Consider the following 57,671-nt stretch of genomic DNA (forward strand, 5'->3'; position numbering starts at 1 on the left):
GCCAGCCACTGCTTGTAGCCGTTGGTGGCCGCGCAGCCATCCGACGTGCCCGCGGTGCAGTTGCAGGCGTGCCACGAGCCGATGTTGCCGCTGCCCTGGTAGAACACCTTGTTGCCGATGTTCTGGGCCGTGTTCCAGTCGTAGTTGAACGGAGGGAGCTGGAGGTCGCGGGCGACGAAGTCCCACGCCGCCTGACGTACTGGAGACCCGGCGCAATGCACCTGCCGGCCGCACGGACCCGTGCCGATGGAGCAGCGGGTGCAGACGAAGTTCTGCGGCGTGGTGGGCGTCGGCGGGTTGTGGGCCGCGTAGTCCGCATCGCGGACGCCCGAGCAGTTGGTCGCGCACCACGGGGCCCCCGTCTGCGCCTCGTTCACGAGGCGGCCCGTCAAATCCTCCGTCGCGCCGCAGCCCGTGGCGAAGGTCAGGTAGATGCCGTAGCCCACGCAAGAGCCAGGAGACCTTCCGATGGTCGCCGTGGACGCGGGGTCGAACGGCTGGCGGTACATGGCCGCGATGTCACCGTAGGCCTCGCTGGAGTTGCTCAGCGTGCCGGCCGTGTCGTTGTCGTCCATGCCATGGCCCCACTCGTGGTCGAGCACGCCGCCAATCTCACCCGTGTTCCGGCACCCACCGCCGCTGCGGTAGAAGTTGACCGTGGAGCCGTTCCAGAACGCGTTGCAGGTGTTGTTGATGTTGACGTTGGCCGTCAGGGAGGCCTGCAGCCACGCATTGGTGGGCAGCCAGCCACGGGCGAGTTCCTTGATGCGGTTCAGCTCGTAGAACGCGGTGCGGGTCGCCCTGGTGTTTCCACCGTCGGGAGTTCCGCAAACACCATCGACTGTCCCCAGCGCGATATCGCCGTCCGGGCCCGTGACGCTGACGCTGAGCGGACAGGTGGAAACGACGCGAAGGTAGCGGCCCGTCAGCGTCGTGGTCGCGATTTGGGGAGGAGGAGGAGGACTGAACACTCCATGGCCATCGGCGAAGACACCCGGCGCGACATCGGCCCAGGGCATGGGGTAGCGCAGCTGCATCGCGCCGCAGAACGAGCCCGCCGGACACGTCGCGGGCACGCCCGTGTTGGTGTACGGATAGACACCGCCGTTGACCGAGGCGTAGTGGTTGTCGTCCTCGAGCGCGAGCACGTCACCGGTAGCCGCATCCACCGTCACCTTCCAGCGCTCATGCTCACCCTGGAGCTGGAAGCCGTACGTCCACACGAGCTGGTGGCCCATGCCCTTGCCGAAGCCCGCGCCCGGAATGGAGACCGGCGCGACCTCCAATGTGGGCGCCTGCCAGACGGCGGCCGGGCTCTCATAGAGGCCGAAGCGCTCGTGCGCGACGACCATCGCCCGGTCCGCGTCCACCAGCGGCATGGGCGAGAGCGCCACGTTCGTCCACGACTCGGTGCCCAGCAGAATCAGGTTACCGTGGCTGATGGTGGCCGCCAGCCGTCCATGCCGGACCGGCACGCCCTGGTGCTGCTGGACGATGGAGACCTGCCACAGGTCCGGGGTGATCTGATCCACCCGGGCCTGGCCCAGTTGGAGCATGTCCACGCCCACCGCGGCGCGGTTGGCCTCCACGAACTTGTAGACGAGGTCGACGACGACGACGCCATCCACCTTGTCCACCGAACGCCCGAGCTGTCTGCCCAGGCTGCCCAGCGTCAGCTTGTTGCCCACGCCATTGCCCGGGATGAGTGGAACGGCGCCCTGGATGTTCGCCGCGGTACCCGTGACGGAGTCGACGTAGATCTCGAAGTTGTTCCCGTTGCGAGCGAAGAAGTCGTCCCAGACCTTCGCTACATCCGGGCTCAGCTTGGGCAGGGCCTCTTTGAGCGGCACTTGCCCACTGGCCAAGGACAGCTCAGGCGTGAAGAACGCCTGACTCGCCAGGGAGCCCTTCGGAGGAGTGGCGGGAGGGGTGAAGCCCCACGCCTGGGACGTCGCCATTACTGCCATACATACGGCGGCTTTCACGACGCTGCGCATGCGGTGCTCCTTCAGATGAAGGACCAACAGGACGCATCATTGGCCAGGTGCGGAAGTGCGAACCCACGAGGTGGCCTCTCCTGCAGGGAAGCCACCTCGAATGAATGCGCCGTCAACGGTGGGGAGCACCTTTTCAGCGTGCCCCCTCCGCGCCGACGCCCTGGGGCGCCGCGATGGACTACAGCGGGCTCGCGCAGGTGCAGGTGCTGGACGCGCCGTAGCAGGCGGCGCTGCTGCCCGCGGCCATCACCGAGTAGCAGGTGTTGTGGCCGGTGAGCACCTCGGTGTCCACGTAGCTGGTGATCGTCACGGTGGCGACGCGCGCCTTGCCGTACGTGCAGCCGTTGACGCCGTCCGACTTCATCACCCAGTACTGTGTCGCGCCGCTGATGGGGCTCCAGCTCAGAGAGACCTGTTCAGCGGTCGGTATCACGGTGACAGTGGGCGCCGCCGTCGGGCCACCCGTACATCCGCTGTTCACCGGCGCGGGCGTAGAACAGGCGATGTTGTGGCGGCTGAACGCGGCGTGGATGGCCGTCATGTGCGGCGTGCCATCGTTGATGTTGCCGTTGTCATCATCCGCTGCCAGCCACTGCTTGTAGCCGTTGGTGGCCCCGCAGCCATCCGACGTACCCGCGGTGCAGTTGCAGGCGTGCCATGAGCCGACGTTGCCACTGCCCTGGTAGAACACCTTGTTGCCGATGTTCTGCGCCGTGTTCCAGTCGTAGTTGAACGGAGGGAGCTGGAGGTCGCGGGCGACGAAGTCCCACGCCGCCTGACGTACTGGAGACCCGGCGCAATGCACCTGCCGGCTGCACGGGCCCGTGCCGTTGGAACAGCGGGTGCAGACGAAGTTCTGCGGCGTGGTGGGCGTCGGCGGGTTGTGGACCGCGTAGTCGGCATCGCGGACGCCCGAGCAATTGGTCGCGCACCACGCGGCCCCGGTCTGCGCCTCGGTCACGTTGTAGCCCGTCCCATCCGCCGTCATCCCGCAACCATTGTTGAGGGTCTGGAAGAAGCCGTACCCCACGCACGAGGCAGGTGACCTGCCGGTGGTCGCTGTGGATGCGGGGTTGAACGGCTGGCGGTACATGGCCGCGATGTCACCGTAGGCCTCGCTGGAGTTGCTCAGCGTGCCGGCCGTGTCGTTGTCGTCCATGCCGTGGCCCCACTCATGGTCGAGCACGGCGCCAATCTCACCCGTGTTCCGGCAGCCACCGCCGCTGCGGTAGAAGTTGACCGTGGAGCCGTTCCAGAAGGCGTTGCAGGTGTTGTTGAGGTTGACGTTGGCCGTCATGGACGCCTGCAGCCACGCATTGGTGGGCAGCCAGCCACGGGCGAGTTCCTTGATGCGGTTCAGCTCGTAGAACGCGGTGCGGGTCGCCCTGGTGTTTCCACCGTCGGGAGTTCCGCAAACACCATCGACTATCCCCAGAGAGATGTCGCCCCCCGGGCCCGTGGCGCTGACGCTGAGTGGACAGGTGGAAACGACGCGAAGGTAGCGGCCCGTCAGCGTCGTGGTCGCGATTTGGGGAGGACTGAACACCCCATAGCCATCCGCGAAGACACCCGGCGCGACATCGGCCCAGGGCATGGGGTAGCGCAGCTGCATCGAGCCGCAGAACGAGCCCGCGGTGCATGGCGAGGGCACGCCCGTGTTGGTGTACGGATAGACACCACCGTTGACCGAGGCGTAGTGGTTGTCGTCCTCAAGCGCGAGCACTTCACCGGTGACCGCATCCACTGTCACCTTCCAGCGCTCATGCTCATCCTGGAGTTGGAAGCCGTACGTCCACACCAGTTCGTGGCCCATGCCCTTCCCAAAGCCCGCGCCCGGAATGGAGACCGGCGCGACCTCCAGCGTGGGCGCCTGCCAGATGTCGGCAGGGCTCTCGTAGAGGCCGAAGCGCTCGTGCGCGACGACCATCGCCCGGTCCGCGTCCACCAGCGGCATGGGGGCAATCTCCACGTTGGCCCACGACTCGGTGCCCAGCAGAATCAGGTTACCGTGACTGATGGTGGCCGCCAGTCGCCCATACCGGACCGGCACGCCCTGGTGCTGCTGGACGATGGAGACCTGCCACAGGTCCGGGGTGATCTGATCCACCCGGGCCTGGCCCAGTTGGAGCATGTCCACGCCCACCACGTCGCGGTTGGCCTCCACGAACTTGTAGACGAGGTCGACGACGACGACGCCATCCACCTTGTCCACCGAACGCCCGAGCTGCCTGCCCAGGCTGCCCAGCGTCAGCTTGTTGCCCACGCCATTGCCCGGGATGAGTGGAACGGCGCCCTGGATGTTTGCCGCGGTACCCGTGACGGAGTCGACGTAGATCTCGAAGTTGTTCCCGTTACGAGCGAAGAAATCGTCCCAGACCTTCGCCACGTCGGGGCTCAGCCTGGGCAAGGCCTCGTTCAGAGGCACCTGTCCACTGGCCAGTGAAAGTTCAGGCTTGAAGAACGCCTGGCTCGCCAGTGAGCCCTTGGGGGGTGCGGCGGGGGGGTCGAATCCCCACGCCTGGGACGTCGCCATCACTGCCATACATACGGCGGCTTTCACGACGCTGTGCATGTCGTGCTCCTTCGCGTCACACGGAATCAGCATGAAGAGGCGGCCTCCATGGAGAAGGCCGCCTCGGAACCACTTGCCGTCAACCGCGGGAGCGCCCCACTCCAGCGCGCTCCCGCCGTGCCGGTGATGTCCCGGTGAGCCGCCGGACTACAGCGGGCTCACGCAGGTGCAGGTGCTGGACGCGCCGTAGCAGGCGGCGCTGCTGCCCGCGGCCACCACCGAGTAGCAGGTGTTGTGGCCGGTGAGCACCTCGGTGTCCACGTAGCTGGTGCCCGTCACGGTGGCCGCGCGGGCCTTGCCGTACGTGCAGCCGTTGATGCCGTCGGACTTCATCACCCAGTACTGCGTCGCGCCGCTGACGGCGCCCCAGCTCAGCGACACCTGACCCGTGGCCGGCGTCACCGAAACGGTCGGCGCCGCCGTCGGGCCACCCGTACAGCCGCTGTTCACAGCCACCGGCGTGGCACATGCGATGTTGTGACGGTTGAACGCGGCGTAGATGGCCGTCATGTGCGGCGTGCCATCGTTGATGTTGCCGTTGTCGTCATCCGCCGCCAGCCACTGCTTGTAGCCGTTGGTGGCCGCGCAGCCATCCGACGTGCCCGCGGTGCAGTTGCAGGCGTGCCACGAGCCGATGTTGCCGCTGCCCTGGTAGAACACCTTGTTGCCGATGTTCTGGGCCGTGTTCCAGTCGTAGTTGAACGGAGCGGACCGCAGGTCGCGGGCGATGAAGTCCCACGCCGCCTGACGCACCGGAGACGCGGCGCAATGCGTCTGCCGGCCGCACGGCCCCGTGCCGGTGGAGCAGCGGGGGCAGACGAAGTTCTGCGGCGTGGTGGGCGTCGGCGGGTTGTGGGCCGCGTAGTCAGCGTCGCGGACACCCGAGCAGTTGGTCGCGCACCACGCGGCCCCCGCCTGCGCCTCGTTCACGTTGTAACCCGTCCCATCCGCCGTCATGCCGCAACCATTGTTGAGGGTCTGGAAGAAGCCGTAGCCCACGCACGACGCGGGAGACTGGCCGCTGGTGGGAGTGGCGGCGGGGTTGAACGGCAGGCGGTACATGGACGCGATGTCGGCGTAGGCCTCGCTGGAGTTGCTCAACGTGCCGGCCGTGTCGTTGTCGTCCATGCCGTGGCCCCACTCGTGGTCGAACACGGCGCCAATCTCACCCGTGTTCCGGCAGCCACCACCACTGCGGTAGAAGTTGACCGTGGAGCCGTTCCAGAAGGCGTTGCAGGTGTTGTTGATGTTGACGTTGGCCGTCATGGACGCCTGCAGCCACGCGTTGGTGGGCAGCCAGCCACGGGCCAGCTCCTTGATGCGGTTCAGCTCATAGAACGCGCTGCGGGTCGCCGCGGTGTTGCCGCTCGTGGGCGTGGGGCACGTGACGGTTCCGTTCCCGAAGTTGATGTTGCCCGTGCCGGTGCCGCTGATGGCGCCGCACGTGTCGACGATCCGGATGTAGCGGCCCGCGAGTGTCGTGGTCGTCGTCCCGGCCGTGTAGTCGTAAACGCCGTAGCCGTCCGTGAAGACGTTCGTCCCGACGTTGGCCCAGGGCATGGGGTAGTTGGGCTGCAGGACGCCGCAGAACGAGCCCGCCGGGCAACCCGGGGGCGAACCCGTGTTGGTGAACGGGTAGACGCCGCCCTTCACCGACTGGTCGAAGTAGTGGTTGTCGTCCTCCAGTGCGAGCACGTCACCGGTGGCGGCATCCACCGTCACCTTCCAGCGCTCGCTCTCGTTCTGGAGCTGGAAGCCGTACGTCCACACGAGCTGGTGGCCCATGCCCTTGCCGAAGCCCGCGCCCGGAACGGAGACCGGCGCGACCTCCAGCTTGGGCGCCTGCCAGACGTCGGCCGGGCTCTCGTAGAGGCCGAAGCGCTCGTGCGCGACGACCATCGCCCGGTCCGCGTCCACCAGCGGCATGGGCGAGAGCCCCACGTTCGTCCACGACTCGGTACCCAGCAGAATCAGGTTACCGTGACTGATGGTGGCCGCCAGCCGTCCATACCGGACGGGGATGCCCTGGTGCTGCTGGACGATGGAGACCTGCCATAGGTCCGGGGTGATCTGATCCACCCGGGCCTGGCCCAGTTGGAGCATGTCCACGCCCACCGCGTCGCGGTTGGCTTCCACGAACTTGTAGACGAGGTCGGCGACGACGCCGCCATCCACCTTGTCCACCGAACGCCCGAGCTGCCTGCCCAGGCTGCCCAGCGTCAGCTTGTTGCCCACGCCATTGCCCGGGATGAGCGGAATGGCGCCCTGGATGTTTGCTGCGGTACCCGTGACGGAGTCGACGTAGATCTCGAAGTTGTTCCCGTTACGAGCGAAGAAGTCGTCCCAGACCTTCGCCACATCGGGGCTCAGCTTGGGCAGGGCCTCGTTCAGAGGCACCTGACCACTGGCCAGCGACAGCTCAGGCTTGAAGAACGCCTGGCTCGCCAGTGAGCCCTTGGGGGGTGCGGCGGGGGGGTCGAATCCCCACGCCTGGGACGTCGCCATCACTGCCATGAATACGGCGGCTTTCACGACGCTGCGCATGCGGTGCTCCTTCAGATGAAGGACCAACGGAACGGGGACTCCAGGGAACCGGAATGGCTCCAGGAATCCCCGGGTTGCGCATAATTCATGTTTACTTGGAGTGCGCTCCCGCAAACCACTGCGAGTGTTACCCCCTCAACAATGACTAGACGCGGTATGTGGCCGCCACCGTCTCCATCCGCGCGGCCACGTCACGCAGCGACGCGGTAATCCGCTGAGCGCTCTGCAAACCCTGCATGGACTCTTCCATCATCCGGGACAGGTCCGTCACGGCGATGAAGATCTGGGCGACGCCGGCGTTCTGCTGCGTCACGGCGGCGGCGATCTGCTGAGCGGCGGAGGCGTTGTCCTGGATGATGCCGGTCAGCTCGCGGAGGCTGTCGCCGCTGGCACGGACCTGGTCCAATCCGGTTTCAGCGCTGCCCTGGCTCTGCACGGCCAGCGTGACGGATCCCTGGATGGACTGGCGGATGTCCTCGAGGATCTCCCGCACGCGGGCAGTGGAGGTGATGGACTGGTCCGCGAGGCTGCGAATCTCGCGCGCCACCACGCCGAAGCCCTTGCCATGCTCGCCGGAGCGAACGGCCTCGATGGCCGCGTTGAGCGCGAGCATGTTGGACTGGTCCGCCAGGTCCTTCACCGTCTGGGTGATTCCGCCAATCTGTTGGGTGCGCTCGTTGAGGGCGGAGATGCTGTCGGCCACGCGGCCCACCTGCTCGCGCAGTTGTTCGAATCCCTGGAGGCTCGCGGAGACGGTAGCCTCGCCGGAGCGCCCCACCTCGCGGGCTCGCGCGGTGACGCCAAGCACGGCCTGGGAGCGCTCGGCGGCCATCAGTGACGTCTGCTTGATCTCCTGGGCCGTCACCTGCGTCTCCTGGAGGGCCGCGGCCTGCTTCGTCAGGGTGCGCTCCTGCTGCGCGGCGGCGGCGGTGAGCTCCGCCACCGTCTGCCCCAGCACCTTGGTGCCCTGCTGGAGGCCACGCGTGGACTCGCGCAGGTGCTCCATCATCTGGGAGAAGGAAGCGGCCAACTGCCCCACCTCGTCGCGGCGGCTGGACACCTCCACCTGCTGGGTGAGGTCGCCCTCGCGCACGACGCGGCCCACCACTTCGCTCAGCCGGGCGATGGGGCCGGTGGCTCCGCGCGCCAGGAGCCAGCCCCCCACGCCCGCGACGACGAGCGAGAGCACCGTCAGGGCGATGGCCCCCCTGCTCGCCTGCTCCAGCGGGGCGTAGGCGTCCTCCGGGTCCACCGTGGCCACGAAGCGCCAGCCATCGCCGACGTCACGGACCGAGTTCTCGTTGATGGACTCCACGCGGACGACGTCGTCGGGACGCGAGAGGTCGCGCTCGTGCGTGTCGAAGAGGCTCATGCCGTCCGCGCCGAGGATCTCCAGGGCGAAGCTCCGCTGGCCTCGGGCCCGGGAGCGCTCCAGCGCGGGGGCCACCACCTGCCCCACCTGGCTCCACTCGTAGGCGGCCAGGAGCACGCCGATGCGCGCGCCGCTGATGGGGCTCAGCACGGGCACCGCGAGCGGCAGCACCGTCCGCTCGAAGAACGGGTCCACCTTCGTGAAGCCCGTGGTGTCCAGCGTCCCGTTCAGCGCGGCGCGAAACCAGCCGGAGGCGCGCACCTCGCCCTCGTGTCCCTCGTAGGCCTTGCGCAGCCGCGCCTCGCTGGCGGACACGGCGCGGCCGTCCTCGGTGAAGAGCACGAGGCCCGCGAAGGTCGGATGACGCTTCTCCAGGGCAACGAGCACCGCGTCGCTCTTGTCGAAGGTGTCGAAGAGCAGCGCGCCTCGGAGGATGGCGTCCTCCGACCAGCTCCGGGCGTTCGCCTCGCGCTCCGCCAGTGTGGACTCGACGAGGTCCCTGAGGCCCTGGGCCTCCACCCTCAAGGTCGCGTGTATCTGCTCCTGCAGGTTGTCGGAGATGAAGAGCCGGCCGAGGATGTTGAGTGGCAGCAACGCGAAGAGCGTGAGCAGGGAGACCGCCAGCGTCAGGCGGGTGCGGAGGGAGAGGGCGTCGAGCAGGCGCATGGCGGTCCGCGTGAGTCTTCAGAGGTCCAGCAGGGAGAGTCCGACGGTGACGGCGCCGATGACACGGCCACGGTCGCGGACAGGAAGGGAGACCTGGATGACGTAGGCTTGCGAGGACTCGTCGAAGAAGGGGTGCTCGCGCAGCACCCGCCCCTGCTTGAACGGCACCCGGAACTTGTCTTCGTCACCCTGCCAGTAATCGGACGTCCGCCGCGTGGCGCCCACCAGCGCGCCCTGGCGATCCATCACGAACGCCTCCGCCACCTTGTCGCGGCCCAGGGAGGTGCGGTGGCGAGCAAGCACCCGTGAACAGGCGGCGTCGAGCACGCGCTGCTTGAAGGGCGTCATCGCCGGAGTGGCGAGCCACGCGTCATCATCCGCGCGAATGGAAACCAGTGAAGCCCCGCGCGAGTTCTGGGCGAGCACCGCCTGAACCAGCTCCGGGTCCACGGCCATCCGCTGGAGCGCCGGCATCAGCCGCTCCACCTTCTCGAGCTGCGCGATGCCGTCCGGGGGCATCCCCGCGAGCACCGTGAGCATCATGCCGAAACAACACATCCCCACCTCAACGCATCCGCACGCTGTATCGGCGAGACTGACTTCCCCCTCTGCGCCGGCGGATTCGCCAGACGATACATGAATGAGACATCACCCGTGAGACAGGAAGGCAGAGGGGCCCTCACCCTCCAGGTCCGAACCCGCTCGCTTGGAGCCATCTGGACCCAGGGGCAAAGCCCCCAGCTCCTCCGCGAATTTCCAGGTCCTCACGAGGTGCCGCGCTGTCGGAGGGCGCGGCGAGAGCCTCAGCGCACTGTTTGAGCGAAGTGCTCCGCGAGCCGCTGGAGCAGCTCGGTGTTCTCCCGCTCGGCGGACTCCAGCTTGGGCAGCTGCGCCTTCAGCTCCGCGAGGTCCTTGCCGCGCTGGCGAAGGTCTTCCGCGCCCAGCTCCAGCCAGCGCCCCATCTCCCGAGCCGTCAGCTCCAGATGGAACTGGAAACCGAACGACGAGCCCAGCCGGAAGGCCTGTTGCACGTAGCGGTCCGTGGAGGCCAGCAGCGTGGCGCCGGGCACGGCCTTGTACGTGTCACCATGCCAGTGCGCGACGACAGTGCGGGGACGCACGCCGGCGATGACGGAGTCTCGCACGCCCTCCGCGGACCAACGCACCGGGCCCACGCCCACCTCGAAGCCATTCTTTCCCGCGAAGACCTCGGCGCCCGCCGCGTCGGCGAGCAACTGCGCGCCCAGGCAGATGCCCAGAGACGGGCGCTCGTTGGCCAGTCGCTCGCGGAGGATGGCCAGCTCCTCGCGCAGGAACGGGTGCTGGTCCGCCTCGTAGACGCCCATGGGGCCGCCCATCACCACCACCAGCTCCGCGTCCACGTCGTCGTGACGCGCGGAGCGGAAGCGGTTGACGAGGGTGAAGCCCGCCTTCGTCAGCGCCGGCCCCAGAAGTCCCACGCCCTCGTGCTCCTCGTGCTGGTACACCACCGCGCGCATCGTCACGACCTCCGTGTCCACCGTCGCGCGGAGCCTACCTGGAATCCCGAGGGCGAGGCGCGTGTGCCGCACGTCGTCGCTCGCGACCTGCCCCGCGCGGCAATCACTGCGCGAGTCACTCACGGAGCGGTGGCCCCCCGCGCTACTTCGCCTTGTCGCCCTTGAGGATGCGCAGCAGTCCCTCTTGCGCCACGGAGGCGACGAGGCGTCCGTCGCGCGTGTAGACGGAGCCTCGCGCCAGGCCTCGCGCGTTGCCCGCCCACGGGCTGTCCATGACGTAGAGCAGCCAGTCATTCACCTTCAGGTCACCATGGAACCAGAGGGCGTGGTCCAGGCTCGCGCCGATGACTTGCGGCTGGAAGAAGCTGGCCGCGTGCGGCAGCAGCACGGTGCTGATGAGGTTGAAGTCGGACGCGTACGCCAGCACGTACTTGTGGACCTGGGGGTCCTCCGGAAGCTCGCCGTCGGCGCGAATCCACACCGCCTTGCGCGGCTCGTCCGGCACCGGATTGAACGGGTCCATGTACGCCACCGGCCGCATCTCGATGGGCTTGTCGCAGAGGATCTTCTCGCGCAGCCGCGCCGGAATCCTGTCCGCCTGACGCAGCAGCAGCTCCAGGTCCGTGGGCAGGCTCTCCGGGGGCGGCACGTCCGGCATGGGGGCCTGGTGCGCGTAACCGACCTCGTCTCCGTGGAAGGACGCCATCATCGTGAAGATGGGTTGTCCCTTCTGGATGGCGACGATGCGCCGCGTGCTGATGCTGCCGCCGTCGCGCACCCGGTCCACCGTGTAGACGACGGGAAGGCTCGCGTCGCCGGGGCGCAGGAAGTAGCCATGCAGCGAGTGGACATGCCGCGCGGGCTCCACCGTCTGGCTGGCCGCCGACAGCGCCTGCCCCAGCACCTGCCCACCGAAGAGCTGGCGGAAGCCCAGGTCCTGGCTCCTCCCGCGAAACAGATTCTCCTCGATGACCTCCAGCTTGAGGAGCTCCAGCAGCTCGTCCAGGACTCGGCTCATGGAGGCCCCTCCTAGCCGACCCCGGCCGCGCCTGTCTCGCCCCGCGTGAGCCCGCCGTGCGCCGGAGGACGCCCTGGCCGGGCACGGAAGGAATGGCATGCTCCGCCGGCCGTTGAGGAAACAGTCTCCCCTCTTCCCGCGAGCGCTCCCTTGCCCCGTTCCGTCCTGCTGACCTCGCTGTTGCTGCTGCCGTCGCTGGCCCCCGCCGCGGAGCCATCCCCCGAGGTGAAGCGCTGGTGGAGCCACGTCCAGTTCCTCGCGGACGACCGCCTGCGAGGCCGCGACACGGGCAGCGAAGGCCACCGCGAGGCCGCGGCGTACGTGGCCGAGCAGTTGGCGGGCCTCGGCGTGAAGCCCGGCGCTGGCGAGGGCTACCTCCAGGAGGTGGCGCTGGTGTCGCGGCGACTGGTGGATGCGCGCTCGCGGCTGACGCTGGTTCGCGAGGGCAAGCGCACGCCGCTCGTCGTCGGTCGCGAGGCCCTCATCTCCCCGCGCCAGGGCGAGTCGGGTCAGCTGGACGCCCCCCTGGTATTCGTGGGCCATGGCCTCTCCATCCCGGAGGCGAACCATGACGACTTCGCGGGCGTGGACCTCCAGGGCAAGCTGGCCGTCTTCATCTACGGAGGCCCCGCTCACATCCCCGGCCCCCTGCGGGCCCACCACAGCTCCGCGGCGGAGCGGGTCAAGGCGCTGAAGAAGGCGGGCGCCGTGGGCGCCGTGGTGCTCCTGAATCCGAAGAACATGGAGACGCCCTGGTCCCGCTCCGCCCTGTCGCGCCTCCAGCCGGCGATGAACTTCGCGGACACCTCGCTGGACGACACGTCCGGCCTCCAGGTGAGCGTCTCCTTCAACCCGGAGCACGCCGAGAAGCTGTTCACCGGAAGCCCGCACTCGTTCAAGGAGCTGCTCGCGCTGGCGGATGCGAGCAAGCCGCTGCCGCGCTTCGAGCTGCCCACGCGCCTCCAGTCGAGCGCCGAGTGGGTCTCCACTCCCGTGACGTCCGTCAACGTCGTGGGCGTGCTTCCGGGCAGCGACCCGGTATTGGCCAGGGAGTACGTCGTCCTCACCGCGCACCTGGACCACGTGGGCGTGGGAGCGCCCATCAACGGCGACGCCATCTACAACGGCGCCATGGACAACGCGACGGGCGTGGCCGCCGTGCTGGAGGTGGCCCGCGCGCTCCAGGCCCAGAAGCCCCAGCGCTCCATCCTCTTCGTGCTGGTGACGGGTGAGGAGAAGGGGCTGATCGGCTCGCGCTACTTCGCCGCGCACCCTACCGTGCCCCGCGACGCCATCGTCGCGAACTTCAACCTGGACATGTTCCTGCCGCTGTTCGACTTCACCCGCGTGGTGGCCTACGGCCAGGACGAATCGACGCTGCTCGCGCCCCTGCGGGAGGTCGCCACGGCGCACGGCGTGAAGCTCCAGCCCGACCCCAACCCGAGCAGCATGACCTTCATCCGCAGCGACCAGTACGCCTTCATCCGCCAGGGCGTGCCAGCCCTGTCCTTCAAGTTCGGCTACGCGCCGGGCTCCCCCGAGGAGCGCACCTTCAAGGACTGGTACACGCGCCACTACCACGCCCCCTCGGACGACCTGCGCCAGCCCATCCACAAGGACGGCGCCATCAAGTTCGTCCAGCTGCTCACCGACCTGACGCGCACCGTGGCCAACGCGCCCGAGCGACCGCGCTGGAACGACGACAGCTTCTTCCGCCGCTTCGCGCGCACCAACACCCCGGATGGCAAACAGGACACCCCCCTGAGCAATCCGTGACACCATCCCCGCATGGCCCTGGTAACACGCGTACAGGTGTAGCTTTCCATCGATGTGACAATGAATGACGCCCGGCGTCATGGCCGAGTGCGCGTCGTCGCAAATCGCCAGGGGGTGGCTTGAAGCGAGACACCCGTTTGCGCCACGCTTGATTGCACTTGAGACATCAGCGCGGCGCGGGCGACGAAACGCCCGAAAATTGGCGGGGGGCGAATGCAGTCAAACGTATTCACCGCGGTACTGATTCCACTGTCGTTGGCCGTCATCATGCTCGGCCTGGGACTGTCGCTGACGCTCGCGGACTTCAAGCGCGTCATCGTCTACCCGCGAGCGGTGATTGTGGGGCTCGTGTGCCAGATGCTGGTGCTTCCCGCCGGCTGCGCGCTCATCGCCCATGCCTTCGGCCTGGGACCCGAGCTGGCGGTGGGGCTGATGTTGCTCGCGGCGTCTCCTGGAGGAGCGACGGCGAACCTCTTCAGCCACCTGGCCCGCGGTGACGTCGCCCTCAACATCACGCTGACGGCGGTGAACAGCGCGCTGACGCTCGTCACCCTGCCCCTCATCGTCAACCTGTCACTGATGCACTTCATGGGGGAGGACCGCGCGGTCCCCATGCAGTTCTCCAAGGTGCTCCAGGTCTTCATCATCGTGCTGGGCCCGGTGAGCATCGGCATGCTCATCCGCTCGCGCAAGCCGGGCATCGCCCAGTCCCTGGACAAGCCCATCCGTCTGATGTCCGCCGCGTTCCTGGCGGTCGTCATCGCCGCCGCCGTCTACCAGGAGCGCGCGCACATCGGCGCGTACTTCAAGCAGGTGGGGCTGGCCGCGCTGAGCTTCAACGTGCTGAGCATGGCCATCGGCTACGTCACGCCGCTGTTGTTCCGCCTGCCGCGTCGTCAGGCCGTGGCCATCGGCATGGAGATTGGCATCCACAACGGCATCCTCGCGATGACCATCGCCATGAGTCCGCTGCTGCTCGGCAACGCGACCATGGCCATCCCTCCGGCCATCTACAGCATCGTCATGTACTTCACGGCGGCCATCTTCGGCTACGCGGTGACGCGTCGCCACACGGACGAACAGACGAGTCCCGAAGCCTCTCCCAGTCGTTCTTGAACCGCTGAGCCGCGGTCTGCCTCGCCGCGGTCCCCCCTCACTCCCGAGGAAGTGTCGAGATGATGCTCAAGCGTCTATCGCTGTCCTTTTGCACGCTCTGCCTGAGCCTGGGCCTGGTGTCTCCCGCAGCCGCGCAGCAGCCCAGCGCCGCCACCCCCACCCCGTCGGACGTTCCGACGCCGGGTACGCCGCAGCCACCGGAGGTCACGCCGGCCAATCAGCCGTCCCCGCTTCCCCTGCCCCGCCCCATCCCCAACGTCCGGTTGTACCTGACGAGCTTCAACCTCTTCCGCGTCAACCCCATTGGCCTGGAGACACAGAACCGCCTGGTCATCCAGAAGCGGCTGTTCGACAGCGAGTCGCCGGTGATGCGCGACACGTTCGTCAACGCCGCGGCCCTCATCAAGGCCAACCCCGCCTCGCTCAAGGTGGGCCCGCAGTTCGAAATCCAGCCCATCGCCCTGCTCAACGTGCGCGCCAGCTACGAGTACACGCGCTTCCTGGGCACCATGGGCTTCCTCCAGTCGTATCCGAACCCGCTGCAGGACTTCTCGGATGACGCCCTGGACCTGCGCGAGGACAACGCCTACAGCACCAGCGGCCACCACTTCCTGGTGGAGCCGACGCTCCAGGCGAAGGTCGGCCCCATCGCGGTGCGCGCCAAGTTCAGCCTGGAGTACTGGAACCTGACGCTGCGCGATGGCGCGACGACGTTCTACGACCCGATGCTGGACTCGCTCCTGGCCGGCAAGGGCTGGGTCTTCACCAACGACTCGGACGTCGTCTACCTGTCCGGGCAGTGGATGGTGGGGGCGCGCTTCAGCGCCGTCTGGCCTCGTTACAACGAGGACCAGGGCGTCTCCGGCAACACCACCGTCGACAACAGCCACATGCGCGTGGGGCCGGTCGCCTCGTATGCCTTCAACACCGACGAGGGGACCATGTTCAACCGCCCCACGGTGCTCGGCATGGTGGCCTGGTACCTGAAGCACCCGAGCCGGCAGGAGGCCATGCCGTTCATGCTCCTCGGGTTCGCCTTCAACTCGGACCTGCTGGGCGGGCGCTGAGTCGTCCCAGCCGCGCCGGGCAGGAACCGCTCGCGAGGCCACACCGCGTGGCCTCGCGGAACGGGTGGGAAGCAAGGACCGGAAGGCCCGTCCTTCCCGCCCGGGTTGTCAGTGGGCGTCGTCCGGGCCGTGCGCGTGGCCGTGCTCCAGCTCCTCGGCCGTCGCGGCGCGGACCTCGCGCACGGTGACGTCGAAGTGCAGCGTCTTGCCGGCGAGCGGGTGATTGTAGTCCACCACCACGGTGTCGCCGCGAATCTCCTTGATGAGGAAGTCCACCTCGTCCCCCTCGGGGTCCGTGGCGGTCAGGATGCCGCCCTCGGTCAGCTCCAGCCCCTCCGGGAACTCTCCCCGGGGAACTTCCTCGATGCCTTCGGGGTCATGCGGCCCGTAACCATCCTCGGGGGGGATGACCACTGACAGGGAGTCCCCCTTGGCCTTGCCCTCCAGGGCCTTCTCCAGACCGGGGACGACCTCCTCGTGGCCCTGCAGATAGACGAGCGGATCTCCAGGCTCGCTCTCGTCCACCATCTTCCCATCGCCAAGGTGGAGCCGGAAGTCGATGGAGACGACACTGTCCTTCGTGATTTTCATGGCGCCTCTCTTAGCGCAGGCCGGGGTCCAACGCTCCCATCATGTGCTCGGTCGACCTGCGGGTGGGCATGGGAGCGAGCCCACTCGCCCGAAACCGGACGCAAGGGTTTTCAGGGGCCTGAGCGCGGTGGTCGGGCACTCAGGTCCAGCGCGCGGCTCCGAGTACTCCGCTCGATGCGACCCTCCAGACGAACGATGCGGCGCCGGTGGTCTTCCGGCAACTCCGCCGCCGCCGACAAGCGCGCGTGGCTCAGCGCGCCCGCGAGGTCCTTGAGGGAGTGCTCGTACAGCTTGGTGAGCTCCAGGTGCAGCGTCGCCGCCTGGAATCCCCGAGCCGTGACCAGTGCCTGGAGCAGGTGTTCGGCCGCGACGAGGGGCTCCCCCGCCATGCGGGCCAGCCGGGATGCCAGGGCATGGGCCTCCACACCCACCGTGCCGGAGCCACCGGTCGCCGCCTGGGCGAAGGCCCGCGCCCGAGCGTGGTCTCCCGCCCGGAGCGCGACTCCCGCGAAGCCCAGGAGGTCCCGAGGGTCCTCACCAGGGAGCACGGCGGTGCCGTCCCCTGCCCGGAAGCGGCGCACCAGTTCTCCCAGGAGCGCGGCCAACAGGAGCAGGTCGTTGGCGTTGTGCTCCAGCACGGGCGTCAGCGCCGAGCCGTCCCCGCCGCGCAGATAGCGGAAGTACAGCTCCGGAATCAGCGAGCCGTCCACGTCGTCGACGCGGCGGTGTCCGAGCACCTGCTCCTCCACGTGGACCAGGCGCGTACCCGCCCCCCGGTGCTTGAAGACGCGGCGAGCGCAGTGCAGCAGGTCCAGGTGCGGCAGCTCCGGGGGCGTCGCGACGCGGTTGAGCACGAAGCGCGTGCGCAAGAGCGGCCAGTCGAAGCTCTTGCCGTTGAAGGTGACCAGGCACGACGACATGGCCATGCGCGCGGCGAGCACGCGCAGCATGGGAGCCTCCTCGCCCAGCTTGCGCAGGAAGAGCTGGTGGACGCGCAGCGAGCGGCCCTCGAACCACGCGAGCCCCACGAGGAAGGGCACGGTGCCGGTGCCGCCGGCGAGCCCCGTGGTCTCCGTGTCCAGGAAGAGCATCCGCTGGAAGTCCACCCCCGCCAGTTCCTCGTGCAGCGCGAGCCGGGCGACCAGGGCTCCCTCGACATCCAGCGCCCCGGCCACGGGCGCGGTGCCATGCCGATGCTCCGGGGACAGCAGGGTCTCCGACACGTGGACCGTCCCGTGCGGCGTCTCCTGGGGCACCACGGGAAGCGGGCCCGGACGAGGCTTCGCGGGAGCCGGGCCCCGGCGCGCGGCCGTCTGCCCCTGACGCTCGGACCAGTCCGCGAGCATCCGCCGGAGGGCCTCGATGCGAGGGTCCTTCGGAGTGGAGGGCTCGGTGCTCGACGGAGCCTCCGGGACACCTCGCCGCGCCGTGGCCGCGACGTCTTCGGCCGGACTTGTGGGTGACGAAGCCTCCGAGGTCACACCATCGACGGGCGTGACAGGCGGCCCATCGACTCGCGCCAGGTCCTCCGCGCGAGGAGGAGGCTCGGGCAGCGTGGCCACGCGATTCGTCGCGGGCTTGCCTCCCGGGCCTACCCCCGTCAGTCGCGCCAGCTTTCGCTTGAGGTCCACGCGCCGGGTCTCCGTCTACTGCACGCCCGCGATGCCGAGCACCGACAGGAGCTCCAGCCCCAGTCGCTTGCGCGGATGCGGATCCACCGGAGCCTGTCCGGGCATGACGCCCGAGGCGGGACCGATGCAGGCGGGGCAACCCTCCTCGCAGGCACAGGACTCCAGCAGGCGCCGCGCGCGCACGAGCAGTTCGTCCCGCTGGTCGAAGAGCCGCGCGGCCAGCCCCACGCCGCCGGGCACGTTGTCGTAGAGGAAGATGGTGGGGTCGAACCCCACGCCACCGTCCTTGCGCGGAGGCCCGTCCGCGTCGTCGCGGCTGCCGAGCGTCTTGCCCACGTCCCTCGGGTCGATCATCAACCCCACGCACGCCACGGTCCGCAGCGCGGTGGCCACGCCCCGGAGCGCGTCGATGACGGCCGGGCGCGGTGAGTTCATCGAGCGCACCACCGACTCCGGCACCGTCAGCCAGAGCGACGTGGTGTGCATCTGCATCTCCGGGAGCGCCACGTCGCCGTAACCGACGTTCTCATGCGTGTGGTACTTGATCTTCTTGTAGCCCACCACCTTCTCGATGACGCTCACCTCGCCCATGCCGGCCTGGAGCTCCGGGCCCATGGGCGCGCTCTGGTCCTCCTGGATGACATTCACGCGCACGTACGTCATCGCGTCCGTGAAGTAGTCCGGCGCCACCTTGCGGACGAAGGCCTTGTGGTTGTCGTAGTCGAACTGCTCGACCTGATACTGCTCGCCCTCGTGCTGGTAGATGGCCTGCTCGTGCAGCATCGTGTGCGCCGAGCGGAAGTCCATCTCCGCCAGCGTCCGGTCCGTGCCGCGCTCGATGATGACGACGTTGTCCCAGCCCACGCTGCGCAGGGACACGTGGTTGGCCGGGTACGCATCCGAAGACCAGTGGAACACGCGCCGGCCACCCTCCCCGGCCGTCGGATGCACCACCTCGTGCTGCGCGAGGAACCCCAGCGCCTCCGCCGTGGACTCCGGCGGCACGTCCCCGAAGGGCTCGCCCTCCTCGAAGGGCAGCTCGAAGGAGGCGCACTTGAGGTGCTGGACGAGAATCTCCACGTTGTCCGGGTCGATGCGCGCGTGCTCCACCGGCGCGCCGGTGAGGAAGCGCGGGTCGGCCGCGAGGTACTGGTCCAACGGGGCACTCGACGTCACGAGCAGGGCCAGGCTGCCCGCGCCTCGACGCCCCGCGCGACCGAAGCGCTGCATCAGCGCGGCGACCGAGCCCGGGTAGCCCGCGCACACCACCGCATCCAGCGAGCCGATGTCGATGCCCAGCTCCAGCGCGTTGGTGGCGACGACACAGCGCACGTCGCCCGCGCGCAGCGCCGCCTCCGTGGCCCTGCGCGTGCCCGGCAGGTAGCCGCCCCGGTAGCCCTGGATGAGCGACGGGTCCAACTTCTCCTCGACGAACCTGTCCCGCAGGTACTTGAGCATCACCTCGATGTTGTTGCGCGACTGGCCGAACAGCAGCGTGGACACGCCCGCGCGCACCAGGTCCGCCGTCAGACGCACCGACGTCTTCAGGTAGCTGGCGCGGATGCCCAGCTCCGCGTTGACCACGGGCGGGTTGAAGACCATGACCCGCCGCTCTCCGGACGGGGCGCCGCTCTCCGAGACGAGCTCGACGTCAGTCCCGAGCATCCGCCGTGCATGTGCCTGGGGATTGCCGATGGTGGCCGAGGCCGCGATGAACACCGGATCCGAGCCATGGAAGCGCGCCACGCGTCGAAGCCGGCGCAGGACGTTGGCCAGATGCGAGCCGAAGACACCGCGGTACGTGTGCAGCTCGTCGATGACGACGTAGCGCAGGTTGGAGAACAGGCGTGCCCAGCTCGCGTGATGCGGGAGGATGCCCGTGTGCAGCATGTCCGGGTTGGTGAGCAGGACGCCCCCGCGCTCCCGAGCCGCTCGCCGCGCATCCGCCGGTGTGTCGCCGTCGAAGGTGATGGCGCCGTGGGACAGCCCCGCCTCGCGCATGAATGCGCGCAGGGACTCTTCCTGGTCTCTCGACAGCGCCTTGGTGGGAAACAGGTACAGGGCCCGTGCCTGCGGCTCCCGCGCGAAGCGATCCAACAGCGGCAGGTTGTAGCAGAGGCTCTTGCCGGAGGCCGTTGGTGTCGCAATGACCAGGTTCTTGCCGGCGCGGGCCAGGCGGAAGGCCTCGGCCTGATGGGAGAAGAGCTGATCGACACCCCGCTGGCGAAGGGCCTCGCGAACCTGGGGGGCCACCTCGTCGGGGATGGGGGCGAAGGAGCCCACCCGGGCGGGCGTCGCCTCGTCGAGCGAGAAGCAGGGCCCCAGCCCCCTGTCCGCCTTCCACTGCTGAAGCACGGTGTCCAGGCCCCGGGGGGCGTTCCAGGGGGTGCGGCGGGGGCCACCAAAGGCCCCTTCTTCCTTCTCGAACTTCATGGGTCGGGCACTGTACAGGCGTGTACCCGCCCGGACAACGCGAACGCGCCCAGGGCGCGAGGGACGGCGCTCGGCTAGGGTGCGCCGCCCGTGGCCCTCGCCATCTTCCTGTTCACCTACGTCTTCATCGCCGGCGCCCGGCTCCCCTTCATCAAGCTGGACCGCCCTGGAGGCGCGCTCCTGGGCGCCGTGCTGATGGTCGTCCTCGGGGTCGTCACTCCCGCCGAGGTCTTCAACCACAGCGAGAACCCCGCACGACACGCCATCGACGCGGACACCATCGTCCTGCTGCTCGGGATGATGCTGCTGGCGGCCTACATGTCCCAGGCGGCCTTCTTCCGCACGGCGGGCGCGTGGGCGGTGCGGCGGGCTCGCACGCCTCGGCTGTTGTTGCTGGCGGTGACGTTCATCTCCGCGGCGCTGTCCGCCTTCCTCGTCAACGACACCGTGTGCTTGATGCTCACGCCCCTGGTGCTCGCCACGGTGGAGGACGCGCGCCTGCCGCCCGTGCCCTACCTGCTCGCGGTGTGCATGGGCAGCAACAGCGGCTCGGTGGCCACCTTCACCGGCAATCCGCAGAACATGCTCATCCAGGGCGCGTCGGGAATCTCGTATGCGAGCTTCGCCGCGTACATGGCCCTGCCCGCGCTGTTGTCGACGGTCATCGTCGCGGGCGCGCTCGTCTTCATCTTCCGCAAGGAGCTGACGTCGACGCGCTTCGAGCCCCATCCTCCGCCACCGCCGGTGGACCGGGGGCTGCTGGCGCTGACGCTCACCGTCATGGCGGGCGTCGTCGTGGCCTTCTTCGCGGGACTGCCCATGAGCTGGAGCGCGCTCGCGGGCGCCGCGCTGGTCATGGCCCTGTCCCGAAGGGAGCCTCGCGAGGCGCTGGAGCGCGTGGACTGGGTGTTGCTGCTGTTCTTCGCCAGCCTCTTCGTCGTCGTCTACGGCGTGAACAAGGACGGCTGGGCGGAGGACATCCGCCTGCTGTTCGCGCCGCTGATGACGGGGCCCTCGTGGAGGGAGACGCTGGGCTTCGCGGGGCTGACGCTGGTGGCGTCCAACATCTTCAGCAACGTGCCCTTCGTCATGCTCGCGCGCTCATGGGTGCCCGCGCTCCAGAACGTGGAGCTCGGCTGGCATGTACTGGCGCTGGGCTCCACGCTCGCGGGCAACCTCACGCTGGTGGGCAGCGTCGCCAACCTCATCGTCTTCGAGGCGGCGCGCGAGAAGGTGGACATGAGCTTCCTGCGCTACCTGCGCGTGGGGGTGCCCGTCACGCTCATCAGCTTCGTGGTCGGGCTCGCCGTGCTCCTCCTGGAGCACGCCCTCTTCTAGGGCCGCCCTGGAGTGCCGCGCCGACGCTAGGTCGGGTCCGGGTCGGGGTCCGGCAGCTCACCCGGGGCCAGGTCCGACTCGGGCGGCTTCGGGGGCTCCACCATCACCGGCGCGACATTGTCCGGCGATGAAGAGATGGGGTGGTCGGGCAGGGTCGGGCCCCCGCGCCTGTCTCTCGGCGTCAGGTCCTTCACGAAGTCCAGCGCCACCTGGTCCAGCATGAGGGTCATCGCCTGGCGGAAGAGGTCGGGGTCCTTGCCCACCTTGAACGGGTCCAGGTGCGCGGCGCCGGACTCCACCTGGTCCACCGAGAACGGGTGTCGCCACACCTCCGAGCGCCCATCCAACGTGAACATCCGCCCGTACCCGCGCAGGAAGGCACCCGCGTGGCCCTTCTTGCTGCGCATGCCGTACTCCTGCACGACGAACTCGACGACGGTGTCCGCGCCCAGCGGCGCCACCATGTCGTAGTCCGGCGCGTTCGCCGGGACTTCCTCCACCAGGAAGCTCTCCAGCACCGAAGCGACGCGCGCCGGGTCCACCGTCGCCGTCCACGGCGCCTCGCGCGGCAGCTGCGTCAGCGTATTCACTCGCAGCCGCTCCGAGATTTCGAAGCGCGTCACCGCCTGCTGGAGCTTCACCGTGAGCCGTCGGTCCGCTTCCACGGGCTCGAGTTTCTTGAGCTTGTCGCCGTATGCGGCGTCTTCACGGAATACGAAGCTGCGAGGTCCCGCGCCGTCCTCGATGCGGGAGATGAACGCAGGGCGGCGCACGCGGTCCAGGTCCGCGCCGGCCAGCCGTTGCGACGCACAGCCGGCGACGAGCGCCAGCGTGAGAAACGGGAGGAGGCTTCGCGTCATGCCCTGACATTTACCCCATTGCGGGGGTGCCCGCCCCTTCCCCACCTCTCGGCAGGCTCCTCGGGGGCCGGACGTCCCCGGCCACTGGTATGCTGGGGGGGTGAATCCTTCTTCCGTGGCACCCCCGCCTTCGCCCCCTGGCCGCAAGCGCCGGCTCGGGGAAATCCTCATGGACGCCGGCCTCTTGACGGAGACCCAGCTGCGCTCCGCGCTCGCCGAGCAGCGCAAGTGGGGCGGACGGCTGGGCCTGACGCTGGTACAGATGCGCTTCGTGGACGAGAGCTCCATGGTCCACGCGCTCTCGCGCCAGCTCTCCATTCCAACGGTGGAGCTGGATGGCCTGGCGCCCTCGTCCGTGGCCCTCCAGGCGCTGCGCGCGGATATCGCCGAGCGCTACACCGTCTTCCCGACCGCGGCAGACCCCGCCAACAAGCTGCTGACGGTGGCCACCTCGGACCCGACGAATGTGGAGTCCCTCCAGGAGCTGGCCTTCCACACGGGCCAGCGCATCCAGGTGGTGGTGGCCGCCGCGTCGTCCATCGAGCGAGCCATCCGCCGCCACTACCACGGGGAAATCACCTCCGCGACGGCGTCGCCGCTGTCGTTCAATCTCGACGAGCAGACCTTCGAGCTGGCGCCACCCTCGGAGCCGATGGAGATGGCGGGCGCGTCGCGCTCGACGGCCAGTCAAACGCCGGCACCCGTCCGGGAGAGCGAACTCACGCAGCGCGTGGATATCCTCACGCAGCAGGTCGCGGACCTGGAGCGCATGGTCGCTCAGCAGGCGCGCTCGTTAAGGGCCATGCTGGAGCTGCTGGAGACGCGGGGGCTGGTCACCCGCGACGACTACCTGGCCAAGGTGCGCTGAAGCCCGCGCGCCTCAGACCAGGATGAGTTCCTCTTCGCCATCCAGCGAGTTCAAGGTGCCGGAGAGGTTCGTCCCCAGGACTTGCTCGGTGCGGCGCAGGCGCTCGTCGCTCAGCTCGGAGATGAGCACGAGGATCTGCGGGTGGCTGGAGATGAGCGCGTCGAAGTCCTCGCGCGGCAGCCGCAGCAGCGTGGTGTGACGCGCGGCCGTCACGGTGGCCGTGGCGGGCGTCTTCTGGAGGAGGGAGATTTCTCCGAACAGGTCCCCCTCCTTCAGTCGCGTCAGCAGGTGCCCGTCCTTGTGCACCTCCACCTCGCCGGAGAGCAGGACGTAGAGACCATCGGTCCGGTCGCCATCCCGGATAACGACCTCGCCGCGCTCGATGTCGCGGGCCCGGAAGCGCTCCACCAGCGTGCGACGGTCCTTCCGGTTGAAGGGACGGAACAGCGCCGAGGTGTTCATCACGTTGGTGAGCAGGCGCTGCCGCACGAACTTCTTCAGGGCCGCCGCCACCTGGGGATGGCTCCGCGAGAGCGAGGCGAGCACGGGCGCGGAGATCTCGAGCAACTGCGTGTCTTCGGTGCCAGCCTCGACGGACGCGGTGCGAGGGGCGCCGGACAGGATGGCCATCTCACCGAAGAAGGCTCCGCCTTCCAGCGCGGCCAGGTCCACGCGGCGACCTGACTCCGTCCGGAAGACGCGCACCTGGCCTTCACAGATGACGTAGAAGGCGTCGCCGTGGCTGCCCTGGTCGAGGATGCGCTCGCCCAGGCTGAAGCGGCGCAGAGGGCAGCGCTCGAACAGCTCGATGAAGGCGTCGCGCGGCAGGTCCGAGAACAGGGGGATGGTGGGGAGCGCATCCAGTGAGGGCGCGTCGGTGAGGACTTCCTCGGTGAGGCTGAAGACCTCTTCCTCTCCGTCGCCGACTTCCTCGGCGCGCTGGTGCAGCCCCGCCTGTGCCGCCAGTTCCACGGCGTGCAGCAGGGAGTCGGCCTCCATCTCCAGCTCGGTGAAGGACGACGGGCTGGGCGGTACCGCGCGCAGCGACGCACCGAGCTCCCGCGACACCTCTCGGAAGGGCACCGCCGTTGCCCCCGCGTGAGGCGTGGCCTCCGCGCGACGAGGGCGCAACCCGGGAGGCGCGGAGGGTGGGTCGATGACCGTCGGCGTCCGAGGCATCGAGGTGGAATCCGTCGACCCTGCTTCCCCGATGGGCGAAGAGAGCGCCTTCCACTTGCCACTCACGGGCGAGCGAGGGCCCGACTTCAGGGCGTCCGTGCTGGCAGCGACGGCCGTCTCCGGCACGGGCGGACGCACTCGCTGCGTGGCGCGCGGGGCGAGACCGGGAGGCAGCGAAGTGCCGTTGTTCTCCTGCGCGCTGGCGATGGAAGCCTCGGCGGACACGGCGGCAGGCGCCGACGCTGCCTCGCCCCGCGCCTGCGCGCTGGTGACAACGGCCCCGGCGGGAAGCGCGCTGACACTTGTCGCTGGGGACGCCTCTGACACGCCCTGCGCATTCGCGATGGTGACGGCGGACTCGGCGGGAGACGACTCGGGCTCGCCCAACGCGATGTCGATGCCCTCGTGCTCCTCGCCCGGAGAGGCCGCCGCGACGGAAGCCTCCGCATCCGGATGCGAGAGGCCCATGCTCACCGAGTGAACAACCTCTTCCGACGTGTCGGTGGAGCCTGGGGTGGGCGCGTCCTCCACGGACAGCGCCAGTTCGGCGGGGAGTTCAGCGGAGAGGTTGACGGAACCCTCCCCTGCCTCCAGCGCGGACGGTGTCCCGGCGCGCGGCGGCGTGGACACCGCCGCCACGGGACGCTCGGGCGGTGGCGGCGCGGAGAGCGCGCTCGTCATGGGCCCACGGGCCCGGGCACCCGCGGGAGTTCCCCGGCGCGCGTAGAGGTTCGCCAGCATCTGCTGGACGCCCTGATGGCTGGGGTCCAGTTCGAGGATGAGCTTGCTCGCGGCGATGGCTCGCGGGAGGAAGCCCTCCTTCGCGAAGCCCTCGGCGGCGGCCTGATAGGCGGAGATGGCGCGCTCGCGCTCACCTGCCTTGGCCCACGCATCCCCCGTACGCAGGCGCGACTGGTGGTCCTTCGGGTCGAGCTTGCAGAAGTCCTCGTACAACTCCGCGGCTTTGGAGAAGCGGCCCTTGGTAAAGGCTTCAGCGGCCCTGTCCTTGAGCTTGCGCGCCTCCATCACCTGGCTCCCTCGGCAGCGGTGCCGCCCTTCGCCAGCGCCGCCCCCGCCGCGTCGCGCACGGTGCGGAAGTAGTCGCTCTTGAGCGCATCCAGCGACTCCGACTGGTTCGTCGCGCCCATGCGCTTGAGCGCCGTCGCCGCCGCCGCGCGAATCTCCGGAAGGTCGTGGAACAGGTCTCGCGACACCGCGTCGGCCGCCTGCGAATCACCCAGCGTCCCGAGCGCCAGCAACACATCCCGCCGCGCGACGCTGTTCGTTTCGTCCAGCGCCTTGATGAGCGTGGGCACGGCATCCTTCGCCTGGATGCGGCCGAGCAGCCCCGCCGCGAGCGCGGCCTCCGGGCCGCCTTCCTTCACCACCGTCTGGAGCACCGCCGACGCCGAGGCGGGCACGCCCGAGCCCCGCGTCAGCGCATCCAACACCAGCAGCTTCTCTCCACCCATCTTCGGGAGCATCTCCATCAACGCCGCCGGACCCGCGTCGCCAGCCTCCGCGAGGGCCTGCGCGAGCGCCTTCTGGAGATCCCGCTCGGGCTCCAGGAGTCCGTCACGCGCCACTGCCACGCCCTCGGGGCCCAGGTGCGTCAGGCCCACCAGCGCGGCGGTACGCAGGGGGATGCTCGAGTCCTGGCTGTAGCCCTTGAGCAGTTCCAGCGCGCCAGGCGCACGGAGCGAGCCCAGCGCACGCAGCAGCGTCGCCAGTGGGACGAGCCGCTCCGCCTCCACGTCATCGAACAGCTCGGTGGGCACGCGAGGCTTGACCACCGGACGACCCGAGTCGCGAGCCCGCTGGGCATTGAGCGCCTTGACGCGCTCGAAAAGCGAAGCGTGACGGGCCGCACGCTCATCCGGCGCCGCACCGGGGACGTGAGGGGAAGACGGCGCCGAGGGGTCGAACGCGCTTGAGTAGTTCTCCGGCAGCTTCTGCGCGACCCAGTCGGTGCGCAGGGCCTCCAGGCCCTTCACCTCCTGCTCATAGAGCTTCTGGAGCTGGGGCACGACGGAAGCGTCGCCCACGGCGGTGACGGCCTCCACCGCGAGCAGGCGCAGCACCGCGTCGTTCTGGTTGAGCCACGGCGCCACCTTGGGAAGCAGCGGCAGGGCCGCGGGCCCCAACCCGAGGACGGCTTGGAGCCCACTGGCGGCGGTGGCGGGACGCGAAAGCCGCTCGCCAATGGGGTCCATCGGGCAGCCGCCCCGCGAGCGCATCGCCCGGCCGGCGGCGAGCGCCTCGGCTGGCGCGCCATCAAGGGCGACGGCGCACAGCGCGGTGTCCGCCTCGGGCGTGCGAGGAAAGGACAGGATGGCGTCGATGGCCATGGGACTCACGGCGCTCTTCTCCACCGCCACGGCCTGCAGGCGGGGCGCGGCGGCCGGGTCCTGCAACTTCATCAGCGCGATGATCGCGGACTCGCGCAGCTCGGGGAAGCTCTCGTCCAGCAGCAGGGCGATGGCACCCACGGCCCGCTTGTCACCGGCGTCTCCCAGGCCCCGCACGGCGGCGGCGGCGAGGATGACCTGACTGTCGCGGACCAGCGGCAACAGACGATTCACGGCCTCCGGGCGACCGCTCTTGCCAAGCTCCTCGGCGGCGCCGACCCGCTCGGGCAGCGCGCCCTCGGTGAGCGTCAGGAGATTGCGATCCCACTGTCCCTTGGCTTCGGCGGCGACGACTTCCGCCATGGCGCCTGGGACGTTCGCGTTCTTCAAGGCCTGGACGATGACCTGACGGGTGGCGCGGCCTCGGCGCCCATACTGGAGCGTGAGGTAGGCCTTGGCCTTGTCGTTCTTGACCTTGGAGAGCGCCATGGCGGCGCGGCCCTGGACCTCCTCGTCGGAGTCCTCCAAGAGCTCGCCGAGCAGGTCCACCACGCGGGGATCCTGACTCTCCCCCAGCGCGACGGCCGCTTCGGCGCGGACAATGGCGGCCAGGTCCTTGGCCGCCCGAGTGAAGAGGACGAGGTCGTCCGGATTGCCTTGCCCGGCGAGCTTCTTCACCGCCAGGGCGCGGACCTCCGGACGTGGACTCTGGAGATCCGCGAGGAGCTGGTCTCGGCTGCCATTGCAACCGAGGACCAGGACCAGCATGAGGAGGAAGGGGCGGGTGCCGGTTCGCATCGGTCTCCGGTAAGGCGAACGGTGGAAAAGTCGCAGGGGGTTATATCAACGACCCCCCTGCCGCCCAATCCGCTGTGCTGTGTGGTGCGTCAGTAAGGCCGGCGAGGCCCCTTCGAGGATGAGCCCGCCCGCCCCTTGGGCCCCTGGGTGCTGAAACGGGGCCGGGAACCGGCTTCCTTCTTCTTGCCCCAGTCCTGGAAACCCTCGGACTTGCGGGCGCCTTCGGGGGCGAGGCCCCGGGACCCGGCGCGGACGACTCGCTCGCGGGGCGAGCCCTTGTCGTCATACGGCTTCCAGGCGCGGGCCTCTGTCCGGCCGCCTGCCCCCCGAGGACCCTTGCCGCCCGGCTTCGCGCCGAAGCCGCCGCTGCGTCCACGAGGACCCGAGCCTTCCGAATCACGGGGCTTGCGGTCGGGACGGCCACGAGGAGCGCCCTTGTCTCCACCGCTCCACTCGCGGCGAGGAGGACGGCCTTCGCCGGCCGAAGCCGAACGCCCTGCTCCGCGCGACGCACCGCCGCCGAAACGAGGACGGCCTTCGCCTTCCGAGCGACCAGCGCCACCGAAGCGAGGCTTGCCCTCGCCGCCGAAGCGCGGCTTCGAGTCACCACCGAAACGAGGCTTCGAGTCACCACCGAAGCGGGGCTTCGAGTCACCACCGAAACGAGGCTTCGAGTCACCACCGAAGCGGGGCTTCGAGTCACCACCGAAACGAGGCTTCGAGTCACCACCGAAACGAGGCTTCGAGTCACCACCGAAACGAGGCTTCGAGTCGCCACCGAAGCGCGGCTTCGAGTCACCACCGAAACGAGGCTTCGAGTCGCCACCGAAACGAGGCTTCGAGTCGCCACCGAAACGAGGCTTCGAGTCACCACCGAAACGCGGCTTCGAGTCGCCACCGAAGCGCGGCTTCGAGTCACCACCGAAACGAGGCTTCGAGTCACCACCGAAGCGCGGCTTGCTCTCGCCATCGAAACGGGGCTTCGAGTCACCACCGAAGCGTGGCTTGCCCTCGCCACCGAAACGAGGCTTCGAGTCACCACCGAAGCGCGGCTTGCCCTCACCACCAAAACGGGGCTTCGAGTCACCGCCGAAGCGCGGCTTGCTCTCGCCATCGAAACGCGGCTTGCCCTCACCACCAAAACGCGGCTTCGAGTCACCGCCGAAGCGCGGCTTGCCCTCGCCACCGAAACGAGGCTTCGAATCACCACCGAAGCGCGACTTGCCCTCGCCACCGAAACGAGGCTTCGAGTCACCACCGAAACGCGGCTTCGAATCACCACCGAAACGCGGCTTCGAATCACCACCGAAACGCGGCTTCGAATCACCGTCCGCGCCACGACGCGCGGGACCACGAGCCGACTCACCGTCCGCGCTCCACTCCTTGCGTGCGGGGCGGCCTTCACCAGCGCCAGCGCTCCTGCTAGTGCGCGGGCTGTCCTCTCCACCCGCGCCCCACTCCTTGCGCGCCGGACGCCCCTCGTCTCCCGAGGCCGAACGACCGAAGCGCGACGCACCACCGGCAGCTGGCGCACGACGCGGCGGACCGCGATCCGCGCCACCTTCCGCGCGAGGCCCACGTGAGCGCGGTGAATCCGCCCCACCCGCGCCCCACTCCTTGCGCGCCGGCCGACCCGCGCCACGCGACGGGCGCTCACCCTCGTCACCACCCGAGCGCCGCGCACCGCGACCCTCGGCAGCGGCCCCTCGCGGACGCCCGAAGCGAGCCAGCCCGGAGCCACCATCCACCACGGGCTTCCACGCCGCCCCTCCAGCCCCCGCCGGTGCCTTGCGAGCCCCACGCTCACCCGCCGCCTTCCGAGGCGCGGGAGCGTCATCGTCCATGGACAGCTCGTCCTCGTCCGACTCATTGAAGCCCGGCGCCGCGCGCCCATGACGCCGAGGCGGCAGCCGCAGCTCCGCCGTCGGAGGCGCGACACGGCCCTCGGCCACATCGTTCAGCAGCTCGACCTCGGCCTTCTTCAGCGGACGCAGCGCTCCCGGCCGCAATCCTTCCACGCCAATACCCGCGTAGGCCGGACGGAACAGGCGCACCACCGGGTGCCCCACCGCGGCACACAGCCGCTTGATGAGGTGCGGACGGCCTTCCGCCACGACAATCTTCAACCAGGTGTTCTTCTCGGCGGACTCGAACACGCCCACCGACACCGGCGTGGCCATGCCGTCTTCCAGCCGCACGCCACCACGCAGCTTGTCGAGCGTCAGGATGTCGGGCTCGCCCTTCACCTTCGCCAGATACGTGCGAGGCACCTGGAAGCTCGGGTGCGTCAGCTTGTGCGCCAGCGCGCCATCATCCGTGAAGAGCAGCGCTCCCTCGGCGTCGTAGTCCAGGCGTCCCACCGGGAACAGGCGCTTGCCCGTCTCCTCCAGGTAGTTGGCCACCGTCGGCCGACCCTGGGGATCCGACAGGGTCGTCACCACACCCACGGGCTTGTAGAGCAGGAAGTAAGAGGATTCTTCAGGGGGGGTGACGAGCTTTCCGTCCACCGAGACCAGGTCCGTGCCCGGCTCCACTCGGCTCCCCAGCTCCGTCACCGTCGTGTTGTTCACGGCCACTCGGCCCGCGGTGATCAGCTCTTCTGCGTGCCGGCGCGAAGCAACTCCCGCGCGGGCCAGGTACTTCTGTAGTCGTTCTGCCGACATTACTTCCCCTTCTTCCATTGCTGCCCGTCACTCGGGCTTCGGCCCCTCGGCGCCCGTCTCGGGCTTCGGGGGCGTGTCCAGGACGCTGGAGCTGGCTTTCTGTGTCCGCTCAGCCGCCTCGATGGCGTGTTCCAGGTCCTCAAGCGCCGCCTCGCTGGCCGCCGCGTTCTTCTCCATCCGCTTCGTGAATCCCGGGTCCGATAGCGCTTCCACCGTTCCCGCTGCCGCCGGCGCCGGTCGTACTTCTTTCTCCACGATTTCGCGATGCTCCTGCGTGAGTTCGTGGAATTCCCGCAGCGTGGGCAGCGCTGACAGGTCCTTCAAGGCGAAGAACTCCAGGAATTCGCGAGTAGTCCCATAGAGGATGGGGCGCCCCACCTCTTCGCGTTTGCCCAGGATTTTCACCAGCTTGCGATCGATCAACGCCTTGAGGACGGCGCCGCAATCCACCCCGCGGATATCCTCGAGTTCCGGCCGAGTGACTGGCTGCCGGTAGGCGATGATGGCCAGGGTCTCCACCGCCGCGCGGGTGAGGCGCTGCGGCTTCACCCGGAGGTAGCGCCGCACGTACTCGCCCGAGTGTGGGTCCGTGCGGAACTGCCAGCCCCCGGCGACTTCGTACAGGACGATGCCGCTGATGCCGTCCCGGTGGATGCCGGAGAGCTGGTTGAGGGCCTCGGCGATGAGCTCCCGCTCGATGCCGGTGGCCTGCCACAGCTCGTCCACGGACAGCGGCCGCTCCGCGACGAAGAGCACGCTCTCCACCACGGTGCGGATGCGGTCCTGGGACAGCTTGCGGCTCTTGGAGACGAGCTTCTCGAAGGAGGTCTCCAGGTCTGGCGTGACGCCGTCCTGGTCCTCCTCGATGGCCGCGGCCTCGACTTCATCCAGCTCGTCCGCCAGTCCAGGCCCGGTGACGGCGGCCAGCTCTTCCTCTGAGAACGGACTGGGACCTCCGGACGCGACTGGAACCTCCTCGTCCGAGGCACGGGGGCCTTTCCTACCGGTAGTCACTCTCGTCGACCTCCGTGGGGACCAAGCGCTCCAGGGCGTCCCCGTTGGGCAACAACAGGATGGGGCCGAGCGACTCGTCCTGTACCACACGGATGAGCCGGCGTTTGACCATCTCCAGGATGGCCAGGAAGGTGATGACGATTTCCTGGCGCGTCGGCGTCGTTTCCTCGGTGAACAGGCTCTCGAAGAGGACCTGCCCATGGGGATGCAGGCGCTGGGCGATGCGGAGGATGGCCTCGGAGAGCGTCACCCGCTCGCGCACCACCTCGTGCTGCACCTTGGGCTGCAGGCGCTCCAGCACCCGGTCCAACGCCTCGATGAGCTTGAGGACGCTGAACTCCTGGAGGCCGACCTCCTCCTCCGGGATGGGCACCGCCTCCACCGGCACGCTGCGCGCGAAGACGTCGCGGCCGAGGATGTCCTGCATGGCCATGTGCTCGGCGGCGTCCTTGTACTTCTGGTACTCGAGCAGCCGCCGCACCAGCTCCGCTCGCGGGTCCTCCGGCTCCTCGACCGCGGCCAGGGCCTCGCCGCCCTCGGGCACGGCCACCGCGTCCTGGCGCGGCAGCAACATGCGGCTCTTCAGGTGGGCCAACGTGGACGCCATCACCAGGAACTCCCCGGCGATGTCCAGGTTGATCTCCCTCATCCGCTCCAGGTGCTCCAGGTACTTCTCGGTGATGAGCGCCAGGGGGATGTCGAAGATGTCGACCCGATGCTCCTTGATGAGATGGAGCAACAGGTCCAGCGGCCCTTCGAAATTGGGCAGCGCGACGCGGAAGGCGTCGCCCGGGGTGCGGGGCGGTTCGCCGTCGCGGAGGCCCTCGTCGGCCGAAGTGGGACGGCCGTCACTCACCGGCGGAACCTGGCTGCCCTTCTGGCTTTCGGTGGCGGCTCGTCATCACGCAAGGGCTCAAATCCGCCGGCCTCGAGCGCGAGCCGGGGGACACACCTCCTTAACAGTGGCTTTTAGGTGGGTCAAACAAACGGCGGTAAACACCCGTTCAGGCCCAGGACCTCACGGGATGCCCACCGCGCGCCGGACCTTGTCCATCAACCGGGAGGCCTCTTCCCGAGCGCGATTCGCGCCGTCCTGGAGGATGCGCTCCAGTTCGGCCGGGTCGCTCACCAGCTCGGCGTACCGCCGACGGGCCGGGCCAAAGGTCGTCAGGTAGGCCTCCAGGAGCCGCTTCTTGAAGTCCCCGTAGCCCTTCCCTCCCGCCCTCCAGGAAGCGTCCACCTCGGCGAACTCGGACTCCGGAAGCATCAGCTTGAGCAAGTCATAGAGAGGGACCTCGCTGACGATGGATGCATCCGCCGAGCGCTCCGTTCCCGGCACCGGCTTGGGCGCCTCCACGGGAGTCGAGTCCGTCTTGATGGACATGATGCGCTTCTTGATGTCCTTCTCTTCACCGAACAGGTCGATGGTGTTGCCGTACGACTTGGACATCTTCCTGCCGTCGATACCGGGCACCGTCTGGGTGGACTCCTGCACGAGGGCGGAGGGCAGCTTGAGGATGCCGGGCGTGTGCCCGCGCTCCTTGCCCTCGGGGTCCGCCGGGTCATAGCCCTTCACGTACTCGGTGTTGAACTTCACGGCCCAGTCGCGGGCGAACTCCACGTGCTGAATCTGGTCCTTGCCCACGGGGACGGTGTCCGTGCCGTAGAGCAGGATGTCCGCGGCCATCAGCACCGGGTAGGCGAAGAGGCCGAAGTCCGGAGAGATGCCTCGGGCGACCTTGTCCTTGTAGCTGTGGGCCCGCTCCAGGTGCGAGTGAGGCACCACGGTGCCCAGAATCCAGTTGAGCTCCAGCACCTCGCGCACGTCGCTCTGACGGAAGAGGACGGCCTTCTTCGGGTCCACTCCGAGCGCCAGGTAGGCCAGGGCGGCTTCGCGCGTGAGCTCCAGCGCGAGCTTCGCATCCCTCACGGTGGTGAGCGCGTGCAGGTTGGCGATGAAGTAGTACGCCTCGCTCACATCCTGGAGCTGCACGAACTGGCGGATGGCGCCGTAGTAGTTGCCGATGTGCAGCTTTCCGGAGGACTGCACGCCTGAGAGGGTCCGCATGTCTGGGTTCCGAATCGCGAGTCAGTGTTCAAAGTCCAGATACCCAAGTCGGTGATCGGGTATCGGGTGAGCGTGGGTGGTTCGCATACCCGCCGCGCCCCTGCAACCTTCCGTTCAGGAGTGCTGGCGTCCGTTGCCTGCTGAATGCCCGCCGCGCTCCAGCCTGAAAAATTCCGACCCGCACATAAATCCTGAGGGATTCCAAGGGCTTGCGGTTGAGCGGCGGTGGGTGGAGCGGTACCCTGAGCGCCTCACCTGCGAGCAGCCTCACCTCGGGAGGACGAACCGGCATGGAGTCATTCAAGGGAAGTCTCGCCAGCTATCGCCTGCAGATGGTGATGCCGCCGCTGTTCTCGGGTGCCGGGGTGGAGGGCACGCTGAGGGTGGAGCGAGGCGCCATCCAGCGCTGCTTCCAGGTGAAGGACGGCTTCCTGGTGGGCGAGAGCTCGAATGACCCTCGGGAGCACCTGGCGCAGGTGCTGGTGAACCTGCGCATCCTGGACGCGCCCCGAGCGGCGGCGGCCTTCGAGGCGGCGGAGGGCGCGGGCACGCCGTACGGCACCTTCCTGGTGCAGCGCTGCTTCGTGGAGCTGCCCAGGCTCATCGAGGCGATGGAGCACAAGGCGCGCGAGGCCCTCTTCGACTGCTACGGCTGGGAGTCGGGCGAGGTGGAGTTCACGCCGAAGCTGCCCCCCACCTCCCGAGCCGTGGGACTGAAGCTCTCGCTCAACGGCCTGCACCGGGACGCGGTGACACGGCTGCGCGAGTGGACGATGTTCCGCGACGTCTTCCCGCACCTGGACGCCACGTTCAGGGTGTTCCGCGAGTTCGCCGTGGAGACGTTCTCCGAGGAGGAGGACAAGCTGCTGGAGCTGGCGGCGGGCGGCGCCACCCTGAGCGAGATGCTGGCCACGGCGAAGGAGGCCCCGCTGTTCGCGGCACGGTGGATTCTGCACCTGTACCGTCGCGGTGCGCTGTCGCCCCGGATGGCCAAGGGCCCGAAGGTGGGCGAGGCCGCGGAGCTGGCCGATCTCCTGACCCTGGTGAAGCGCTTCCTGGAGACGGGGAAGTACGACCACGCGGTGGCGCTGGCCGCCCAGATTCTGGAGCGAGGCCCCGTGCCCGAGGCCCACGCGCTGTATCGCGAGGCCGAGGTGCGGCTGACGCTGGCCCTGAGCGACGAGCTCTTCGCGCTGGACGGCAGGCTCGTCTTCGAGCCGATTCCCCGCCCCACCCCATCGCAGCTCACGGCGGATGACCTCTACCTGTACTCGAAGCTGCGCGGCAGCCGGAGCATCCGGCAGGCCCTGCGCACCGCGGCCATGGGTGAGCTGGCCGCGTCGCGCTCGGTGCACCGGCTGATGGCCAGCGGGCTGATTCATGTCGCCCCGCTGCCCGAAGCCGAGGCATCCGCCGAAGCGCGGCGCACGAGCACGGAGCCGTTTGGAATCCCCGCCGTCAACGTGGGCACCTGAGCCAGTCCCTCAACGCGTGGACGGAGTGCGCTCGCCGCGCTCCGCCTCGCGCCGGGGCAACCAGAGCAGGTCGAGCGCCAGGGCAACGGCCTCGAACGGCTCCACGCGCGCGATGACGTCGCCCACATGGCGCGCTCCCGGCTCCCAGCCCCCGGAGCCATGGCGATACACCTCCAGTGAGCGCCGCGCGGGGTCGATGAGCCACACATGCCGCACGCCTTCACGGTGATAGACGGGCAGCTTGCGGAGCCGATCTTTAGTCTCCGTCGAGGGAGACAACACCTCACAAACCCAATCCGGCGCCTGCGTCAGCCAGGGCACATCATGCGGTGGCTCCGAAAGCCGCTCCCGACGCCAGCCCGCCAGATCCGGGACGAGGATATCTCGCCCGAAGTGCAGCTCCGGCTCATCCAGGAACCACCAGCCTCCCGGCCCCCCCGGCCCCAACTCGAAGGGCATCCCCAGCAGGATCCCGAGTCGTGATGCCACTTGCAGATGCCTCACCGCTGGACGCGGCGACGCATACAGCAAGTCCTCGACAATCTCCCCCACCCACCCCACCGGCAGCGCTTCGATGTCTTCATACGTCGCCGGCTTCCGACCCTTGCCCTGTCCCACGCCCACCTCCATCGATGGAACCTCTGGGATTCCATCCGCGGTACCCAAACCTCAAGTCTTCAAACCCACGGCGGAGACAGCCTAAGGAGGAGTCGCAGCATCGCCCTTGGGTCCCGTCACGCCACGACGTGGCAGCCAGAGCAATCCCAGGTCGAGCGGCACCGCCTCGAAGGGCTCCTCACGAATCACGACGGGCCCCTCATGAAGGCCCACGCGGTCCCAGCCCCGGTTCCCGCTCCGATAGACTTCGAGGGAACACCGCAACGGATCGATGAGCCATGCATGGCGCACGTCGCTCCGGTGGTACAGCGGCAGCTTGCGAACGCGGTCCGTGCTTCGCGTCGAAGGTGTCAGCACCTCGCAAACCCAGTCGGGAGCCAGCGAGAGCCACGGGGTCTCCGGGTCAGGGGGCTCCGGAACCCGCTCGCGTCGCCAGGCCGCGAGGTCCGGCACCACGACATTCGGCCCCAGATGAATCTCCGGCTCGTCCAGGAACCACCAGCCCCCGGGACCTCCCCGTGCCCAGTCGAAGGGCTGAACGAGCAACGCCCCGAGCAGTGATGCCACGTGCAGATGTCCCACCGCCGGGCGCGGCGACGCGTACAGCAAGCCCTCGACAATCTCCCCCACCCACCCCACCGGCAGCGCTTCGATGTCCTCGTACGTCGCCGGCTTCCGACCCTTGCCCTGTCCCACGCCCACCTCCGTCGATGGAACCTCTGGGATTCCATCCGTAACACCCTACCCTGAAGGGTGTCTACCTCGTACGTAGGCAGTCTACCGGCCGGTCTGACATGTCGGGTCCACCCCGGCCGCCACGTCCCGGAACGCGCGGAGTTACGACGCCGTCTTCCGCTTCTTCGGCTTGGGGACGAACACGTCGCTGCGCGGATGGAACTCGTCGTAGACGGAGCGCAGGCGGGCGCTGTTGACGTGGGTGTAGATCTGCGTGGTGGCCAGGTCCGCGTGTCCGAGCATCTGCTGCACGGCCCTCAAGTCAGCCCCGCGCTCCACCAGATGCGTGGCGAACGAGTGCCGCAGCTTGTGGGGGGACAGGGGCTTGAGGATGCCCGCCTTCAGCGCATACCGCTTGAGCAGCTTCCAGAACCCTTGCCGCGTGAAGCCCGAACCCCGGGGCGTCACGAACAGGGCCCGCGACTCACGCCGACCGAGCATCGCCGGGCGGGAGTTGCCCAGATATTCCTGCGTCTTCTCCACCGCCACGCGCCCCAACGGCACCACGCGCTCCTTGGAGCCCTTGCCCTTCGCCACCAGGTAGCCCGCGCTCAACTGCACGTCGTTGACGCCCAGCCCACACAGCTCGCTGACACGGAGGCCCGTGGCGTACAGCACCTCCAGCATCGCCTTGTCGCGCAGCCCCGCCGGTGTCCGTTCGTCCGGCGCGGCCAGCAACTGCTCCACCTCTTCCAGCGTCAGGAACGACGGCAGCCTCTTCGCCGAGCGCGGCGTGTCCACGTCCTCGGTCGGGTCCTTGTCCGCCAGTCGCTCGGCGACCAGGAAGCGGTGGAAGCTCCGAAGCGCGGCCAGGTGCCTCGCCTGACTGCGCTTGCCCAGCCCGCCCTTGGACAGCGACGACAGGTGCGCCGTCACATCCTCCTGCCGGACCCGCGTCGCATCCTCCACGCCCCGTGCGCGCAGGTCCTCGAAGTAGACGGTGAGATCCGAGGCATAGGCGTCCACCGTCTTGCCGGACAGCCCACGCTCCGCGCGGATGAAGGCGATGAACGCGTCGAGCAATCCTTCCATGCCCCCAGGCTAGCGGAGCCCCGCGCGGAGGCAATCTGGCGACGCACGTGTCACGACACCCAGGCCCCAGGCCAGCCGACCCCACGGGCCCCGAACTCAGGGATGCGGCCCGCCCGCGCCCTCCGTCGACGCGCGCTCCAGCGCCTGCACCACCCACGGCCAGCCCACCAGGATGTTCCCCGGCGAGCGCAGGCAGGCATCCGCCACCGCGAGCACCTCCGCGGGCCGCGAGCGCACCGCCAGCGCCAGGTGCCTGCCCAGGAACGGATGCGGCAGATAGCTCAGGTTGTGGTGGCGCACGGGAACCCACTGCAGCGTCGGACGCCCCGTCCACCGCTCCACGGCGTACGCCACCGCCGAAGCCAGCACCTCCAGCGCGTAGAGCGGCAGCCGGAACGCGCTGACCAGGAAGACCACCAGCGCCGCCGCCGCCACCGCGCCCGCGAAGGACACGTTGGCCTGACGGCTCCACACCAGCATGGGCACCAGGCTGGTGATGATGGCCGCCGTCTGCACCCGCCACACGGACGGGCCTCGTCCACCGGAGATGCTCGCGATGCTCCCCACCGACAGCCCGGACACCATGCCCAGGCAGGCCCCCACCGCGATTCCCGCCCCGCCCCCGAGCACCGGCCCGAAGGCCCCGGCCGCCGTGGCGTGCAGCCCCACCAGCATGGACAGACTGGCCAGCGAGCCCAACATCACCCCGGCCGCGAGTCCCGATACCTGTGCGAGCGCCAGACCCACGGCCGAACAACACAACGCGGACACCGCCCAGCCGCCGCGAAGTGGAATGCCGGCACAGTACAGCCCCAGCCCCACCAGCGCCGTCACCAGCGGCGAGCCCACCACCAACAAGAGCAACATCCGCCGGACATAGAGCCCCGCGGCGCGTCCACCCTCACCTTGCTCTCGCCACAACTGGCCGATGCGCCCCCCTGGCGCGAGGATTCCCGCCGCCCGGAGCCTGTAGTGCAGGTCCACCGGACGAAACAACAGCAGCAATAGCAACCTCACAGGCGAAGGGACTTGGTGTGACATGTCCGTTCGCGCTGGCTCCGCGGCCCCTGATTCCACGGTGGCCCCCCTCTTCTTGTTCGAGTTTCAGTCCTCCAGCCTACCCTTGCCCTGCCGGAGGATTTCAAGCGTATCGCCGATGAGTGAAACCACTGTCGACGGTTCGTTCAACGTCACACCCCCGTCAAGGATGAGCTCCAGCCCGTGGCCGAACTCCTCCTTGATCTCCCGTGCGTCCGTGAGCGGCTCACCCTGAGTATTGCTCACCGACGTCGTCACCAGAGGGCGCCCCAGTGCCCGAGCCAGTTCGCGAGCCAGGGGGGCATCCGGGACCCGGATACCGACCTGCTTCTGCTTGGTCATCATCAAATCGGGCACCAATCGCGTCGCTTCGAGGACGAAGGTAAACGCACCCGGGGTGAGACCCTTCATTGTTCGATACGCGAAATTGCTGACGTGGGCGTAGCGAGCGACGTCCGACAGGTCCGGGCACAGGAAGGACAGGGGCTTCTTCTTGTCGCGCCCCTTGAGCTGGTAGAGCCGCTCGATGGCCCGCTTCGAGCCCAGGTCACAGCCCATGCCGTAGTACGTGTCCGTCGGATAGGCGATGAGCCCGCCGCGCTCGAGCACCTCCACGGCGCGCTGGATGTGGCGCGGTGAGGGGTGCTCCATGTCCACCTCGAGGATGGGTGCGGCCATGATGTCCTTCCTGCCTCCTGCGTGGGGCTGTCGAGCCTACGCGGTTCCCGGCGCCTCGTCCGTCCTGACTTCGCCACTGGCCGTCAGTGCACGTCGCGTGAGCACCGGGCCCACGAGTTCGTGCGCGGTGATCATCGCCACGATGAGCACCTCCACATGCGGGCCGAACGAGGGAAACGTCCTCGACACCAGCGCCGCCAACCCGAACGTCACGCCCGCCTGGGAGATGAGCCCCATCCACAGGTGGCTCTTCAACCGAGGGTCCTCCTTGGGCGCGAAGCGTCGACAAGCGAACCAGATGGCCGCGCCTCGCAGCACGACGAGCAGCAGCGCCGCCGGCCCCACCGTCACCAACGCATCCAGCTTCAGCCCCGCGCCAGCCGCCGCGAAGAAGAGCGCGAACACCGGCAGGCCCGCGCGTTGAATCGCGTGGTGGATGCGCTCACCCTCGCGCTCATCCAGGTTGGCGATGAGCGCCCCGGCCGCCAGCGACACCAGCAGCGGCGACAGGTGCAGGCGCGTGCCACCCTCGGCCGCGGCGAAGGACAGGCCCACCAGGAACAGCGGCAACTCCTGCTTCACGCCCCGCATGTAGACGAGCATCGCCACCGCGAGCAGGCCCCCCACCACCACCGAGCCGAACAGCTCCCACCCCACCCCGCTCAACAGCCCCGCCACGTCCAGGCCGCCGCCGAAGCTCGCGCGCGTGAGTCCCGCCGCCAGCGCGAAGGCCACCATCACGAACAGGTCGCCGATGATGACCAGCGCCATCAGGAACTCGGTGAACGAGCCCCGCGCGCTCGTCTCCTGGACGATGGCGATGGTCACCGTGGGCGAGAACGACACCACCACCGTGGACATCAACGCGCTGACCGCCAGCGCCTGCGGCAGCGTCAGGGGCGCCAGGAAGGGCAACAGGGGCTTGAGCGCGATGGTCGCCCCGAAGCACACGACGAACGTCACGCCACACACGGCCGCGCACAAAAGCGCCACCCGCGCGCCGACACGGCGGATGAGCCCCAGGCGCAGCTCCGTGCCCGCCACCAGCGCGATGAGGCTCACCGCCAGCCCCTTCACCAGGTCCAGGCCCTTCACGCCCTCGCCCGGGATGAAGCCCAGCACATACGGCCCCACCGCCACGCCCACCAACAGATACCCCGTGAGCCGGGGCAACCCCATCCCCTTGGCCACCTTGCCCGCGAACAGGCCGCACAAAAGCAGCGCCCCCGCCGCCAGCGTCACCGGCGTGCCGGAGTCCGCGCGCAACACCTGGGCCCGGCTGATGATGGCCAACAGCCCCATCAACAACAGCAGCCGCAACACCGCGCTCTTCATGTCGCCACCCCCACGTCCGGAGGAGTCACGGGCCGCGGGCGGGGCAACGGCGCGGTGACCTGGCGAAAGGCCTGACCGGCCAACAGCTCGTTCACCACCGCGCCCACCACCACCACGTCCAGCACGCGGCGCGACAGTCCACCCGGAACGAGGAGCTGGTACTCGGCGACCAGACACAACGCGAGGCCGCCCTGGGCGATGAGCGCGTAGCCCACCCGGGGTGGCAGCTCCAACACGCCCTGGGCCAGGCGCTGCGCGAACGTGCCGCCCACCACCTTCCCCAGGAAGCGCAGCCCCACGAAGCCCGGCACCAGCGCCCACGCCGCCCAGTCGCGCGTGTACACCCCGCAGCCGACCAGGAACACCAGCACCAGGAACACCGGCCGCTCCACCCGCCCCAGGGCCCGCGCAACCCGCTCCGTCGTCCGCCCTCCCACCAGCGCCAGCGTCGCCCCGCACGCCACGCCCGCGAGCAGCGCGGACACCCGGAGATACGCCGCGGCGCCGCCCACGAGCGCCACCATTCCCAGCGTCACCGTCGCCAGCTCCGCCGGGTCCTTCAGCGCGTGGGTGAGGTACGCCAGGAGCGCGCCACACAGGATGCCCAGCAGCAGCGCCAGGCACACCAGCCCCAGCCCCTCGCCCACCGTGGGCGCCGCGCCCAGGAGCAGCGCCAGGGCCAGCACCACGAGACCCACCGCGTCATCCAGCATCGTCAGCAGCGCCACGCCCAGGCCCCGCGCGCGGTCCATCCGCCCACCCCGGTACGCCAGCACCGCGAAGTGCCCCGAGGACAGGCTCGCCGCCGCGCCCAGGAGCGACGCGGCTCCCACCGCCGCATGGAACGACGGCCTCAAGGTCAACAGCAGCGGCACGAACAACGGCACCGCCACGAAGAGGAACGCCGTCCCCGCGTGCGCCAGCGCCGCCGAGTACACCGGCCGGGGCAACAGCCGCAGCAGCCGGGGCTCCAGATTCAACCCCAGGATGACGCCCGCGGTGCCCAGCCCCAGCGCCATCACCGGCCGCAAGAGGCGCAGGTCCTCCACCGACAACACCCCCACCACCGACGGCCCCAGCACGACGCCGAAGAGCAGGAACAGGAACCCGCCCGCCGCCAGCCGCGCCAGCGCCGGGAATCGCGCGGAGTCCAACGCCGGACTCGAAGCGAGCAGGGACAGCGCCGCGATGGCGAGAAAGACGAGCAGCGCTTGCACGAGACTTGCTTACACCGGCCGCGACTTCACGTCACGAGCGGCGGTGGGTCGGCGCGGCGATCACCGGCAGGGCGACCAGGCGGCCCATGGGTGGATCGTCCGCATCCATCTCCAGTTGCACGCGTTGAATCATCCGCTCCATCTCCTCGGCGGAGACGGCGGGCAACATGCTCACCAGCAACACGCGGTCTTCGTCCGCGCCCAGGGCCAGACTTCGCAGCCCCGCGAACACGGGCACCTCGGCGGACAACGCCGCGGCCGCGCTCCGAGCTCGGACCACCAGCGGCTCCGGGATTCCAAACTCCCGGAGCCGACGGATGGCTCGCTCGGTCCCTTCCATCTGCTCGAGGAACGTGATGACCAGGTACACGCGGCCGTCTTAGCGGGTCCGCGCGCCAGGCGCCACGCTACTCGTTCTGGCCGGGGCCCGCCGTCTCACCGGAAGGAGCCGCCGGGGTCGCAGGAGTCGTTGGAGTCGTCGGTGCGGCTCCCTCTTGCGCCGGTGCCGCGCCTTCCTGGGCCGCCATCGCCGCACGAGCCGCGCGCTTGCCCTCCTCGATGAGCTTCTTCACCTTCTGCCCACCCTTGCGGCCAATCTCCTCGTAGAAGTTCGGCCCGCGGGTGGCCTTGACGCGGTCCCCGCCCTTCTTGCCGATCTCCTCGTAGAACTTCGCGCCGCGCTCGGCTTTCACCGTCTCGCCGCCCTTGCGGCCGATCTCCTCGTAGAACGAGCGACCCCGCTCGGCCTTCACCGTGGCTCCGCCCTTGCGACCGATGGTCTCGTAGAACTCGCGACCCCGCTCGTTTCGGACCGTCTCTCCACCCTTACGTCCCGCCTCGGCCACCGTCATGCTGCCCTTGTTGTCTTTGTCCGACATTGCGCCCTCTCCTCTCTTGGCTGCCTGCCCCCATCCCGCGCCTCGATGCCCCTTGCCTGAAACCTTGGGACGGAAGCGCCCCGATGCAAGCAAGCTCCGTACACCGCCAGCCGTTCTCGCCTGACCCACCACACCAAAACCCCAATGGTTTCATGCAGTTGGACAAGCTCGCCCTGCTTACTTTCCGGGCGGAGGCATGCCCGGCAGGACGCTCTCTTGTTGAAAACAATTCCCTCTGCATTGCCGATTCCCGGACCGGCACTCACCTTCATGCCCGCGGCGCGCGCTTCAGGGCGCCCGAGGGAGGCGTTGCGTGGCGCAGGTGGCGAAGACATGGCTCCGAGTCCTGGCACCGATGCTCGTGTCCGTCGGTGGACTGTTGATGCTCCGTCTGCTCGGACCGGACTTCATCGATCAGCGCTACATCGCGGATCTGCTGTCCCCTCTGGGTAAAGCCGCGCCGTTGGCCTACATCGCGTTTCTTGCCGTGCGCCCCCTGACGCTACTGCCCGGGCAGCTCTTGACCGCCGTGGGCGGAATGATGTTCGGGACGCTCGCAGCGACCCTCTATTCACTAACGGGCAGCTTCCTGTCTGCCATGTTGCTCTTCGTGCTGGCACGCAAGCTGGGGACTCGGCCGATGAAGCGCCTGGCTGGGGGCAAATATCCAGCGCTGGTGCGCGCGGCCAAGCGCCACGATTTCCTCTTCGCCTTCATGGCGTGCATCAACCCGCTGTGTCCCACCGACGTCATGCTGGTGGCCGCCGCGGCGAGTGGCGCGCGGTTCTGGCCCTCGGTCGCGGGCGTGATGTTGGGCACCATTCCAGGGACCTTTCTCACCGCGCAGTTCGGCAGTGGGCTGGCCCAGGGGCGCACGGTGATGACCGCGGTGTCCGCCGCCGGTCTCGTCGTCTCGCTGGTGCTGGGCGTCTTCATCGGGCGTCGTTTCTACAAGGAGCTCACCGAGGAGTCGGGGGCCACCTCGCCCGAATCAGATGCGCGAGACGAGACAACGGTTCCCGGCCTCGGCGGCTCGACGACGATGCCGCGCACGCCCCCGAAGAGCGATGGTGTTCCAGCCACCTGGTGACGCCGCGCGACGCGGACACCCGCGAGGCATCAAAGGTTCCCCTCAATCCGTGTCGTTCGTCGGCTTCGACCCGCGCGTCGTCTCGCGAGTGAGTCACGCGGCGACGGCCGGGAGGCCGCGCGGGTTCTTCACGGCCTCCCGGTGGTGACGACGCGACGTCAGTCGAAGCGGCTGGTGAGCTTCACGGACCACTCGCGCAGCGTGCCGCTCCCCTGCCCCGCGGGGTTGGAGATGTGCAGCGTCCACTTGCCGTTGAGGGTCCCATCGCGCGGGATTCCACGCGTCACCGGGATGCGGGACGGGGGCCTGCCCTCGGTGGGCCCGTTCCACAGCAGGGCCGTCTCACCACCCGGGTCCTCCAGTGTCAGCACCAGGTTGGACGACGAGGAGTGCAGCAGGTCCAGCACCACGGTGATGTCCTCGGGCACGGTGGCGAGGCCCACCACGCCGACCACCGACACCAGTTGCACCGTCGAGCCAGGCAGCGCCAGGTCCGAGTAGTTCGTGAAGGTGCCCGCCATCCACGCCGGACGGCAGATGCCCTCGGGAGAGCCGGACTCGGAGCCCGAGCACACCAGCCCCGGCTGGCACGGACGCATCACCGAGCAGCTGTCGCTGTCACCCGCGATCGGCGCGTTGCTCCGGCAGCGCCCGTAGGCGATGGGGCCTCCGAACGCCAACCCCTGACACGACAGGCCGGCCTGACACGTCGCCGGGCCCGTGCATGGATCACCGTCGGGAGCCAGGGCGACATGATTCTTGAGCCCCTGGAGCGCGGCGCCATTCATGAACGCCACCCGCGACAGCTCCACGATGTGGTCGATGCGACGCGCGGCGACGATGGCCTGCGCCTGACTCGCGCTCAGTCCCACGGTGTTCTGGAGGGCCGCCAGGCTCTCCGTGTTCGCCGCGGCGACGACCCGCCGGGCCTCGGCGAGGTTGAAGGCCACGCCGTGGAAGGTGCCCACCTGCTCGTCCAGGGGCATCTCCACGCGGCCCGTCCCACGGACGTAGGCCTCCAGCGTGGCCAGCGCGGCCGGGCCCACCTGGGCAATCGCATCCACCTGTTCGATGGAGACGTAGTGGCGATCATCCGCCGTGAACTCCACACCGTCCGGACCGTTGCGGTGGGCGATGATGCTCTGCGCGGTGAGCGCGTTGAGCGGAACCTCGAAGTCCAACACCGCCAACGTCGTGGAGCGACTGTTGAGGAAGGCCAGCACCCCGGTGGACGCCGGCGTGCCCGTCGCGAGGGACTGCGCCTGTGTCTCCAGGAGGGCGGGCGCCGCCTCCTCGGAAGGAACGCCACAGCTCAACATCAGGGGAAGAACGGAAAGCGGTATAAACCGCATCAAGTTGTAGGTCATGCTCCCCGTGTACTCCAGGTCTCCGACCCTGTGTCCAACAGAGACGTCACAACCGGGCCCCGAGGGCCTTTCAGGGGGCCTTCAGCCTTGCGGCCGAGATGAAGGCCCCCACGGCGGCGATGAACGTGGCGAAGCTCAGCCAGGGCCCCGCGGGGAGCTGAAGGATGGCCACCAGGCCCCCGAGCACGGAGAGCGAGAGAAAGGCCCGGCGCGCCAGGACCCGGCCCTTGCGCCAATGCCCCGCTGCCACGGTGAAGAGGAACGCGGTGGCCCCCGCGAGGAACTGGAGGCCCAGCACCTTGAGGGACGTGTCCTTCACCAGGCCCACGTAGCCAGTGAACCAGCGCGGCTCGGGTGTGAGCTGAAGGGCCACGGCATCCGGGTGATACATCATCGGGTCGAACGGTCTGTTGACGGGGGCCCCCAGCGTGACGACGGCCACCTGCGCGATGACCACGAGGAACAGCGTCACCAGGATGGTGAGCCACGGCAGACCGGTGCGCTCGCGCTCCCAACGGCGCAGGGCCTCCAGGTGCTGGGGGTCGACCTCGAGTGCGCTCGGATAACCCAGGTCCAGCAAGGCCTTCGTGGCGGCGATGCTCGCGGGCATCTTCTCCGTGCCCAGTCCCACCAGCGCGCCGTCATCCAGGAGCCTGCGCAGCAGCGCCGCGCTCGCGTCGCGCTCGGGCTCCAAGGGGAGTCGGAGCAGGAGCGCATTGAGGTCATCCCCCAGTCGCGCCCCCTCCTCCGCCGATGACGCGGACAGGGCCCGGGGAACCAGGGCCTTGATGCGCTCCGTGGCCGGGGACTCCTCCGCGCCAGCAGGCGCCTGCGCCGTCCTCTGAAGCTCGCCCACGGTGTGCCTCCCACGCCCGCTGACTCCACGGCGCGGAGCCCATCGTAACGAGGGGACACGGATTCGTCACAGCCGGACGGCGACGACACGCTTCTTCACGAATGGAGCACGGGCTCCAACTGCGCCGCGATGCGCGGCGGCATCCGCTCCCCGGGCCCCACTCCGGTGGGCCGCATGATGGCGCGCGCGCGGTCCTCGCCGTGGCGGATGCGCATGCGCGTCATCTCCGGTGAGAAGTCGAGCGTGTCGCCCATGGGCGCCGTCGGCTCGATGACCGTGATGCGGCAATAGACATACGGCTTTCCATCCGGAGCCAGGAGCGTGGTGCCCTGTTCGTGGGCCTGCCTGACCATGTCGTTGATGCGGACGAACACGTCCACGTCGTTCATCAGGATTTCGTTGAGGGTGATGTCGGTGAGGCTTCGCCGGGCCACGTCCAGGATGTTGGAGGGATAGCGCATCGGCTCGATGCGGGACGACGAGCAGGCGATGACGACAATCTCCGTGGGTGCATAGCCGAGCGCATCGCCGAGCGGCGTGACGTTGCGCAGCCCACCGTCGACGATGGCCTGAGGACCGATGGGCTCCCAGATGACGGGCATTGTCGCGCTCTGCCAGACGGCCGGGATGAAGTCGCTCGCATCGCTCGACACCAACTCGTACAGGCCCGAGGTGAGCGAGACGCGGCCCACGTGCGCGGGAATGGCGAAGGGACGTCCGACGAGGTTCCGCTCGACGAGGTCTCTCAGGGGGGTGTTGTCGTAGAACCCCAGCTTGTTGAGCACCCCGAGCCGCAGCGCGACGACGAGCCACGGGAACTTCCGGTACACGTCCGACTCGCGGAGGTTCATCCAGAGGTTCGTGAGTCGCTCATATTCGTTCTGGGCGATGACGGCGGCGTTCAGCGCGCCCACCGACACGCCGAAGACGCGCTCCCATCGGAAGCCATGCACCTCGCGCAGCACCCGCTCCGCGCCCACCTGGAAGGCACCCTTGCCGCCACCACCTGAGAGCACGAGCGTCGCGGGACGATCCGTCATGGCATACCTCGCTGGGGATTCGCGCGAACCGCCCGGAGAAGGCCCATGCCCGCGCATCAGCGGGACGAGATAGGCACGCCCTCTCCCTTCCAGAATCGCCCCGAGGCACGGGCCCGCTGTCCAGCGGTGGGCCCTGGACCCGTACGCGCGTCAGCCCTCGGCGGCCCGCACCGCGAGCATGAAGCGCTGAAGCTTCTCCTCGTCCAGGTGCCCGCCCGTGCGAAGCCCACTGCAGACATCCAGCCCGAACGGGCCCACGGCGCGAATCGCCTCGCCCACGTTCTCCGGCGTGAGGCCGCCAGCCAGGAACACGGGCACCGACACCGCCTCGCGAATGCGCCGACTGAAGGCCCAGTCATGCACGCGTCCGGTGCCGCCCAGCTCCTTCACGGCCAGGGCCGGGTTGCCCGAGTCGAGCAACAAGGCATCCACCTCGCGCGCCACGGCACATGCCTCGTCCACGGAGGCGGCATCGACCACGTGGACCACCTGCACCAGCTTCACCGAGGGCAGCGAGGCCCGCACGTGACGGAGCACCGCGGTGCCCACCCGGTCCACCACCTGCACCGTGTTCACCCGGGTGCGGCGGGCCTGCGCGACGAGACGGTCGGCGTCCTCCTCGCACGTGAGCAGGAAGGTGGAGATGCCAGGGGGCGCCTGGCTGGCCAGTTCCGTGATGAGCCCCTCGTCGATGACACCCGGGCCGCTCGGCATCTTCGACACGAGCCCCAGCGCGGCCGCGCCACAGGACACCGCCAGCCGTGCCTCCTCCCGCGAGGAGATGCAGCACACCTTCACCCGGACATGTCGAACCGGTTCCATTTCCGTCCTCCGCGCCGACGCGCCCGACAGGTATCACGCGCGGACGCCTCCGCACCGCGACAACACGGCGCCCGAGCCGCGCGCCCCGGGACATGAGCGCCCCTGGAATTCACGGGCCGTATGGATCCAGGATGTCGCCCCTGGAGACGAAATGAACCGAAAAACACTGTTCGTGGTCGCACTCCTCGCGGTCCTCGTGGGCGCGGTCCTCTGGTTGCGCGGGAGCCCCGCTCCGGTTGGCACTTCAGCCGCCCCTGCTTTGGATGCACCTCCGCTCGCGAAGGCGCCGACGAGTTCGGGAGCCTCGACGGGGACCACGACGGCCCGGACGCCCACGGCGGAGTCGGGCACGCCCCCCGTCACCGACCCGATGCGCGAGGACGAAGGCACCGTGTACGTCGAGGTCCTCGATGGCACAGGTCCCCTCGCGGGCGCCCACGTCACGCTCTACCTCCAGGGACCGCGTGTCCCGGCGACGGGCCGTCCAGCGTGGTTCATCGCGGGCAAGGGCACCACCGATGCCTCGGGCACGCTTCGACTTCCCGCGCGACCGGGGCACTACCTCATCGCCGCGAAGTCCTCGGGACGCGCCCCCGCTCGCGCGGCCTTCACCCGCCCTCGGGGCGAAGCGCGGACGCAGGTGCGACTGGTGCTCGGGACCGGAGCCATCCTGGAGGGCACCGTCGTGGAGCGCGCGTCCAAGGCGCCCGTGCCCCTCGCGCAGCTCATCCTCACCCCACGCACGCTGCTGTCCTCGGCCGCCAGGGACACCGCCTTCGTTCCCGAGGAGGAGCGCTACGTCACCTCCGCCGATGCGCGCGGCGTCTTCCGCGCCGAGGGCCTCGCGCCCGGTGAGTACCAGCTCGAAGCCCTCGCTCCGGGACATGCCGCCAGACGACTCGCGCGGGTCCTGGTCCCCACCTCGGGACTCCTCGTCGAGCTGGACGGGTCGGCCTTCATCGAGGGCTTCGTGGAGCTTCCGGATGGCAAGCCCGCGCCCGGAGCACGCATCACCGCGACCGGTATGGGCGAGACGCTCGAAGCCGAGTCGAGCGCGGGCGGTGGCTTCTCGCTCGACGTCCCGCCCGGCGTCTATCGCGTCACCGCCCGACATGGAGACCTGACGGGCACGGCCCCCGAGCGCGTCGTCGTGGGCGCGGGGATGACGGTGCGTGACGTGCGCATCCGCCTGGGGACGGCGGCCTCGCTCTCGGGAGTCGTGCGTCGCAAGGGCACCGGAGAGCCCATCGCCGGCGCGAACATCTCCCTCACACCGAGCGCCCTGGCCTTCTCGTTCGACGCGGCGCCCGCCGAGGTCGGCAGCGCGCTCTCCGGCGCGGACGGACGGTTCCAGGTGGGCAGCCTCGCCCCGGGTGCGTACACCGTGAATGTCCAGGCCAGGGGCTTCCGCTCGCTCAAGCGCGACGGCGTCACCGTGCTCGACGGGCAGCGCTTCGAGTTGCTCGCGGAGCTGGATGCGAATGGGCGAATCGAAGGCACGGTGGTGGATGAGCAGGGAAAGCCGCTCGCGGGCATCCACGCCACGCCCGAGCGGCGCTGGCGCATGGCCCCCGTGGAAGGCGCCCTGACGGCGGTGACGGATGCCCAAGGTGCCTTCACACTCGAAGATGTCCCGCCCGGGGAGATCCACGTGGCGGTCAAGCATCCTGGAAGCCAGACGCACGTGCGCGAGCGGGTGATGGTGAACCCCGGGAAGACAAGCCAGGTCCGCATCCAGTTGTCGAGCGAAGGCACACTCGAGGGGACCGTCAAGATGGAGGACGGACGCGCTCCAACGGGCCCCGTCACCGTCTACGCGCTGCGGGTCAAGGACGCGCGTACGGAGGCGCACCAGATCTCCGCGGCGGCGGATGGCGCCTGGTCCATGCGCGTTCGCGCGGGCACGTATCACGTCGCAGCGTGGCTCTCCGAGACAGGCAATCAGAGCGGAGACCAGGAGAAGGTGGTGGAGGTGGCCGCCGGCCAGACGCAGCGCGTGGACCTGCGGGTGCGCGAGGCGAAGCGGGCCCTCGCCGTCACGGTGCTCGAACCGAACGGCGCGCCCAGTGTCTCGGCGACCGTCATGGGCAGCGAGGCGGGCCGCAGCGAAATCCTCCTCGAGGACATGACGGATGCCTCGGGACAGGTCCTGCTCGTCGCGGACTCGCTGGGCACCAAGGCCCTGCACATCTGGGCGACCAATGGCGGACGACGGGGTGACCTCCTCTCCGTGCCCGACACGCAGAGGACCCTGGTCATCCAGCTCCAACCCGGCGGGCGACTGGCGGGAGCGGTGCGCTCGGCGGGAGGACGCGACATCGACGGCTTCAAGCTGGTGGTGTCATCGACGAAGAGCGAGGACGACTTCCTCTCGCGTCAGGAGCTGGAGCTCGCGGGCGCTCGCTTCGTCGTCGAGGACGTTCCGGCGGGACAGGTGGCCGTCTCTGTGACGCTGCCGGATGGCCGGGCAGGAAAGGCGGAGGCCACGAGCGTCGCGGGGAAGACCACCCAGGTCGACATCATCGTCGAGGCCGGAGGCGTCATCTCCGGACGGCTGGTCGATGCGACCGGCGCGCCCCTCGCGGCGGCGTTCGTGGATGTGGACGGACTCACCTCTCCCCCCACCGGAGCCGATGGTCGCTTCCGCGTGGAGGATGTCGCGCCGGGTGAGCACCGGCTCATCGCGTGGAGCCAGAAGACGGAGCGCGCGGAGAAGACCCTCAAGCTGTCCGCGGGCAAGGCGCTGGACGTGGGCGACTGGAAGCTGGGGCCTCCCCGAGTCGAGCCCGGTCGCCTCGGTGTCTTCTTCAGCATGGATGGCGACGAGGTCCTCGTGCGAGGAGTCCAGGACGGCCTTCACGGAGACGCCATCCGCGCGGGGGACGTGGTGCAGGCCATCGACGGGGCCACCGTCGTCACCGCCGGAGAGGCACGCGAGCGGGAGCTGGGCGCACCCGGCAGTCCCGCCACGCTCCTCATCCGCCGCGACACGCGGACCTACCCCATCACCCTCACCCGCGCCCCCTGAGCGGACACCGCCCCCCAGGGTGAGGCCCCGTGCCCCACCCATCCACCACGCGACATCCCGCGACGGGAATCGTCCGGAGCCCGACGACGCCCTCTCACGAACTCCCCGCGAGGCGCTGCGTCGGGCAGCCTCGACCTCCACCATCCTCGGCAAGTCGCGCCACCTCGCGGCCCCGACTCGGGAGGTCCACCGTGGGAGTCCTCGACCTGCTGTTGCGCTGGCCCGTGCTCCGGCAGCTCGCGCGCAAGGACCTCACCGCGCTGGGCGAGACGGCGATGTCCGAGCGCGGCCGGCGGTTGGAGGCGCGCACGGCCCGCGCCGACCGCGTCGTCAAATCCATCTGTCCCTACTGCGCCGTCGGCTGCGGCCAGGACGTGTACGTCAAGGACGAGCGCATCATCGACATCGAAGGGGACACCGACTCGCCCATCTCACGCGGGCGCCTGTGCCCCAAGGGCTCCGCGACATTCCAGCTCGTCACTGGCACCCACCGCGTCCAGCACGTCCTCTACCGTCGCCCCGGCGGCACCGAGTGGGAGCGCATCCCCCTGGAGCGCGCCATGGACATGGTGGCCGAGCGCGTGAAGCACACGCGCGACGCGACGTGGGAGTCCACTGACGTCAACGGGCTGAGCGTCCAGCGCACGCTGGGCATCGCGCACCTGGGTGGCGCGACGCTCGACAACGAGGAGAACTACCTCATCAAGAAGCTCTTCACTTCGCTGGGAATCGTCCAGGTGGAGAACCAGGCTCGAATATGACATTCGTCCACGGTGCCCGGTCTGGGCATCACGCTCGGGCGTGGCGGGGCCACGACCTTCCAGCAGGACCTGCGGAACTCTGACTGCATCCTCATTCAGGGCTCCAACATGGCCGAGTGTCACCCGGTGGGCTTCCAGTGGGTGATGGAGGCCAAGGCCCGGGGCGCGACCATCATCCACGTGGACCCGCGCTTCACGCGCACAAGCGCGATGGCGAACCAGCACGTTCCCATCCGCGTCGGCTCGGACATCGCGTTCCTGGGCGGACTGGTGCGCTACGTCCTGGAGCACGAGCGCTACTTCAAGGAGTACGTCGCCCACTACACCAACGCCGCCAACCTCGTCCGCGAGGACTTCCAGGACACCGAAGACCTGGACGGCCTCTTCAGCGGCTTCGTGCCCGAGGAGAACAAGTACGACGTCACCTCGTGGGGCTATGAGGGCGTGCGGGGCCCCGCGCCCGCTGCGGGCCACAAGGAGTTGTACGCGGAGCCCGGCGCCGGCGAGGGAGAGCCCCACGCCACGCGGCTCAAGGACGCGGTGAAGGACTTCACGCTCCAGCACCCGCGCTGCGTCTTCCAGGTCCTCCGTCGTCACTTCCAGCGCTACACCCCGGCCATCGTCGCGAAGGTGTGCGGTGTCCCGGAGGAGCAGTTCCTGAAGGTCGCGGAGACGCTCTGCGCCAACTCCGGACGCGAGCGCACCACGGCCTTCTGCTACGCGGTGGGGTGGACACAGCACTCGGTGGGCGTGCAGTACATCCGCACCGCGACCATCCTCCAGCTCCTCCTGGGCAACATCGGACGGCCTGGCGGCGGCATCCTCGCGCTGCGAGGCCACTCGTCCATCCAGGGCTCCACGGACATCCCCACCCTCTTCAATCTGCTGCCCGGCTATCTGCCGATGCCGAACGCCCAGCCGTCCCCGCACCTGGACGACTACCTGAAGTCCCACACGTCGGGCACGGGCTGGTGGAGCAACTTCCCCAAGTACGTCGTCTCGCTGCTGAAGGCGTGGTTCGGTGACGCGGCGACGCGGGAGAATGAGTACGGCTTCCGCCACCTGCCGCGCCTCACTGGCAACCACTCGCACATGCAGACGGTGGCCGACATGGCCGATGGCCGCGTGCGGGGCTACTTCGTCATGGGCGAGAACCCGGCGGTGGGCTCCATGAACGGAGCGCTCCAGCGCAAGGGACTGCGCCAGCTCGACTGGCTGGTGGTGCGCGACTTCACGCTCATCGAGACGGCGGAGTTCTGGCGCACCGCTCCCGAAATCCAGCGCGGCGACGTGAAGACGGAGGACATCCAGACGGAGGTCTTCTTCTTCCCCGCGGCCGCGCACACGGAGAAGGACGGCTCCTTCACCAACACGCAGCGGATGCTCCAGTGGCACCACGCGGCGGTGGAGCCGCGCGAGGACGTGCGCAGCGAGCTTCACTTCATGTTCCACCTGGGCCGTCGGCTGAAGCGCCTGTATGCCGACTCGCGAGAGACGAAGGACCAGGCCCTCCGTGAGCTGACGTGGGACTACCCCACGCGGGGCGCACGGGAAGAGCCTGGCGCGGAGGCCGTCCTCCGGGAGATCAACGGCTACACGCTCCAGGATGGCCGGCCCGTCAGCGGCTTCACGGCGTTGAAGGACGACGGCACCACCGCGTGCGGCTGTTGGATCTACTCCGGAGCCTACGCGGAGGGCGTCAACCAGCCGGCCCGCCGCAAGCCCGGACACGAGCAGACCTGGGTGGCCCCCGAGTGGGGCTGGGCGTGGCCCGCCAACCGACGCATCCTCTACAACCGCGCATCAGCGGATCCCCAGGGACGGCCCTGGAGCGAGCGCAAGAAGTACGTCTGGTGGGACGACGCCCAGCGACGGTGGACCGGCGAGGACGTGCCGGACTTCCTCGTGGACCTGCCACCGGATTACCGCCCACCTCCGGGCGCATCCGGCATGGAGGCCCTGGCGGGCGATGACCCGTTCATCATGCAGGCCGACGGCAAGGCGTGGCTCTTCGCGCCGAGCGGGATGATGGATGGTCCACTGCCCGCGCACTACGAGCCCATGGAGTCGCCCGTGAAGAACGCGCTCTATGGGCAGCAGTGCAACCCGACGCGGCTGGAGTGGTCTCGCAAGGGCAACCCCTATCACCGGGCCTGGGGAGATCCTCGCTACCCGTTCATCCTCACCACGTACCGCCTCACGGAGCACCACACGGCGGGAGGCATGAGCCGCTGGCTGTCGTGGCTGAGCGAGCTTCAGCCGGAACAGTTCTGCGAGGTGTCACCGGAGCTGGCCCGCGAGCGCGGCCTGAGCAACGGAGGCTGGGCGACGCTGCGCACGGCGCGGGGAGACCTGGAGTGCCGGGTGCTCGTCACCGAGCGACTGCGGCCCATGAAGCTCAACGGCACGTCGGTGCATCAGGTGGGCATTCCGTACCACTGGGGCGTGACGGGGCGCATCCGAGGGGACGGCGCGAACGAGCTGCTTCCGCTGGTGGCCGACCCCAACGTGGACATCCAGGAGTCCAAGGCCCTCACCTGCGACGTGGTCGAGGGACGCCAGGCCACGAGGGCCCGAGCCGCCACGGGCACCACCCAACCCGCCCTGCCCGAAGGACTGACACTCCATCGACGCGACAGCCTCCGCGCGGGCGAGGTCGACCACGCGCCCTGGCAGGAGAAGAAGAAGGACGAGGAGCGATAGCCCATGAGCCGCAAGGGATTCTTCACCGACTCGACGGTGTGTATCGGCTGCAAGGCGTGCGAGGTGGCCTGCAAGCAATGGAACCAGCTCCCCGACGACGGTTTCCACTTCACGGGGATGTCCTATGACCAGACCGGAGATCTGGGCTGCTCGACCTGGCGACACGTGGCCTTCGTGGAGCGACCGGTGCCCCTTCCGGGCCACGACACCGGCGTCGGGGACTTCTCGTGGCTGATGGTCTCCGACGTCTGCAAGCACTGCCAGCGGGCCGGGTGTCTGGAGGCCTGTCCCACGGGCGCCATCGTCCGCACCGGGTTCGACACCGTCTACGTGCAACCGGATATCTGCAACGGCTGTGGCTACTGCGTGACGGCGTGTCCCTTCGGAGTCATCGACCGGCGTCCGGATGACGGGCGCGCCTGGAAGTGCACGCTCTGCTACGACCGACTGGGTGAGGGCATGACGCCCGCCTGCGCCAAGGCGTGCCCCACCGAGTCCATCGCCTACGGCGACCTGGACGTGCTGCATGAGCGCGCGGAGAACCGGGTCCGCCAACTGCACGAGCAGGGAATCATCAGCGCGTATCTCTACGGCAAGGACGCGGCGAACCAACCGGGGACGGGTGGGCTCAACGCCTTCTTCCTGCTCGTGGACAAGCCGGAGGTCTACAACCTGCCGCCCGACCCCGTGGTCCCGACGATGAAGGCCCGGGAGGCCTGGGGCGCCGTGGCCGTGGGCGCGCTCGGCATGGCCGCGGTGGCCGTGGGCGCGGTGCTGTTCGGTCGCCGGGGCACACCATGAGTTCGTCAGGGAAAGAGGGGCCGTCGTTCCTCGACACGCTCCAGCGGCGGAGCGACGGACGCAACGTGAACCCTTCGCTGGGGACCCTGCTCGGAGAGGGCGCTCAGCAGCGTGTGACGGACCTGGACGGCGCGAACCCCGCGCGCACGCTGCTGTCGTCGAATCCCTCCCGCTCCGGCGTGGATTCACCCGATGCGCCCAGCTACCACGGGCTCCCGGTCCTCAAGCAGCCGGTCTGGATTGCCACCGTCCCCGCCTATCTGTTCGTGGGCGGCGTCGCTGGCGCGGCGAGCCTCATGGGCCTGGCCATCGATGTGCTCGGCGAGAAGGCCTTGGATCCGCTCGCGAGGCGGTGCCGTCAATTGGGCACCGTCGGTGACATCCTGAGCGCGGGCCTGCTGATCGCGGACCTCGGGCGGCCCGAGCGCTTCCTCCACATGCTGCGCGTGTTCCGGCCGACCTCGCCCATGAGCGTGGGCTCCTGGGTGCTCGCGCTGTCGGGAGGACTGAACACGGTGGGACTGGTGTTGGGACGCTCTCGCGGGGTGCTCGGGGCGGTGGGAAAGGTGTCCGGTTACTCGGCCGCGCTGCTGGGCATGCCGCTCGCGGGCTACACGGCAGTGCTGTTGAACAACACGGCGATACCGCTGTGGCAGGCGACCCGGCGCACCCTGCCCCTGTTCTTCATGGCCTCGGCGACGGCGAGCGCGGGCAGCCTGCTGTCCCTCTTCCCCCACTCGCCGAGAGAGGCGGGGGTGCTGCGTCCGTACCGGCTCGCGGGCAAGGTGGCGGAGCTGGCCATGGGGTACGCGGTGGAGCGCGACGCCCGACGCGCGCCGGAGGTCGCCCGGCCCCTGGACGAGGGCCTGTCGGGGACGCTGTGGAAGGCCTCTCGCGCCTGCTCCCTGGCGGGGCTGGTGGTGGACGCGCTCCCGGGGCGGCGGCGCTGGAAGCAGGTGGCGGCGGACCTGCTGACCACCGCGGGCGCGGTGACGGCCCGCTTCGCCATCTTCCACGGGGGCAAGGCCTCCGCCCGGGACCCGCAGGCCACCTTCAGGCCCCAGCGCCGGGGCCACGGCGCCGCCGAGGTGTCTGGCCATGCCATGGCCTCGGACGGCAAGCCGTTCAGCTTCCCCCTGCCCGTGGTGCGCTGAGCGGCGCGGCGGGTGCCCGACTCCGGGAGTGACCTGCCCCTGGGAAGGGACGCAGAATTTGCACCCAGGGAGAGAAGCCCACGAGGCCCTCCCCTTTGGCCGCGAGGAGCGATACACCTGGGGGAACCATGGCCGAGACCTCTTCTCTGAACATCCCGACTGTCGACCTCGCAGACCTCGCCTCGGGAGATGCGCCTCGCATCGAGCGCGCCGCGATGGCGCTGCGCGAGGCATTTGGTGTCTTCGGTCTCGTCTACATCAAGAATCACGGCGTCGACACTCAGGCGCTCCATCGCTACTACGACGCCTTCGCCGCCTTCATCGCGCGCCCCGCCGAGGAGAAGAAGCCCTACGGCCGAGCCGACCTCTGGTACCAGCGCGGCTGGACGCCGCCGAACACCGAGGTCGCCGTCGCCGGCAACGGCCAGCCAGACTTCAAGGAGTGCTACTTCGTCGCGCCCTACCCCAACGACGAGGTGGCGGCGATGGAGTTCCCGGAGCTGTATCCGGAGAACGTGTGGCCCTCGGATGCGCCCGCGTACTTCCAGGAAGGCATCATGACCCTGGGCCGCTCGCTCCACGAGGCGGGCCTCCAGTTGCTGCGCGGCTCGGCCATGGCCCTGGGACTCCCCACGGACACCTTCACGTCCCTCTGCGAGAAGGCCCCGCACATCACCCGCGCGCTCCAGTACCTGTCGCTCAAGCCGGAGCAGGTGAACACGGACATCGTCTGGGGCGAGGAGCACACGGACTTCAACCTCCTCACGCTGCTGCCCGGTGGGCGGTTTCTCGGCCCCGACGGGAAGGCGGCGCCGAGCCCCGACGACAAGAGCGGCCTGTATCTGCGCACGCGCGCGACTCCCGAGGAGCCGCAGGGCCACAAGGTGCGTGGCACCGCGCCCGCGGGCTGCATCGTGGCGCAGGTGGGCCAGCAGTTGGAGATCCTCACGGGCGGCACGTTCCTCGCGACGCCTCACGTCATCACCGCGCCGGGCGTCTCCGGCTGGCAGCGCCAGTCCGCCGCGCACTTCATCCACGTGCACACCAGCAAGGTCCTCTTCCCGCTGGAGAAGTTCCGTACGCCCACGGCGATCCGGAGCTACGCGCCCCCTGTCCTCACGGGCACGTACGACATCAAGACGCTGGTCGACATCGGCCTCGCGCCGCCGCACGCGCTCGACAAGCTGGGTTACCGGCACTACGACCGGCTCAACCGCCAGCGTTCGGGCGAGTAGACTTCGCGTCTGTCATTGGGTAATCACAGACAAATAAATCCCTGACTTGATAGCGATTGCTTCGGGGGCGCGGTGTAATCGCGCTCCCGTCGAGAGCGCTTGTCCTGACGGCTCGACGCCCTCGACAGGTCGGCCCTCCTGCGTTCGTTGCCCTGCGAGCATGGGTACAGAAATGCCTGAGGATGCGTTCAGGTAGGCACTGCACGCCAACCTGGGCCAGAACCCTAATGCTGATGGGGTCGGCAATGCCTGAAGACGCGTTCATGTAGGCATTGCCCTTCATTTCGAGCGAGACCCCGTGACGAGGTGGAGCCAGACATCTGTTCAGGTGGGCGTCGCCCCCGATATCACCGGCGGATGCGACAGTTCGCCTGGCCAGAACAGGCCACT

The 57,671-nt window shown here is 69.0% G+C and carries 41 protein-coding genes and 1 pseudogene; 12 read left to right on the top strand and 30 right to left on the bottom strand.

The window, feature by feature from the left end; genetic code table 11:
- The 7 genes and pseudogenes from HUA76_RS39955 to tesB all read right to left on the bottom strand — a co-directional run.
- Positions 1-1,958, bottom strand: a pseudogene (locus HUA76_RS39955) (endopeptidase); the annotation flags it as partial.
- A gap of 217 nt (positions 1,959-2,175) precedes the next feature.
- Positions 2,176-4,539 carry a hypothetical protein gene (locus tag HUA76_RS39960; protein WP_217440841.1) on the bottom strand — a complete coding sequence of 788 codons (2,364 nt, stop codon included), beginning with the start codon at positions 4,537-4,539 and terminating at the stop codon, positions 2,176-2,178.
- A gap of 177 nt (positions 4,540-4,716) precedes the next feature.
- The gene (locus HUA76_RS39965) at positions 4,717-7,113 is read right to left on the bottom strand and encodes a hypothetical protein (protein ID WP_174458362.1); all 2,397 of its coding nucleotides are present in this window, start codon (positions 7,111-7,113) and stop codon (positions 4,717-4,719) included.
- A 145-nt stretch (positions 7,114-7,258) separates the two neighbouring features.
- Positions 7,259-9,151, bottom strand: a complete 1,893-nt coding sequence (locus HUA76_RS39970) for a methyl-accepting chemotaxis protein (protein WP_174463850.1) — start codon at positions 9,149-9,151, stop codon at positions 7,259-7,261.
- A gap of 18 nt (positions 9,152-9,169) precedes the next feature.
- Positions 9,170-9,694, bottom strand: coding sequence for a PDC sensor domain-containing protein (locus tag HUA76_RS39975; protein WP_254614778.1), 525 nt, complete (start codon positions 9,692-9,694; stop codon positions 9,170-9,172).
- Positions 9,695-9,954: 260 nt separating this feature from the next.
- Positions 9,955-10,650, bottom strand: a complete 696-nt coding sequence (locus tag HUA76_RS39980; RefSeq protein ID WP_174463880.1) for a glutamine amidotransferase — start codon at positions 10,648-10,650, stop codon at positions 9,955-9,957.
- Positions 10,651-10,792: 142 nt separating this feature from the next.
- Entirely contained in the window at positions 10,793-11,668 is an 876-nt protein-coding gene (gene tesB, locus HUA76_RS39985) for an acyl-CoA thioesterase II (protein WP_141646592.1), read from the bottom strand.
- Between the two features lie 150 nt (positions 11,669-11,818).
- Between tesB and HUA76_RS39990 the strand changes: the two genes are divergently transcribed.
- From HUA76_RS39990 to HUA76_RS40000, 3 genes are all read left to right on the top strand, one after another.
- Positions 11,819-13,444, top strand: coding sequence for a M28 family metallopeptidase (locus HUA76_RS39990; protein WP_174463852.1), 1,626 nt, complete (start codon positions 11,819-11,821; stop codon positions 13,442-13,444).
- A 213-nt stretch (positions 13,445-13,657) separates the two neighbouring features.
- Positions 13,658-14,560 (top strand): bile acid:sodium symporter family protein, encoded by a 903-nt coding sequence (locus tag HUA76_RS39995; protein ID WP_141646594.1) that lies wholly within the window; start codon positions 13,658-13,660, stop codon positions 14,558-14,560.
- A gap of 59 nt (positions 14,561-14,619) precedes the next feature.
- The gene (locus HUA76_RS40000; RefSeq protein ID WP_254614779.1) at positions 14,620-15,627 is read left to right on the top strand and encodes a hypothetical protein; all 1,008 of its coding nucleotides are present in this window, start codon (positions 14,620-14,622) and stop codon (positions 15,625-15,627) included.
- A 108-nt stretch (positions 15,628-15,735) separates the two neighbouring features.
- Here the strand turns inward: HUA76_RS40000 and HUA76_RS40005 are convergent, their stop codons facing one another.
- From HUA76_RS40005 to HUA76_RS40015, 3 genes are all read right to left on the bottom strand, one after another.
- Positions 15,736-16,218, bottom strand: coding sequence for a peptidylprolyl isomerase (locus HUA76_RS40005; RefSeq protein ID WP_141649092.1), 483 nt, complete (start codon positions 16,216-16,218; stop codon positions 15,736-15,738).
- Between the two features lie 110 nt (positions 16,219-16,328).
- On the bottom strand, positions 16,329-17,849 hold the full coding sequence (locus HUA76_RS40010) for a ribonuclease H-like domain-containing protein (RefSeq protein WP_174463853.1): 1,521 nt from the start codon (positions 17,847-17,849) through the stop codon (positions 16,329-16,331).
- Positions 17,850-17,864: 15 nt separating this feature from the next.
- Entirely contained in the window at positions 17,865-20,282 is a 2,418-nt protein-coding gene (locus HUA76_RS40015) for a DEAD/DEAH box helicase (RefSeq protein ID WP_254614780.1), read from the bottom strand.
- 90 nt (positions 20,283-20,372) lie between these two features.
- On the opposite strand from HUA76_RS40015, the gene HUA76_RS40020 reads away from it, so the two are divergent.
- Positions 20,373-21,620 carry an SLC13 family permease gene (locus HUA76_RS40020; protein ID WP_141649094.1) on the top strand — a complete coding sequence of 416 codons (1,248 nt, stop codon included), beginning with the start codon at positions 20,373-20,375 and terminating at the stop codon, positions 21,618-21,620.
- Positions 21,621-21,646: 26 nt separating this feature from the next.
- Here HUA76_RS40020 and HUA76_RS40025 read toward each other — a convergent pair whose 3' ends face one another.
- Entirely contained in the window at positions 21,647-22,480 is an 834-nt protein-coding gene (locus HUA76_RS40025) for a hypothetical protein (RefSeq protein WP_174458356.1), read from the bottom strand.
- A 169-nt stretch (positions 22,481-22,649) separates the two neighbouring features.
- Here HUA76_RS40025 and HUA76_RS40030 point away from each other — a divergent pair, with 169 nt between their 5' ends.
- Positions 22,650-23,348 (top strand): general secretion pathway protein GspE, encoded by a 699-nt coding sequence (locus HUA76_RS40030; protein ID WP_141649295.1) that lies wholly within the window; start codon positions 22,650-22,652, stop codon positions 23,346-23,348.
- A 12-nt stretch (positions 23,349-23,360) separates the two neighbouring features.
- Here the strand turns inward: HUA76_RS40030 and HUA76_RS40035 are convergent, their stop codons facing one another.
- The 6 genes from HUA76_RS40035 to trpS all read right to left on the bottom strand — a co-directional run bounded on the left by HUA76_RS40035 (position 23,361) and on the right by trpS (position 33,418).
- A complete protein-coding gene (locus tag HUA76_RS40035; protein WP_174463854.1) occupies positions 23,361-25,553 on the bottom strand; it encodes a cyclic nucleotide-binding domain-containing protein in 2,193 nt (730 codons plus the stop codon).
- Positions 25,553-27,673 (bottom strand): HEAT repeat domain-containing protein, encoded by a 2,121-nt coding sequence (locus tag HUA76_RS40040; RefSeq protein WP_174463855.1) that lies wholly within the window; start codon positions 27,671-27,673, stop codon positions 25,553-25,555. The genes HUA76_RS40035 and HUA76_RS40040 overlap by 1 nt, the downstream gene beginning before the upstream one ends.
- Before the next feature lie 89 nt (positions 27,674-27,762).
- A complete protein-coding gene (locus HUA76_RS40045; RefSeq protein ID WP_174463856.1) occupies positions 27,763-30,336 on the bottom strand; it encodes a pseudouridine synthase in 2,574 nt (857 codons plus the stop codon).
- Positions 30,337-30,363: 27 nt separating this feature from the next.
- Positions 30,364-31,350, bottom strand: coding sequence for an SMC-Scp complex subunit ScpB (gene scpB, locus HUA76_RS40050; protein WP_141649325.1), 987 nt, complete (start codon positions 31,348-31,350; stop codon positions 30,364-30,366).
- Entirely contained in the window at positions 31,337-32,206 is an 870-nt protein-coding gene (locus HUA76_RS40055; RefSeq protein ID WP_141649324.1) for a ScpA family protein, read from the bottom strand. The genes scpB and HUA76_RS40055 overlap by 14 nt, the downstream gene beginning before the upstream one ends.
- A gap of 162 nt (positions 32,207-32,368) precedes the next feature.
- Positions 32,369-33,418 (bottom strand): tryptophan--tRNA ligase, encoded by a 1,050-nt coding sequence (gene trpS / locus HUA76_RS40060; protein ID WP_174458351.1) that lies wholly within the window; start codon positions 33,416-33,418, stop codon positions 32,369-32,371.
- 290 nt (positions 33,419-33,708) lie between these two features.
- On the opposite strand from trpS, the gene HUA76_RS40065 reads away from it, so the two are divergent.
- Positions 33,709-34,893 carry a DUF4388 domain-containing protein gene (locus HUA76_RS40065; RefSeq protein ID WP_141649433.1) on the top strand — a complete coding sequence of 395 codons (1,185 nt, stop codon included), beginning with the start codon at positions 33,709-33,711 and terminating at the stop codon, positions 34,891-34,893.
- A 9-nt stretch (positions 34,894-34,902) separates the two neighbouring features.
- Here the strand turns inward: HUA76_RS40065 and HUA76_RS40070 are convergent, their stop codons facing one another.
- The 9 genes from HUA76_RS40070 to HUA76_RS40110 all read right to left on the bottom strand — a co-directional run bounded on the left by HUA76_RS40070 (position 34,903) and on the right by HUA76_RS40110 (position 42,424).
- Positions 34,903-35,523, bottom strand: coding sequence for a Uma2 family endonuclease (locus tag HUA76_RS40070; protein ID WP_174458391.1), 621 nt, complete (start codon positions 35,521-35,523; stop codon positions 34,903-34,905).
- 69 nt (positions 35,524-35,592) lie between these two features.
- Complete coding sequence (locus tag HUA76_RS40075; RefSeq protein ID WP_174463857.1) at positions 35,593-36,213, bottom strand: Uma2 family endonuclease; 621 nt, start codon at positions 36,211-36,213, stop codon at positions 35,593-35,595.
- Positions 36,214-36,348: 135 nt separating this feature from the next.
- Positions 36,349-37,278, bottom strand: coding sequence for a site-specific tyrosine recombinase XerD (xerD, locus tag HUA76_RS40080; protein WP_141649342.1), 930 nt, complete (start codon positions 37,276-37,278; stop codon positions 36,349-36,351).
- 96 nt (positions 37,279-37,374) lie between these two features.
- Entirely contained in the window at positions 37,375-38,319 is a 945-nt protein-coding gene (locus HUA76_RS40085) for a hypothetical protein (protein WP_174463858.1), read from the bottom strand.
- Positions 38,320-38,382: 63 nt separating this feature from the next.
- Positions 38,383-38,994, bottom strand: a complete 612-nt coding sequence (locus HUA76_RS40090; protein WP_141649487.1) for an L-threonylcarbamoyladenylate synthase — start codon at positions 38,992-38,994, stop codon at positions 38,383-38,385.
- Between the two features lie 36 nt (positions 38,995-39,030).
- Positions 39,031-40,329, bottom strand: coding sequence for a cation:proton antiporter (locus HUA76_RS40095; RefSeq protein ID WP_174458348.1), 1,299 nt, complete (start codon positions 40,327-40,329; stop codon positions 39,031-39,033).
- Complete coding sequence (locus HUA76_RS40100) at positions 40,326-41,546, bottom strand: cation:proton antiporter (RefSeq protein ID WP_174458347.1); 1,221 nt, start codon at positions 41,544-41,546, stop codon at positions 40,326-40,328. The genes HUA76_RS40095 and HUA76_RS40100 overlap by 4 nt, the downstream gene beginning before the upstream one ends.
- Positions 41,547-41,577: 31 nt before the next feature.
- The gene (locus HUA76_RS40105) at positions 41,578-41,916 is read right to left on the bottom strand and encodes a hypothetical protein (protein WP_141648803.1); all 339 of its coding nucleotides are present in this window, start codon (positions 41,914-41,916) and stop codon (positions 41,578-41,580) included.
- 37 nt (positions 41,917-41,953) lie between these two features.
- Entirely contained in the window at positions 41,954-42,424 is a 471-nt protein-coding gene (locus tag HUA76_RS40110; RefSeq protein ID WP_141648802.1) for a general stress protein, read from the bottom strand.
- Between the two features lie 313 nt (positions 42,425-42,737).
- Between HUA76_RS40110 and HUA76_RS40115 the strand changes: the two genes are divergently transcribed.
- Entirely contained in the window at positions 42,738-43,514 is a 777-nt protein-coding gene (locus HUA76_RS40115) for a VTT domain-containing protein (RefSeq protein ID WP_174463859.1), read from the top strand.
- Positions 43,515-43,672: 158 nt separating this feature from the next.
- Here the strand turns inward: HUA76_RS40115 and HUA76_RS40120 are convergent, their stop codons facing one another.
- The 4 genes from HUA76_RS40120 to HUA76_RS40135 form a co-directional block, all read right to left on the bottom strand.
- On the bottom strand, positions 43,673-44,881 hold the full coding sequence (locus HUA76_RS40120) for a proprotein convertase P-domain-containing protein (protein WP_174463860.1): 1,209 nt from the start codon (positions 44,879-44,881) through the stop codon (positions 43,673-43,675).
- A 70-nt stretch (positions 44,882-44,951) separates the two neighbouring features.
- The gene (locus HUA76_RS40125) at positions 44,952-45,737 is read right to left on the bottom strand and encodes a hypothetical protein (protein WP_174463861.1); all 786 of its coding nucleotides are present in this window, start codon (positions 45,735-45,737) and stop codon (positions 44,952-44,954) included.
- A 95-nt stretch (positions 45,738-45,832) separates the two neighbouring features.
- The gene (locus HUA76_RS40130; protein ID WP_141648798.1) at positions 45,833-46,777 is read right to left on the bottom strand and encodes a patatin-like phospholipase family protein; all 945 of its coding nucleotides are present in this window, start codon (positions 46,775-46,777) and stop codon (positions 45,833-45,835) included.
- 150 nt (positions 46,778-46,927) lie between these two features.
- Positions 46,928-47,599, bottom strand: a complete 672-nt coding sequence (locus tag HUA76_RS40135) for a phosphoribosylanthranilate isomerase (protein WP_174463862.1) — start codon at positions 47,597-47,599, stop codon at positions 46,928-46,930.
- A 151-nt stretch (positions 47,600-47,750) separates the two neighbouring features.
- Between HUA76_RS40135 and HUA76_RS40140 the strand changes: the two genes are divergently transcribed.
- From HUA76_RS40140 to HUA76_RS40165, 5 genes are all read left to right on the top strand, one after another.
- Positions 47,751-50,627, top strand: coding sequence for a carboxypeptidase regulatory-like domain-containing protein (locus HUA76_RS40140; RefSeq protein ID WP_174463863.1), 2,877 nt, complete (start codon positions 47,751-47,753; stop codon positions 50,625-50,627).
- Positions 50,628-50,818: 191 nt separating this feature from the next.
- Positions 50,819-54,091 (top strand): formate dehydrogenase, encoded by a 3,273-nt coding sequence (gene fdh, locus HUA76_RS40150; protein WP_371823587.1) that lies wholly within the window; start codon positions 50,819-50,821, stop codon positions 54,089-54,091.
- 3 nt (positions 54,092-54,094) lie between these two features.
- Positions 54,095-54,892, top strand: a complete 798-nt coding sequence (locus tag HUA76_RS40155; RefSeq protein WP_174458340.1) for a 4Fe-4S dicluster domain-containing protein — start codon at positions 54,095-54,097, stop codon at positions 54,890-54,892.
- Positions 54,889-56,046, top strand: a complete 1,158-nt coding sequence (gene nrfD, locus HUA76_RS40160) for an NrfD/PsrC family molybdoenzyme membrane anchor subunit (RefSeq protein ID WP_174463865.1) — start codon at positions 54,889-54,891, stop codon at positions 56,044-56,046. Before HUA76_RS40155 ends, nrfD begins: the two co-directional genes overlap by 4 nt.
- 128 nt (positions 56,047-56,174) lie before the next feature.
- Positions 56,175-57,281 carry an isopenicillin N synthase family oxygenase gene (locus HUA76_RS40165; protein WP_141647991.1) on the top strand — a complete coding sequence of 369 codons (1,107 nt, stop codon included), beginning with the start codon at positions 56,175-56,177 and terminating at the stop codon, positions 57,279-57,281.
- Positions 57,282-57,671 lie beyond the last annotated feature (390 nt).

It is taken from the genome of Myxococcus sp. CA056 (assembly GCF_013336715.1).
Taxonomy (GTDB): domain Bacteria; phylum Myxococcota; class Myxococcia; order Myxococcales; family Myxococcaceae; genus Myxococcus; species Myxococcus llanfairpwllgwyngyllgogerychwyrndrobwllllantysiliogogogochensis.

Excerpts from the sequence above, each read along its gene's own strand:
- HUA76_RS39960 (WP_217440841.1), bottom strand. The coding sequence starts at position 4,539 with ATGGCAGTGATGGCGACGTCCCAGGCGTGGGGATTCGACCCCCCCGCC.
- HUA76_RS39965 (WP_174458362.1), bottom strand. The coding sequence starts at position 7,113 with ATGCGCAGCGTCGTGAAAGCCGCCGTATTCATGGCAGTGATGGCGACG.
- HUA76_RS39970 (WP_174463850.1), bottom strand. The coding sequence starts at position 9,151 with ATGCGCCTGCTCGACGCCCTCTCCCTCCGCACCCGCCTGACGCTGGCG.
- HUA76_RS39975 (WP_254614778.1), bottom strand. The coding sequence starts at position 9,694 with ATGATGCTCACGGTGCTCGCGGGGATGCCCCCGGACGGCATCGCGCAG.
- HUA76_RS39980 (WP_174463880.1), bottom strand. The coding sequence starts at position 10,650 with ATGCGCGCGGTGGTGTACCAGCACGAGGAGCACGAGGGCGTGGGACTT.
- tesB (WP_141646592.1), bottom strand. The coding sequence starts at position 11,668 with ATGAGCCGAGTCCTGGACGAGCTGCTGGAGCTCCTCAAGCTGGAGGTC.
- HUA76_RS39995 (WP_141646594.1), top strand. The coding sequence starts at position 13,658 with ATGCAGTCAAACGTATTCACCGCGGTACTGATTCCACTGTCGTTGGCC.
- HUA76_RS40000 (WP_254614779.1), top strand. The coding sequence starts at position 14,620 with ATGATGCTCAAGCGTCTATCGCTGTCCTTTTGCACGCTCTGCCTGAGC.
- HUA76_RS40005 (WP_141649092.1), bottom strand. The coding sequence starts at position 16,218 with ATGAAAATCACGAAGGACAGTGTCGTCTCCATCGACTTCCGGCTCCAC.
- HUA76_RS40015 (WP_254614780.1), bottom strand. The coding sequence starts at position 20,282 with ATGAAGTTCGAGAAGGAAGAAGGGGCCTTTGGTGGCCCCCGCCGCACC.
- HUA76_RS40025 (WP_174458356.1), bottom strand. The coding sequence starts at position 22,480 with ATGACGCGAAGCCTCCTCCCGTTTCTCACGCTGGCGCTCGTCGCCGGC.
- HUA76_RS40030 (WP_141649295.1), top strand. The coding sequence starts at position 22,650 with ATGGACGCCGGCCTCTTGACGGAGACCCAGCTGCGCTCCGCGCTCGCC.
- HUA76_RS40035 (WP_174463854.1), bottom strand. The coding sequence starts at position 25,553 with ATGGAGGCGCGCAAGCTCAAGGACAGGGCCGCTGAAGCCTTTACCAAG.
- HUA76_RS40040 (WP_174463855.1), bottom strand. The coding sequence starts at position 27,673 with ATGCGAACCGGCACCCGCCCCTTCCTCCTCATGCTGGTCCTGGTCCTC.
- HUA76_RS40045 (WP_174463856.1), bottom strand. The coding sequence starts at position 30,336 with ATGTCGGCAGAACGACTACAGAAGTACCTGGCCCGCGCGGGAGTTGCT.
- trpS (WP_174458351.1), bottom strand. The coding sequence starts at position 33,418 with ATGCGGACCCTCTCAGGCGTGCAGTCCTCCGGAAAGCTGCACATCGGC.
- HUA76_RS40065 (WP_141649433.1), top strand. The coding sequence starts at position 33,709 with ATGGAGTCATTCAAGGGAAGTCTCGCCAGCTATCGCCTGCAGATGGTG.
- HUA76_RS40070 (WP_174458391.1), bottom strand. The coding sequence starts at position 35,523 with ATGGAGGTGGGCGTGGGACAGGGCAAGGGTCGGAAGCCGGCGACGTAT.
- xerD (WP_141649342.1), bottom strand. The coding sequence starts at position 37,278 with ATGGAAGGATTGCTCGACGCGTTCATCGCCTTCATCCGCGCGGAGCGT.
- HUA76_RS40085 (WP_174463858.1), bottom strand. The coding sequence starts at position 38,319 with ATGTCACACCAAGTCCCTTCGCCTGTGAGGTTGCTATTGCTGCTGTTG.
- HUA76_RS40090 (WP_141649487.1), bottom strand. The coding sequence starts at position 38,994 with ATGGCCGCACCCATCCTCGAGGTGGACATGGAGCACCCCTCACCGCGC.
- HUA76_RS40095 (WP_174458348.1), bottom strand. The coding sequence starts at position 40,329 with ATGAAGAGCGCGGTGTTGCGGCTGCTGTTGTTGATGGGGCTGTTGGCC.
- HUA76_RS40110 (WP_141648802.1), bottom strand. The coding sequence starts at position 42,424 with ATGTCGGACAAAGACAACAAGGGCAGCATGACGGTGGCCGAGGCGGGA.
- HUA76_RS40120 (WP_174463860.1), bottom strand. The coding sequence starts at position 44,881 with ATGACCTACAACTTGATGCGGTTTATACCGCTTTCCGTTCTTCCCCTG.
- HUA76_RS40130 (WP_141648798.1), bottom strand. The coding sequence starts at position 46,777 with ATGACGGATCGTCCCGCGACGCTCGTGCTCTCAGGTGGTGGCGGCAAG.
- HUA76_RS40135 (WP_174463862.1), bottom strand. The coding sequence starts at position 47,599 with ATGGAACCGGTTCGACATGTCCGGGTGAAGGTGTGCTGCATCTCCTCG.
- HUA76_RS40140 (WP_174463863.1), top strand. The coding sequence starts at position 47,751 with ATGAACCGAAAAACACTGTTCGTGGTCGCACTCCTCGCGGTCCTCGTG.
- HUA76_RS40155 (WP_174458340.1), top strand. The coding sequence starts at position 54,095 with ATGAGCCGCAAGGGATTCTTCACCGACTCGACGGTGTGTATCGGCTGC.
- nrfD (WP_174463865.1), top strand. The coding sequence starts at position 54,889 with ATGAGTTCGTCAGGGAAAGAGGGGCCGTCGTTCCTCGACACGCTCCAG.
- HUA76_RS40165 (WP_141647991.1), top strand. The coding sequence starts at position 56,175 with ATGGCCGAGACCTCTTCTCTGAACATCCCGACTGTCGACCTCGCAGAC.